This is a genomic window from Brevundimonas sp. Br13 (genome assembly GCF_055391505.1).
In genome coordinates, this window is sequence record NZ_AP044008.1 from 664204 (window position 1) to 720872 (window position 56669).

The 56669-nt window shown below is 67.7% G+C and carries 52 protein-coding genes (2 of these 52 only partly in view); 34 read left to right on the forward strand and 18 right to left on the reverse strand.

Features of this window, described 5'->3' with window-relative positions; genetic code table 11:
* Positions 1-804 carry the 5' portion of a pirin family protein gene (locus ACZ5M6_RS03220; RefSeq protein WP_464159665.1) on the reverse strand. Its footprint begins 135 nt before the window's first position, so 804 of the gene's 939 nt are visible here — the first part of the coding sequence; the start codon lies at positions 802-804; its stop codon lies off the left edge, out of view.
* A gap of 39 nt (positions 805-843) precedes the next feature.
* On the reverse strand, positions 844-1332 hold the full coding sequence (locus ACZ5M6_RS03225) for an Lrp/AsnC family transcriptional regulator (protein ID WP_054764449.1): 489 nt from the start codon (positions 1330-1332) through the stop codon (positions 844-846).
* A gap of 150 nt (positions 1333-1482) precedes the next feature.
* On the opposite strand from ACZ5M6_RS03225, the gene ACZ5M6_RS03230 reads away from it, so the two are divergent.
* The 5 genes from ACZ5M6_RS03230 to lpdA are packed head-to-tail and all read left to right on the forward strand — an operon-like array spanning position 1483 to position 7437.
* Positions 1483-2730 (forward strand): 3-methyl-2-oxobutanoate dehydrogenase (2-methylpropanoyl-transferring) subunit alpha, encoded by a 1248-nt coding sequence (locus ACZ5M6_RS03230; protein WP_152949285.1) that lies wholly within the window; start codon positions 1483-1485, stop codon positions 2728-2730.
* Between the two features lie 2 nt (positions 2731-2732).
* Positions 2733-3857 carry an alpha-ketoacid dehydrogenase subunit beta gene (locus ACZ5M6_RS03235; RefSeq protein WP_194166996.1) on the forward strand — a complete coding sequence of 375 codons (1125 nt, stop codon included), beginning with the start codon at positions 2733-2735 and terminating at the stop codon, positions 3855-3857.
* Between the two features lies 1 nt (position 3858).
* Positions 3859-5577, forward strand: a complete 1719-nt coding sequence (locus tag ACZ5M6_RS03240) for a 2-oxo acid dehydrogenase subunit E2 (RefSeq protein ID WP_464159666.1) — start codon at positions 3859-3861, stop codon at positions 5575-5577.
* A 4-nt stretch (positions 5578-5581) separates the two neighbouring features.
* Positions 5582-6043 carry a hypothetical protein gene (locus ACZ5M6_RS03245; protein ID WP_152949287.1) on the forward strand — a complete coding sequence of 154 codons (462 nt, stop codon included), beginning with the start codon at positions 5582-5584 and terminating at the stop codon, positions 6041-6043.
* The gene (gene lpdA / locus ACZ5M6_RS03250) at positions 6040-7437 is read left to right on the forward strand and encodes a dihydrolipoyl dehydrogenase (protein ID WP_444573147.1); all 1398 of its coding nucleotides are present in this window, start codon (positions 6040-6042) and stop codon (positions 7435-7437) included. Before ACZ5M6_RS03245 ends, lpdA begins: the two co-directional genes overlap by 4 nt.
* Positions 7438-7455: 18 nt before the next feature.
* On the opposite strand, the gene ACZ5M6_RS03255 is transcribed toward lpdA, so the two are convergent.
* Positions 7456-8253: an SDR family NAD(P)-dependent oxidoreductase gene (locus tag ACZ5M6_RS03255; protein ID WP_464159667.1), complete on the reverse strand. Its 798-nt coding sequence runs from the start codon at positions 8251-8253 to the stop codon at positions 7456-7458.
* Positions 8254-8260: 7 nt separating this feature from the next.
* On the reverse strand, positions 8261-8731 hold the full coding sequence (locus tag ACZ5M6_RS03260) for an Rrf2 family transcriptional regulator (RefSeq protein WP_054766795.1): 471 nt from the start codon (positions 8729-8731) through the stop codon (positions 8261-8263).
* A gap of 167 nt (positions 8732-8898) precedes the next feature.
* Here ACZ5M6_RS03260 and ACZ5M6_RS03265 point away from each other — a divergent pair, with 167 nt between their 5' ends.
* The 7 genes from ACZ5M6_RS03265 to ACZ5M6_RS03295 all read left to right on the forward strand — a co-directional run bounded on the left by ACZ5M6_RS03265 (position 8899) and on the right by ACZ5M6_RS03295 (position 19979).
* Complete coding sequence (locus ACZ5M6_RS03265; RefSeq protein ID WP_464159668.1) at positions 8899-10875, forward strand: potassium transporter Kup; 1977 nt, start codon at positions 8899-8901, stop codon at positions 10873-10875.
* A gap of 47 nt (positions 10876-10922) precedes the next feature.
* The gene (locus ACZ5M6_RS03270) at positions 10923-12266 is read left to right on the forward strand and encodes an RsmB/NOP family class I SAM-dependent RNA methyltransferase (protein ID WP_464160094.1); all 1344 of its coding nucleotides are present in this window, start codon (positions 10923-10925) and stop codon (positions 12264-12266) included.
* Between the two features lie 47 nt (positions 12267-12313).
* Positions 12314-12985: a ribulose-phosphate 3-epimerase gene (gene rpe, locus ACZ5M6_RS03275; RefSeq protein WP_228184822.1), complete on the forward strand. Its 672-nt coding sequence runs from the start codon at positions 12314-12316 to the stop codon at positions 12983-12985.
* Positions 12982-14835, forward strand: a complete 1854-nt coding sequence (locus ACZ5M6_RS03280; RefSeq protein ID WP_464159669.1) for a heparinase II/III family protein — start codon at positions 12982-12984, stop codon at positions 14833-14835. Before rpe ends, ACZ5M6_RS03280 begins: the two co-directional genes overlap by 4 nt.
* Before the next feature lie 89 nt (positions 14836-14924).
* Positions 14925-16529 carry a bifunctional phosphoribosylaminoimidazolecarboxamide formyltransferase/IMP cyclohydrolase gene (gene purH, locus ACZ5M6_RS03285; RefSeq protein WP_464159670.1) on the forward strand — a complete coding sequence of 535 codons (1605 nt, stop codon included), beginning with the start codon at positions 14925-14927 and terminating at the stop codon, positions 16527-16529.
* A 199-nt stretch (positions 16530-16728) separates the two neighbouring features.
* Entirely contained in the window at positions 16729-17646 is a 918-nt protein-coding gene (locus ACZ5M6_RS03290) for a dienelactone hydrolase family protein (protein WP_464159671.1), read from the forward strand.
* Positions 17647-17714: 68 nt separating this feature from the next.
* Positions 17715-19979 (forward strand): S8 family peptidase, encoded by a 2265-nt coding sequence (locus ACZ5M6_RS03295; RefSeq protein WP_464159672.1) that lies wholly within the window; start codon positions 17715-17717, stop codon positions 19977-19979.
* 127 nt (positions 19980-20106) lie between these two features.
* On the opposite strand, the gene grpE is transcribed toward ACZ5M6_RS03295, so the two are convergent.
* Both grpE and hrcA read right to left on the reverse strand, forming a co-directional pair.
* Positions 20107-20745 (reverse strand): nucleotide exchange factor GrpE, encoded by a 639-nt coding sequence (grpE, locus tag ACZ5M6_RS03300; RefSeq protein WP_054764457.1) that lies wholly within the window; start codon positions 20743-20745, stop codon positions 20107-20109.
* Positions 20742-21794, reverse strand: coding sequence for a heat-inducible transcriptional repressor HrcA (hrcA, locus tag ACZ5M6_RS03305; RefSeq protein WP_183216683.1), 1053 nt, complete (start codon positions 21792-21794; stop codon positions 20742-20744). The genes grpE and hrcA overlap by 4 nt, the downstream gene beginning before the upstream one ends.
* A 106-nt stretch (positions 21795-21900) precedes the next feature.
* Between hrcA and rph the strand changes: the two genes are divergently transcribed.
* Both rph and ACZ5M6_RS03315 read left to right on the forward strand, forming a co-directional pair.
* Positions 21901-22626 (forward strand): ribonuclease PH, encoded by a 726-nt coding sequence (rph, locus tag ACZ5M6_RS03310; RefSeq protein ID WP_152949297.1) that lies wholly within the window; start codon positions 21901-21903, stop codon positions 22624-22626.
* 61 nt (positions 22627-22687) lie between these two features.
* Positions 22688-23062 carry a hypothetical protein gene (locus tag ACZ5M6_RS03315; protein WP_464159673.1) on the forward strand — a complete coding sequence of 125 codons (375 nt, stop codon included), beginning with the start codon at positions 22688-22690 and terminating at the stop codon, positions 23060-23062.
* Positions 23063-23191: 129 nt separating this feature from the next.
* On the opposite strand, the gene pnp is transcribed toward ACZ5M6_RS03315, so the two are convergent.
* From pnp to ACZ5M6_RS03360, 9 genes are all read right to left on the reverse strand, one after another.
* Entirely contained in the window at positions 23192-25414 is a 2223-nt protein-coding gene (gene pnp, locus ACZ5M6_RS03320; RefSeq protein ID WP_182714642.1) for a polyribonucleotide nucleotidyltransferase, read from the reverse strand.
* Between the two features lie 245 nt (positions 25415-25659).
* Positions 25660-25929 carry a 30S ribosomal protein S15 gene (gene rpsO, locus ACZ5M6_RS03325; protein ID WP_054764461.1) on the reverse strand — a complete coding sequence of 90 codons (270 nt, stop codon included), beginning with the start codon at positions 25927-25929 and terminating at the stop codon, positions 25660-25662.
* Positions 25930-26009: 80 nt separating this feature from the next.
* Positions 26010-26939 (reverse strand): tRNA pseudouridine(55) synthase TruB, encoded by a 930-nt coding sequence (truB, locus tag ACZ5M6_RS03330; RefSeq protein ID WP_152949301.1) that lies wholly within the window; start codon positions 26937-26939, stop codon positions 26010-26012.
* Entirely contained in the window at positions 26939-27454 is a 516-nt protein-coding gene (locus tag ACZ5M6_RS03335; protein ID WP_464159674.1) for a hypothetical protein, read from the reverse strand. Before ACZ5M6_RS03335 ends, truB begins: the two co-directional genes overlap by 1 nt.
* Positions 27451-27903, reverse strand: coding sequence for a 30S ribosome-binding factor RbfA (gene rbfA / locus ACZ5M6_RS03340; RefSeq protein ID WP_182714639.1), 453 nt, complete (start codon positions 27901-27903; stop codon positions 27451-27453). The genes ACZ5M6_RS03335 and rbfA overlap by 4 nt, the downstream gene beginning before the upstream one ends.
* A gap of 65 nt (positions 27904-27968) precedes the next feature.
* Positions 27969-28646, reverse strand: coding sequence for a DUF2459 domain-containing protein (locus ACZ5M6_RS03345; protein ID WP_336969360.1), 678 nt, complete (start codon positions 28644-28646; stop codon positions 27969-27971).
* A gap of 77 nt (positions 28647-28723) precedes the next feature.
* Positions 28724-29236: a hypothetical protein gene (locus ACZ5M6_RS03350; protein ID WP_464159675.1), complete on the reverse strand. Its 513-nt coding sequence runs from the start codon at positions 29234-29236 to the stop codon at positions 28724-28726.
* A 47-nt stretch (positions 29237-29283) separates the two neighbouring features.
* Positions 29284-30216 carry a Gfo/Idh/MocA family protein gene (locus ACZ5M6_RS03355; protein WP_054764465.1) on the reverse strand — a complete coding sequence of 311 codons (933 nt, stop codon included), beginning with the start codon at positions 30214-30216 and terminating at the stop codon, positions 29284-29286.
* A gap of 3 nt (positions 30217-30219) precedes the next feature.
* Positions 30220-31383, reverse strand: a complete 1164-nt coding sequence (locus tag ACZ5M6_RS03360) for a DegT/DnrJ/EryC1/StrS family aminotransferase (protein WP_182714636.1) — start codon at positions 31381-31383, stop codon at positions 30220-30222.
* Between the two features lie 311 nt (positions 31384-31694).
* Between ACZ5M6_RS03360 and ACZ5M6_RS03365 the strand changes: the two genes are divergently transcribed.
* Together ACZ5M6_RS03365 and ACZ5M6_RS03370 are read left to right on the forward strand one after the other, a co-directional pair.
* Positions 31695-32204 carry a D-glycero-alpha-D-manno-heptose-1,7-bisphosphate 7-phosphatase gene (locus ACZ5M6_RS03365; RefSeq protein ID WP_054764467.1) on the forward strand — a complete coding sequence of 170 codons (510 nt, stop codon included), beginning with the start codon at positions 31695-31697 and terminating at the stop codon, positions 32202-32204.
* Positions 32205-32273: 69 nt separating this feature from the next.
* Positions 32274-33149: an alpha/beta fold hydrolase gene (locus ACZ5M6_RS03370; protein WP_464160095.1), complete on the forward strand. Its 876-nt coding sequence runs from the start codon at positions 32274-32276 to the stop codon at positions 33147-33149.
* Here the strand turns inward: ACZ5M6_RS03370 and ACZ5M6_RS03375 are convergent.
* Entirely contained in the window at positions 33146-35785 is a 2640-nt protein-coding gene (locus ACZ5M6_RS03375) for a TonB-dependent receptor (RefSeq protein ID WP_464159676.1), read from the reverse strand. The genes ACZ5M6_RS03370 and ACZ5M6_RS03375 overlap by 4 nt on opposite strands.
* 102 nt (positions 35786-35887) lie before the next feature.
* Between ACZ5M6_RS03375 and ACZ5M6_RS03380 the strand changes: the two genes are divergently transcribed.
* Together ACZ5M6_RS03380 and ACZ5M6_RS03385 are read left to right on the forward strand one after the other, a co-directional pair.
* Positions 35888-36766 (forward strand): DUF6528 family protein, encoded by an 879-nt coding sequence (locus tag ACZ5M6_RS03380; protein ID WP_054764470.1) that lies wholly within the window; start codon positions 35888-35890, stop codon positions 36764-36766.
* A gap of 40 nt (positions 36767-36806) precedes the next feature.
* Positions 36807-37988, forward strand: a complete 1182-nt coding sequence (locus tag ACZ5M6_RS03385; RefSeq protein ID WP_054764471.1) for an ROK family protein — start codon at positions 36807-36809, stop codon at positions 37986-37988.
* Positions 37989-38053: 65 nt separating this feature from the next.
* On the opposite strand, the gene ACZ5M6_RS03390 is transcribed toward ACZ5M6_RS03385, so the two are convergent.
* Complete coding sequence (locus ACZ5M6_RS03390) at positions 38054-39028, reverse strand: ABC transporter ATP-binding protein (protein WP_152949308.1); 975 nt, start codon at positions 39026-39028, stop codon at positions 38054-38056.
* Positions 39029-39134: 106 nt separating this feature from the next.
* Here ACZ5M6_RS03390 and ACZ5M6_RS03395 point away from each other — a divergent pair, with 106 nt between their 5' ends.
* From ACZ5M6_RS03395 to polA, 4 genes are all read left to right on the forward strand, one after another.
* A complete protein-coding gene (locus ACZ5M6_RS03395; RefSeq protein WP_054764473.1) occupies positions 39135-39374 on the forward strand; it encodes a zinc-finger domain-containing protein in 240 nt (79 codons plus the stop codon).
* 70 nt (positions 39375-39444) lie between these two features.
* Complete coding sequence (locus ACZ5M6_RS03400) at positions 39445-39885, forward strand: VOC family protein (RefSeq protein ID WP_152949309.1); 441 nt, start codon at positions 39445-39447, stop codon at positions 39883-39885.
* Positions 39885-40520: a DUF6655 family protein gene (locus ACZ5M6_RS03405; protein ID WP_054764475.1), complete on the forward strand. Its 636-nt coding sequence runs from the start codon at positions 39885-39887 to the stop codon at positions 40518-40520. The genes ACZ5M6_RS03400 and ACZ5M6_RS03405 overlap by 1 nt, the downstream gene beginning before the upstream one ends.
* 38 nt (positions 40521-40558) lie before the next feature.
* Positions 40559-43474 (forward strand): DNA polymerase I, encoded by a 2916-nt coding sequence (gene polA / locus ACZ5M6_RS03410; protein WP_464159677.1) that lies wholly within the window; start codon positions 40559-40561, stop codon positions 43472-43474.
* A 19-nt stretch (positions 43475-43493) separates the two neighbouring features.
* Here polA and ACZ5M6_RS03415 read toward each other — a convergent pair whose 3' ends face one another.
* On the reverse strand, positions 43494-44645 hold the full coding sequence (locus tag ACZ5M6_RS03415) for a hypothetical protein (protein ID WP_191554832.1): 1152 nt from the start codon (positions 44643-44645) through the stop codon (positions 43494-43496).
* A gap of 99 nt (positions 44646-44744) precedes the next feature.
* Here ACZ5M6_RS03415 and ACZ5M6_RS03420 point away from each other — a divergent pair, with 99 nt between their 5' ends.
* From ACZ5M6_RS03420 to ACZ5M6_RS03475, 12 genes are all read left to right on the forward strand, one after another.
* Complete coding sequence (locus ACZ5M6_RS03420) at positions 44745-44945, forward strand: twin transmembrane helix small protein (RefSeq protein WP_054764478.1); 201 nt, start codon at positions 44745-44747, stop codon at positions 44943-44945.
* Positions 44946-44958: 13 nt separating this feature from the next.
* Positions 44959-45531 (forward strand): cob(I)yrinic acid a,c-diamide adenosyltransferase, encoded by a 573-nt coding sequence (locus ACZ5M6_RS03425; protein WP_054764479.1) that lies wholly within the window; start codon positions 44959-44961, stop codon positions 45529-45531.
* 47 nt (positions 45532-45578) lie between these two features.
* Positions 45579-46295 carry a tRNA (guanosine(46)-N7)-methyltransferase TrmB gene (trmB, locus tag ACZ5M6_RS03430; RefSeq protein WP_464159678.1) on the forward strand — a complete coding sequence of 239 codons (717 nt, stop codon included), beginning with the start codon at positions 45579-45581 and terminating at the stop codon, positions 46293-46295.
* A gap of 109 nt (positions 46296-46404) precedes the next feature.
* Entirely contained in the window at positions 46405-48351 is a 1947-nt protein-coding gene (locus tag ACZ5M6_RS03435) for a methyl-accepting chemotaxis protein (protein ID WP_464159679.1), read from the forward strand.
* A gap of 75 nt (positions 48352-48426) precedes the next feature.
* Positions 48427-48933 (forward strand): DUF1993 domain-containing protein, encoded by a 507-nt coding sequence (locus ACZ5M6_RS03440; RefSeq protein WP_464159680.1) that lies wholly within the window; start codon positions 48427-48429, stop codon positions 48931-48933.
* Between the two features lie 69 nt (positions 48934-49002).
* Positions 49003-49569 (forward strand): hypothetical protein, encoded by a 567-nt coding sequence (locus ACZ5M6_RS03445; RefSeq protein ID WP_191554835.1) that lies wholly within the window; start codon positions 49003-49005, stop codon positions 49567-49569.
* 101 nt (positions 49570-49670) lie between these two features.
* Complete coding sequence (gene rimP / locus ACZ5M6_RS03450; protein WP_464159681.1) at positions 49671-50270, forward strand: ribosome maturation factor RimP; 600 nt, start codon at positions 49671-49673, stop codon at positions 50268-50270.
* Positions 50270-51988, forward strand: a complete 1719-nt coding sequence (nusA, locus tag ACZ5M6_RS03455; protein ID WP_287106609.1) for a transcription termination factor NusA — start codon at positions 50270-50272, stop codon at positions 51986-51988. Before rimP ends, nusA begins: the two co-directional genes overlap by 1 nt.
* 18 nt (positions 51989-52006) lie before the next feature.
* Complete coding sequence (locus tag ACZ5M6_RS03460) at positions 52007-52681, forward strand: RNA-binding protein (RefSeq protein WP_054764484.1); 675 nt, start codon at positions 52007-52009, stop codon at positions 52679-52681.
* 106 nt (positions 52682-52787) lie between these two features.
* Positions 52788-55814, forward strand: a complete 3027-nt coding sequence (infB, locus tag ACZ5M6_RS03465; protein WP_464159682.1) for a translation initiation factor IF-2 — start codon at positions 52788-52790, stop codon at positions 55812-55814.
* A 230-nt stretch (positions 55815-56044) separates the two neighbouring features.
* A complete protein-coding gene (locus tag ACZ5M6_RS03470; RefSeq protein WP_287395852.1) occupies positions 56045-56461 on the forward strand; it encodes a DUF2141 domain-containing protein in 417 nt (138 codons plus the stop codon).
* A 43-nt stretch (positions 56462-56504) separates the two neighbouring features.
* A protein-coding gene (locus tag ACZ5M6_RS03475; RefSeq protein ID WP_054764487.1) for a carotenoid oxygenase family protein crosses the window boundary here: on the forward strand, positions 56505-56669 show its 5' end (the start). Its footprint extends 1314 nt past the window's final position; the window shows 165 of its 1479 coding nt (coding positions 1-165); its start codon is at positions 56505-56507; its stop codon lies off the right edge, out of view.

Here is a 56669-nt window from a genome sequence, read left to right on the forward strand (position 1 = left end):
GGCCTGGTCGATGCGGGCCTGGCTGGAGGCGACGAAATTCCACCAGATCAGGCGTTCGCCCACCGGCTCACCCCCCAGGACCATGACGCTGGCCTGGGTCAGGGCCTTGACCGTCGGCTCGGCCGTCGGCTCCAGCACGATCATCTGGCCTTCGTGGAAGGTGCGGTCGCCGACCTCGATCGAGCCCTTGGCCACGAATAGGGCGCGCTCGCTCATGCCGCCGGCGCCCTTTCCCGGAGGCGGAGCGGTGCGGACGCCGGGCTGAAGCTCCCAGTGCACATAGAAGAGGGGCGAGGACACCGGCGCGCTCGCCTTGGCGCCATAGGCTTCTCCGGCCACCAGACGCGCGAACAGGCCGCCGTTCTCATAGGAAGGCTGGGCGTCCTCGCCCAGATGATGAAAGGAGGGGTCGATTTCCTCGGCCTCGTCGGGCAGGGCGACCCAGGCCTGCATGCCGTGCATCGGCCCGCCGCGGCTCTTCTTCAGTGGATCGGTGCGCTCGGAATGGACGATGCCCTTGCCGGCCGTCATCCAGTTCACCTCGCCGGGGCGGATGGGCTGGTTATAGCCGAGATTGTCGTGGTGCAGGATCTCGCCCTCGAACAGATAGGTGAGGGTCGACAGGCCGATGTGCGGATGCGGCCGCACGTCGATGGCGTCCGACCCCGGCGCGAACTCGGCCGGACCCATCTGATCCAGAAAGATGAAGGGCCCGACCATCCGGCGCGAATGGAAGGGCAGGACGCGGCCGACCTCGAACCCGCCCAGGTCCTTACGGCGCGCGTCGATCACCAGTTCGATCATGTTCGGCATCCCCTCGGCGGAAGACGCCGCCGAACGGTCTTATCCGACGTGAGGGGTCACTATGCCAAGAGGCAGGGCGGTCACATTCTTCACGCCGCGGGTGACGATATGGCTCTCGCAGTCTGAGACGATGCCCAGGGCCAGCAGCTTTTCGCGCAGGAACTTGTCGAAGGCGTGCATGTCGGAGGTGATGATTCGCAGCACATAGTCCTCGCGGCCCGTGATGGTGGCGCACTGGACCACTTCCGGCCATTTGGCGACCGCCGCCTCGAAGATGTCGAGGTTCTCGGCCGAGGGCAGCATCAGTTTGACGATGGCGTAGACCTCGAAATCCAGGCCCAGCAGCTTGGCGTTCAGCAGGGTGACGCGCTTGGTGATCAGGCCGGAATCTTCCAGCCGTTTGATGCGCCGCCAGCAGGGCGAGGCCGACAAGCCGACCCGATCCGCCACTTCGGCGACCGACAGTCCGGCGTCTTGTTGCAGGATATCCAGGATCCGGGCGTCGATGGGGTCGAGTTCGTCCGCCAATGCGTTTCTCCGATTGTGGTTATGGCGCAATAAAATACCCTAAATAGGGATTTTGCAAGGTCAATTTGAGCGAGCGCCTGCTTAGGGGCCGTGTTATCACACGTCCAGAGGAAACACGGACGCATCCTCCGAACGGAACCGGACGCCCGCATGAACGACAAAATGAGCCAAAAGAACAGTCGCCCCCTTTCTTTGCGCGTGCCTGAACCCTCGGGTCGGCCGGGAGACACGCCGGATTTCAGCCATCTGACGATGGACCCCGCCGGAGCCGTGGATCGGCCGGAGGTTTCGACGGCGCCCTATGAGATGCGCGATCACGCCTTTCGACTGATCCGGGTGCTGGACGAGGATGGAAACGCCGTCGGGCCGTGGCATCCGCGCCTGGACCCCGAGACACTTCGTCGCGGCTTGAAGGCCATGATCCTGACCCGCGCCTTCGACGACCGGATGCACCGCGCCCACCGTCAGGGCAAGACCAGCTTCTATATGAAGTGCACCGGCGAGGAGGCCATCGCAGTCGCCCAAGGCATGATCCTGAGCCGCGAGGACATGGGCTTTCCCACCTATCGCCAGCAGGGGCTGCTGATCGCGCGCGGCTATCCGCTGACGGCGATGATGAACCAGATCTATTCCAATGCGGCGGACCCGATCAAAGGCCGCCAGCTGCCGATCATGTATTCGGCCAAGGACTACGGCTTCTTCACCATCAGCGGCAATCTGGGCACCCAGGTCCCCCAGGCGGTCGGCTGGGCCATGGCCAGCGCCTACAAGGGCGACGACAAGATCGCCATCAGCTGGATCGGCGACGGCGCCACGGCCGAGGGCGACTTCCACAACGCCCTGACCTTCGCCAGCGTCTATCGCGCCCCGGTCATCCTGAACATCGTCAACAACCAGTGGGCCATCAGCTCCTTCCAGGGCATCGCCGGCGGGCTGGAGACCACCTTCGCCTCCAAGGCCATCGGCTACGGCCTGCCGGCCCTGCGGGTGGACGGCAACGACTTTCTTGCGGTGTGGGCCGCGACCCAGTGGGCCGAGGAGCGCGCCCGCTCGAACCAGGGCGCGACGGTGATCGAACTGTTCACCTATCGCGGCGCCCCGCATTCGACCTCGGACGACCCCAGCCGCTATCGCCCCGGCGACGAGCACGAGAAATGGCCGCTGGGCGATCCGATCGAGCGGCTGCGCCAGCATCTGACGCTGATCGGCGAATGGGATGACGAGCGCCACATGGCGGCGCTCAAGGAGGCGGTCGAACAGGTTCGCGCCGCCGGCAAGGAGTCCGAGGCCATCGGCACCCTGGGCCAGTCGCGTCCCAGCGTGAAGACCATGTTCGAGGAGGTCTATGCGACCGAGGACTGGCGCCTGGTCGAACAGCGTCGCGAGGTGGGGGTCTGATCATGAGCGAGCAAACCACCTTTATCGAAGCGGATCGTACTGACGGAGTCGAACCGGACATGGTCGATCAGAACGCCGCTCCCGCTTCGGAAGCGACCGGCGCCGGCGTCGTTCCGATGAACATGATCCAGGCCCTGAACTCGGCCCTGGACGTCAAGATGGCCGAGGATCCGAACGTCCTGTCGTTCGGCGAGGACGCCGGCTATTTCGGCGGGGTCTTCCGCGTCACCGACAAGCTGCAGCAGAAGCACGGCCTGACCCGCAGCTTCGACGCCCCGATCAGCGAATGCGGCATCGTCGCCGCCGCCATCGGCATGGGCGCCTATGGCCTGCGCCCGGTCGTCGAGATCCAGTTCGCCGACTACATCTATCCGGCCTATGACCAGATCGTCTCCGAAGCGGCCAAGATGCGCTATCGCTCGGGCGGTCAGTTCACCAGCCCGATTACGATTCGCAGCCCCTACGGCGGCGGCATCTTCGGCGGTCAGACCCACAGCCAGTCGCCGGAAAGCCTGTTCACCCATATCGCGGGGCTGAAGGTCGTCATTCCGTCCAACCCCTATGACGCCAAGGGCCTGTTGATCGCCGCCGTCGAGGATGACGACCCGGTCGTCTTCTTCGAGCCGAAACGTCTGTACAACGGCCCGTTCGACGGCTGGCACGAGAAGCCGGTCTCGCCGTGGAAGGCGCAAGAATTGGCGCAGGTTCCGACGGGCAAATATGTCGAGCCGATCGGCAAGGCGCGCGTGATGCGCGAAGGAAACGACGTCACCATCCTGGCCTATGGCACAATGGTCTGGGTGGCGCTGGCGGGAGCCGAACACGCCGGCGTGGACGCCGAGGTGATCGACCTGCGCTCGCTCGTGCCGCTGGACATCGAGGCCATCGAGGCCAGCGTGAAAAAGACCGGCCGATGCGTCATCGTGCACGAGGCGCCCAAGACCTCGGGCTTCGGCGGCGAACTGTCGGCCCTGGTTCAGGAGCGCTGCTTCTATCACCTGGAGGCGCCCATCGCCCGCGTCACCGGCTGGGACACGCCCTATCCCCATGCTTTCGAATGGGAATATTTCCCCGGACCGCAACGGGTTTCAGACGCCGTGAAGAGCGTCATGTCGGGAGGTCGTTAAGATGGGTCGTTTCGTCTTCAAACTGCCCGACGTGGGCGAAGGCACCGCCGAGGCCGAACTGGTCGGCTGGCACGTCAAGGTCGGGGACACGGTCGCTGAGGACCAGATCGTCGCCGATGTCATGACCGACAAGGCCACCGTCGAGATCACCGCCCCGGTCAGCGGCAAGGTCGTTGCCCTGCACGGCGAACCCGGCGCCATGGTGCCGGTGCGCGGGCCCTTGGTCGAGTTCGAGGTCGAGGGAGCGGGGAATGCGGAAGAGAGCCCCTCCGTCTCTCCGCTGCGCTCCGAGCCACCTCCCCCCGCTTCGCGCGGGGAGGAGACAGTAGCGGCATCGTCTCCTCCCCACGCCAGTGGGGAGGGGGACCGCGCGAAGCGTGGTGGAGGGGCTCTTGACGCCCCCCAGGCCTCCACCGGCAACTATGTCTTCAAACTGCCCGACGTCGGCGAAGGCACGGCCGAGGCCGAGCTGGTCGGCTGGCATGTCCAGGTCGGGGATGCGGTCGAGGAAGACCAGATCCTGGCCGACGTCATGACCGACAAGGCCACGGTCGAGATCACCTCGCCGGTCGCCGGAACGGTCGTCGCCCTGTACGGCGAGGCGGGCAAGGCCGTGCCGGTCGGCGGGCCGCTGGTGGCCTTCGATGTGGCCGGGGCCGGCAATGTCGCCAAGAGCCCCGTTCAGGCCCCCTCCGTCGCCTCCGGCGCTGCTTCCCCCAAGGGGGGAGGATCGACGCCGGCAGCCCCACCAAAATCTCCCCCCCCTGGGGGGAGCACCCGCGCAGCGGGGGAGGGGGGCAAACCGGCCCCCGCCCTGACCGGCCGGGCCCCCGGCGAACGCCCCCTGGCCTCGCCCGCCGTGCGCAACCGCGCGCGGGATCTGGGCGTGGACCTGACCTTCGTGCCCGGCTCCGGCCCGGCCGGACGGATCACCCACGAGGATCTGGACGGCTTCATCGCCCGCGGCGGATCAGTTCCGACGACGGCGCCCGCCTCAGGCGGCACGACCTTCACCAAGGCCGAGGGAACCACCGAGGTCAGGATCATCGGCCTGCGCCGCAAGATCGCGGAGAAGATGGCCGAGAGCGTGCGCCGCATTCCCCACATCACCTATGTCGAGGAAATCGACATGACGGCGCTGGAGGAGTTGCGGGCCCATCTGAACGCGACCAAGGCCAAGGATCAGCCCAAGCTGAACGTCCTGCCCTTCATCGCCCGCGCCATCGTGGTCGCCCTGCGCGACCAGCCCCAGATCAACGCCACCTATGACGACGAGGCGGGCGTCCTGATCCAGCACGCCCCGGTCCATCTGGGCATCGCCGCCCAGACGCCGAACGGCCTGATGGTGCCGGTGGTCCGCCACGCCGAGGCGCGCGACGCCTGGGATACGGCGCTGGAGATCGCCCGCGTCTCCAGCGCGGCCAAGGACGGTTCGGCCAAGCGCGAGGAACTGTCGGGTTCGACCATCACCATCACCTCGCTGGGAACCCTGGGCGGGGTGGTCCACACCCCGATCATCAACCACCCCGAGGTCGCCATCGTCGGCCCGAACAAGATCGCCGAACGGGTCGTGGTCAAGGACGGCCAGATGGTGGTGCGCAAGATGATGAACCTGTCGTCGTCGTTCGATCACCGGATCGTCGACGGGCATGATGCAGCGGTGTTCGTGCAGCGGATCAAGGGCCTGCTGGAGCAGCCCGCGACCTTGTGGATGGGGTGAAGTGATGCTCCGGCTCACCGGCGCCTTAGCCTTGGCAACTGTGATGATGGGCGGCCCAGTTTTGGCCTGCTCGCTGGCGCTTGGGGACCAGGTCGAAGTCCGAGCTCGCGACCTTCGCGCCGTGACCGGCGTCTACGAAGCGAGGATCGAAAACACGGCTTGGCTAGATCAATACGGGAACAACGTCGACTTCACAGTAAGGCCGACCTTGGCTGTCTGGGGACCAGTATCGCCGCGATCTTTCCGTCTGTCATACAGAGCGGGAGCCTGCACGAATTGGCTTTTTCTCATGGATGACGAAGGTGAGCCGCGGAATGGCTCGAGGGTATTGGTTTTCGCGAGCCCTGAAGCCGAAACGGACAAGACTTGGCTCTACATCGTGAAGGCTGACGCCGAATATATCGAAAGCTTTATGAGCGACTGGCGTGCGGCAATAGCTGGCCAGCCTTTACCGGGACCCAAATGACCCAGACCCTGAAGACCAAAGTCCTGATCATCGGCGCGGGCACGGGAGGCTATGTCGCCGGCATCCGTTGCGGCCAACTGGGCCTCGACACCGTGCTGGTGGACGGCGGCGATGGGCTGGGCGGGACCTGCCTGAACGTCGGCTGTATTCCGTCCAAGGCCATCATCCATGCGGCGGGCAAGTTCGAGACCGTGGCCAAGGCGGCCGGGGGCGGGACGCTGGGGATCACGGCGGCCAAGCCGACCATCGACCTGAAACAGACGGTCGCGTGGAAGGACGGCATCGTCCGTAAGCTGAACGCCGGGGTCGCGGCCCTGCTGAAGAAGGCCAAGGTCAAGGTGATCAAGGGCTGGGCGGCCTTCGAGGACGCCAAGACCTGCATGGTGAAGACGGAAGACGGCGACATCCGCATCACCGCCGAACACGTCATTCTGGCGACGGGATCGGAGCCTGTCGAACTGCCCTTCCTGCCGTTCGGCGGCGACGTCATCTCCTCGACCGAGGCGCTGAGCCTGTCGGATGTCCCGAAGAAGCTGGTCGTCGTCGGCGGCGGCTATATCGGGCTGGAGTTGGGCATCGCCTATCGGAAGCTGGGCGCCGAAGTCGCCATCGTCGAAATGGCCGACCGGATCCTGCCCCTGTATGACAAGGCCCTGACCGATCCGGTCGCCAAATGGCTGGAGAAGCACGGGGTCGAGCTTCATCTGGGCGCGCGGGCCGGCGGCTTCGGCGACGGAAAACTGTCGATCACGACCAAGGACGGCGAGCCGCTGCAGCTGGAGGCCGACAAGGTGCTGGTCACGGTCGGCCGTCGTCCGCGCACCCAGGGCTGGGGTCTGGAGAATATGGGCGTGGCCATGGCCGGTCCGTTCGTGAAGATCGACAACCGCTGCGCCACCAGCATGAAGAATGTCTGGGCTGTCGGCGACCTGACGGGCGAACCGATGCTGGCGCACAAGGGTTCGGCCCAGGGCGAGGTGGTCGCCGAGATCGTCGCCGGCCACGACCGGGTGTTCGATCCCACGACGATCGCCGCCGTCTGTTTCACTGAGCCGGAGATTGTTTCGGCGGGTCTGGGTCCCAGCGATGTCGAGGGCCGCGACGATGTGATCACCGCCGTCTTCCCCTTCGCCGCCATCGGCCGGGCCCTGGCCATCGAGGCCGGCGAGGACGGCGGCTTCGTGCGCGTGATCGCCTCCAAGGCCGACCACCGGCTGCTGGGGATCCAGGCCGTGGGCCAGCATGTGTCGGAACTGTCCAACAGCTTCGCCCAGATGCTGGAGATGGGGGCGGTGCTGGAAGACGTGGCCGGGACCATCCACGTCCACCCGACCCTGGGCGAAGCCTTCCACGAGGCGTCCCTGCGGGCCCTGGGCCACGCGATCCATATCTGACCTCGGCCTGGAGCGGTCCTACAGCCGCTCCAGCCGCCTGGCGTGGTTCGCCACCATCTTCAGGGCCAGACCGTCGGGCAGGACGCGCGCCAGGCCCGCCATGACATTGTTCATGACGCCGGGCGTCACGCTGGCCCGGTTCGCCTCGCAGGCGTCGTAGCCGATCTGCGCCACGCGGCCGGCGTCCATCCACATGCAGGCCGGATAGGCGCGCGACACCTGATCGCGAGACCCATTGACGTCGTGGAACTCGGTCAGGGTGTAGCCGGGGTTCAGCACCGTCACATGGACCCCCGTCCCCAGGGTCTCCAGATGCAGGCCCTGGGAGGCCTTGATCAGGAAGCTCTTGATCGGACCATACAGGGTGTCGCCGCCCGTCGCCGGCATCTGGCCCGCCAGCGAGGCGACGTTCAGCACCCGGCCGAAGCCCCGCCCGACCATGCCGGGCAGGACCAGGCGCGACAGCTCCACCGGCGCGGTCAGCATGACCTGGATCATGGCCCGGTGGGCGGCGAGGTCGGTGTCGAGGAAGCCTGTGACCCGGCTGAAGCCCGCATTGTTGACGAGGCCGTCAACCGTCAGGCCCCGTGCCGCGACGGCGGCGATCAATCGTTGCGGGGCCGTCGGATCGGACAGATCCTCGGGGATCACGGTCGCGGTCACACCGTAGGCGGCGGTCAGTTCATCGGCCAGGGCCTGCAGCGGCCCCTCGCGTCGCGCGGTCAGGATCAGGTTCCAGCCCTTGGCCGCATAGGTCCGGGCCAGGGCGGCGCCGATGCCAGCCGAGGCGCCGGTGATCAGGACCGTTCGGCTCATCGGGGCGTCAAGCCGCGACAGGGCAGGACTTGTGCGGCGTAAAGGCCGCCAGGGACACAGGATTTTCCGCCAGCAGATCGGCGATGGTGATCTTGGACAGGGCCTCGGTCGCGGCCTCGTCGGCGGCGGTCAGGGCCTTGGCCACCTGGCGCGGGATATGTTCGCTGATCGGGCAGCCCTTGGCGCCGGACGGCGGCGAGCCGATGTGGGCGCAACCGTTGACGGCCTTCAACACCTCGTCCAGCCGGATGTCCTGCGGCTGACGCAGCAGCCAGGAGCCGCCGGTCGCGCCGGGGCGGGTGGCGATCAGACCGGCCTTGGCCAGCAGGGCCGTGACCCGGCGCACCACAACCGGGTTGGTCGGTATGGAGGAGGCCAGAACGCCGCTGGGCGCCGCGCGGTCAGGCGAAAACGCGCCCTTGTGGGCCATATAGGCCAGGGCGTGGGCGGCGACGGGGAAGCGCTGGCTGTCTGACATGATCGTGTTCCTGAAGAGAAAATAGGCGTTCGCGCGCCGAATCACAAATCTCCGCCCGTCTGGAGAAACCGAATCCCGCGCGCCGCGATTGAAGCGGACGCGGAATGAGCCTAAAGGCTCGCCGCTTTGAAGGGCTCGACCTGTCGTCGACGACCCGGAGGATACGCATGGCCGGGGACACTCCCCACGACGCGGGCGCTCTCCCCGCCGCGTCGAACCCGCCGAACAAGTCCACCCACGCCACGGGACCCGAGTCCCAAGCTCCAGCAGGCCAGATCGCCAAACACGGCGGCTTCTGGGCCCTGACGGTCGGCGCGATCGGCGTGGTGTTCGGCGACATCGGCACCAGCCCGCTCTACGCCCTGCGCGAGGCGATCGACCATGCCCGGTCGGGCGTGGGCGGCGACCTGGCCGTGGTCGGCGTGGTCTCCCTGGCCTTCTGGGCCCTGATGGTGGTGGTGACGTTCAAATACGTCTTCTTCCTGATGCGGGCCGACAACAAGGGCGAGGGCGGCACCCTGTCCCTGATGGCCCTGGCCCAGCACGCGGTCGGACGGCGCAGCGCCTGGATCTTCATTCTGGGCGTCTGCGGCGCGGCCCTCTTCTATGGCGACGGCATCATCACCCCGGCCATTTCCGTGCTGTCGGCCGTCGAGGGCCTTCAGGACGCGCCGGGCCTGGCTGGACGTCTGGATCCCTTCATCGTGCCGATCTCGGCCGGGATTCTGGTGGCCCTGTTCATGGCTCAGTCGGGCGGCACCGCCAGCCTGGCCAAATATTTCGGCCCGATTACCGCCGTCTGGTTCCTCAGCCTCGGCGGGCTGGGTCTTTATCACATCTTCGACGACGTCAGCATTCTGCGGGCCCTGTCGCCCCACTACGGCGTCATGCTGTTGATCAATGACGGCTTCCTGGGATTCGTCATCCTGGGCAGCGTCTTTCTGGCCGTGACCGGCGCCGAGGCCCTGTATGCGGACATGGGCCATTTCGGAAAGGCGCCGATCCGCATGGGTTGGCTGGCCTTCGTCCTGCCCTGCCTGACCCTGAACTATCTGGGCCAGGGCGCCCTGATCCTGGACAATCCGGCCGCGTCGGAGAACCCCTTCTGGAACATGGTGCCGGAGATAGCCTATTGGCCGATGCTGATCCTGGCCACCGCCGCCACCGTCATCGCCTCCCAGGCCGTGATCACCGGAGCCTTCTCGGTCACCCAGCAGGCGGTGCAGCTGGGCCTGCTGCCCCGGATCGACATTCGCAACACCTCCGAAACCCAGGCGGGCCAGATCTTCGTGCCGGCGGTCAACACCTTCCTGATGATCGGGGTCCTGCTGCTGCTGGTGGTCTTCCAGAGCTCGCACAATCTGACCGCCGCCTATGGTGTGGCGGTCACCGGGACCATGCTGGTCAACACCCTGATGAGCTATTCGGTGATCACCAAGGGCTGGAAGTGGCCGATGTGGGCGGTCGCCGGAACCCTGATCCCCTTCGCCTTCATCGACGGCGTCTTCCTGACCTCCAACCTGCTGAAGATCCCCGACGGCGCCTGGATGCCGCTGGTGCTGGGGGCCTGTCTGGTGCTGATCATGTGGACCTGGGTGCGCGGCACTCAGATACTGACGACCAAGACCCGCAAGGACAGCCTGCCTCTGACCGACCTGATCGAGATGCTTCAGGCCCGGCCGCCGCACCGCGCGCCCGGCACGGCCATCTTCCTGACCAGCGATCCCGACGTCGCCCCGGTCGCCCTGATGCACAATCTCAAGCACAACAAGGTCCTGCACGAGAAGAACGTCATCCTGACCGTGCGCACCTCCGAGCGGCCCCGAGTCAAGGAGGCGGATCGGGTGCGGATGGAGCCGATCAATGACGACTTCAAGAAGCTGACCATCACCTATGGCTTCATGGAGACGCCGAACGTGCCGCGCGCCCTGGGTCTGTGCCGCAAACAGGGACTGAAGTTCGACATCATGTCGACCAGCTTCTTCCTGGGCCGCCGGTCGCTTATCCCGTCGGCGCGCCAGGGCATGCCCCTGTGGCAGGACCGGCTGTTCATCTTCCTGATGCGCAACGCCGCCAATCCGACCGACTTCTTCCACATCCCGCCCGGCCGCGTGGTCGAGCTGGGCGCCCAGGTGGCGGTTTGAGGCCGGGCGCCCGGCCGGGCCAGAACTCCGAGGCGCGGGGCCGCCGGATGGCGACCAAGGGCAGGCCGCGTCCTGCTTCTGCCTCGGAAGCCTCGTCTGAAACCCCGCACCAGGACGATATCGGGGTGGAGGCCCGCCTCGTCGCCGGCCTGTTGCTGAACGCGGCGCTGGAGCGACGCAACGGACTGGACGAAGCCCTGTCCCAGCCGGCCGCCCGCGCCCTGGCGCCGGTCGATCGCGGCTTCGCCCGCGCCGTGGCCATGGCGGCGCTCCGTCGCCTGGGCGAGATCGACCAGATTCTGGATCGCCGCCTGCAGAAGTCTCCGCCCGAGGCCGTCCGCACCTTGATGCGCATCGCCCTGGCCCAGACCCTGGTGCTGGAGACCCCGGCCTTCGCCGCCGTCTCCACGGCCGTGAAACTGGCCGAGCGCGATCCCAAGACACGGCCGTACAAGAACCTGGTCAACGCCGTGCTGCGCGGCGTGGGCCGCGACGGCGCCGGCCTGACCACGGCCGAGAGCAATCTGCCCGACTGGATCGCCGCCCGCTGGCGGGCGACCTATGGCGAGGCGGCCCTGACCGGCCTGGCCTTGGCCGCGCGCGAGGAGCCGCCGACCGATCTCAGCCTAAAGCCCGGCGTCGATCCCGCCGCCGTCGCCGAGGCGGTGGAGGGCGAGGTTCTGGACGGGGGTACGGTCCGCACCGGCCGTCGCGGCGATGTCGCCGCCTGGCCCGGCTTCGAGACCGGCGATTGGTGGGTTCAGGACGCCGCCGCCGCCGTCCCCGGCCGCCTGCTGGACGTCAAGCCCGGCGAGACCGCCCTGGATATGTGCGCCGCCCCCGGCGGCAAGACCCTGCAGCTGGCGGCCGCCGGCGCTTCGGTGGTGGCCCTGGACCGTTCGGCCCCGCGTCTGAAACGCCTGACCCAGAACCTGGAACGCACCGGACTGACCGCCGAGGTGGTCGCCGTCCCCGCCGAGGACTGGGAGGACGACCGCACCTTCGACGCCGTGCTGCTGGACGCCCCCTGCACCGCCACCGGCACCTTCCGCCGCAATCCGGAGGTTCTGCGCGCCACCAAGCCGGCCGAGGTCGCCAAATTGGCCGACGTCCAGCACCGGCTGCTCGACGCCGCCGCCGAACGGGTCAAGCCGGGCGGCCGTCTGGTCTATTGCACCTGTTCGCTGGAGCGCGAGGAAGGGGAGACCCAGGTGATCGCCTTCCTGCGCCGCAACCCCGGTTTTCGCACGGTTCCCGCCGACCCCGCCGCCGTCGGCGCCCCGGCTGAGGCCCTGACGCCGGAAGGCTGGCTGCGCATTCTGCCGTCCCAATGGGCCGAACGCGGCGGCCTGGACGGCTTCTTCGCCGCACGGCTGGAGCGGATTTCCTGACGGTCGGCGGCTTGCCCCCGTGGGCAAGCCGTCCTATCCGAGGGCCCATGGCCGCACCCCTGATCTGCCCATCCATCCTCGCCAGCGATTTCGCGCGCCTGGGTGAAGAAGTCCGCGCTCTGGAAGCCGCCGGCGCCGACTGGATCCACCTCGATGTGATGGACGGCCATTTCGTGCCCAACATCACCCTGGGTCCCGACATCGTGAAGGCGATCCGACCGCACACCCGTCTGCCGTTCGACGTCCATCTGATGGTCGCGCCGGTCGATCCGTGGCTGGAAGCGTTCCGCGAGGCGGGCGCAGACGTCCTGACCGTCCACCCTGAGAGCGGAGCGCACCTGCACCGCACCCTGGGCCGCATCCGCCAGCTCGGCGCCAAGGCGGGCGTCGTGTTTAATCCCGCCACCCCGCTGTCGATCCTGGAAGAGGTGGTCGATCTGGTGGATCTGGTTCTGATCATGTCGGTCAATCCGGGCTTCGGCGGCCAGAAGTTCATCGACAGTTCGCTGAAGAAGATCGAGACGGCGCGGGCCATTCTGGATCGGGCCGGGTCGGCGGCTCATCTTCAGGTGGACGGTGGCGTGACCTCAGCCAATGCGGGCGCCTGCGTCGGCGCGGGGGCCGACGCCCTGGTCGCGGGCTCCTTCGTCTTCAAGGGCGATTATGCGGCCAATATCGCCGCCCTGAAGTCCGCCCCGAACGCTTCGACCGCCGGGTGAGCCCCTTGGGTCCCTTCGCTCCGCGGCGCGAGGCCGAGACGCCGGACGTCGCTTCGGGCCAGATTCCGGGCCTTCCGGGCGCGCCGGTCCGCACGCCCGTCCGGGCGGGGCAGGCGGCGACCAGCGCCGGTCTTTGGCCCGCCATCGCCGGGCGTCTGATCACCCGTCAACTGTGGATCGAGCTTTACGGCCTTCCCGGCTATGGTCTGACCCTGAGCCCCGTGCTGAGCGGGGGCAAGGTCACGGCCTTCGCCGCGACGCCGCGGGATTTCCGGCCGCACGATCCCGCCCCGGGCAAGAACCTGCTGGTCGGGCGCTTTATCCTGGCCGGCGCCTCCATGGAGGTGGAGCCCCCGTCCGATCCGTGGAACCGACCCAGTCCGTCGCGGCCCTTCGCCGTCGAACTGCACGCCTTCAACTGGCTGCCGGCCCTGATGGCCCAGGGCGAGCGCGGCGCGCGCGAGGCCCTGCGCCTGACCCTGGCCTGGGCTGACGCCTTCGCCCGCTGGTCGCCCTTCGCCTGGGGGCCGGAGATTCTGCCGCGCCGGGTGATCAACCTGGCCTGCGCCGCCCGCCGCATGGGGGCGGTGGCGACCGAGGCGGAACGATTGAGGCTGGCCGACAGTCTGGCGCGCCAGACGCGCCAGCTGTTGCGTCCGCCGGGCGGCCTGGCCACCCGGGCCGAGCGTCTGACCGCCGCCGCCATCGGGGGCTGCGTCCTGGCCGGCGCGCCGGGTCAGGGGCTGAGACGCCGCGCGCTGGGCGGTCTGGCGGGGGCGCTGCGCGTCACGGTTCACGACGACGGTTCGCATGCGTCGCGCAGCCCGGAGGCGGGGCTGGAGCTGCTCTTGGACCTCCTGACCCTCGATGACGCCCTGGCCCAGCTGTCTGAACCGACGCCGCAGCCGGTGTCGGAGGCGATCGACCGCCTGACCCAGGGCTTGCGCCTTCTGACCCTGCCCGACGGGCGGCTGGCCGGTTTTCAAGGCGGCGGCCCCTCGTCGGCCGCCCGTGTGGCCGCCGCCCGAGCCCATGACGAGGCCGCCGCCACGGCGCGCGCAGCCGATCGGACCCATCCCCCCGTCGGCCGGATCGGCGGCTTGGTGCGGATCGCCAGCCCCCTGTTGTCCATCATCGCTGACGCCGCCTCGCCCGCGCGCGGCGCCTGGGGCGCGACGGCCTGCGCCCAGCCCCTGGCGCTGGAGATCGCCTGCGGCAAGGACCGTCTGGTCACCGGCTCCGGCTGGACCCCCGCAGCCACCGATCGTCAGGCCCTGCGCCTGACCCCCGGCCATTCGACCCTGACCCTGGGCGAGCGGTCGCTGAACGAACCCTTGGGTGGCTGGAAGGGCGAGCTTCTGGGACCGCGCCTAGTCGGGCCGCCGATCCATGTGACCACCGACCAGAGGGAAGCCGAGGGGGCGGTCTGGCTGGAGATGGAGCATGACGGCTGGAACGAAGCCTTCGGCCTGAACCACCAGCGGCGCCTGTATCTGGACCAGAGGCTGGACGAGTTGCGAGCGGAGGAGAAGCTGTTCCCGACGCCCGGCCGCAAGGAGGTGATCCGCCAGATCGCGGCTCCCTACGCCATCCGCTTCCATCTGGAGCCGGGGGTTCAGGCCTCGCTGGCGCGGGACCGGCGCTCGATCCTGCTGCGCGGCGCCTCGGGCCGGGGCTGGTGGTTCCGGACCGACGGGCCCGACGTGGCCATCGAACCCAGCGTCCATATCGACGCCGGCCTGACCCGCCGCAGCTTGCAGATCGTGGTGCGCGGCTCGGCCCGGACCGACAGCGAGAGCCGGATCCGCTGGAAGCTGAGCCCAGCGGGCGCGAGCGGCGATCCGAGCTGATCCTCGTCAGAAACCGTCCGTGGGGTGACGAGGCGGCCGTTTGGCGCTAGAGGGCGCGCCATCCTCCCCAAGCCTTCACGGACGCCGCCATGCCCGCCGCTCCCGACTTCCCCCCCGCCCCTGACCGGGTCAAGCCGCAACGCGCCCTGATCTCCCTGTCCGACAAGGCCGGGCTGGAAGACGTCGCCCGCACCTTGAACGACCTGGGCGTCGAACTGGTCTCGACCGGGGGCACCAAGGCGGCGATCGCCAAACTGGGCCTGCCGGTCAAGGATGTGGCCGATCTGACCGGCTTCCCCGAGATGATGGACGGCCGGGTCAAGACCCTGCACCCTGTGGTCCACGGCGGCCTCCTGGGCGTGCGCGACGCGGCCGACCACGCCCAGGCCATGACCGACCACGGCATCGGCGCCATCGATATCGTCTGGATCGACCTCTATCCGTTTGAATCAACCGTTGCGGCGGGCGGTTCGTTCGAGGCGGCGGTCGAGAACATCGACATCGGCGGCCCGGCCATGATCCGTTCGGGCTCCAAGAACCACGGCTATGTCGCCGTCGCCGTCGACGGCGAGAGCATCGGCCTGATCCTTGAGGCGCTGAAGGCGGAAGGCTCGACCGATCTGGCCCTGAGAAAGCGGCTGGCCGCCCGCGCCTTCGCCCGCACCGCCGCCTATGACGCCGCCGTCTCCGCCTGGTTCGCCCAGCAGGTCGAGGACGCCGCCCCGGCCCGCAAGTCGATCGCCGGTTCTCTGGCCCAGACCCTGCGCTATGGCGAGAACCCGCACCAGACCGGCGCCTTCTACCGCACCGGCGAGCGCCGGCCGGGCGTGGCCTATGCGACCCAGGTCCAGGGCAAGGAGCTGGGCTACAACAATATCGCCGACGCCGACGCCGCCTATGAGCTGGTCGCCGAGTTCGAGGCCCCGGCCTGCGTCATCGTCAAACACGCCAACCCCTGCGGCGTGGCCGTGGGCAAGGATCTGTCGGAAGCTTATGCCCGCGCGCTGGAATGCGACGCCGTCTCGGCCTTCGGCGGCGTGATCGCCGTCAACCGGCCGCTGAACGGCGACGACGCCCGCGCCATCACTGGAATCTTCACCGAGGTCGTCATCGCCCCCGGCGCCGACGACGAGGCCAAGGCCGTCTTCGCCGCCAAGAAGAACCTGCGCCTGCTGATCACCGACGGCCTGCCCGATCCGCACGGGCCGGGCGAGGTCTTCCGTTCCGTCGCGGGCGGCTTCCTGGTCCAGAGCCGCGACCGGTCGCTGATCAAGCCGTCGGACCTGAAGATCGTGACCAAGCGCCAGCCGACGCCGACCGAGATCCAGGACATGCTGTTCGCCTTCACCGTGGCCAAACACATCAAGTCCAACGCCATCGTCTACGCCAAGGACGGCCAGACCGCCGGCATCGGCGCGGGCCAGATGAACCGCCGCGACAGCGCCCGTATCGCCGCCATCCGCGCCAAGGAGGCCGGCGAGGCCAAGGGTCTGACCACTTCGCTGGCCGAGGGGTCGGCCTGCGCCTCGGAAGCCTTCTTCCCCTTCGCCGACGGCCTCTTGGAAGCCGTCGCGGCCGGGGCCACGGCGGTGATCCAGCCCGGCGGCTCGATGCGCGACGCCGAAGTCATCGCCGCCGCCGACGAGAAGGGGATCGCCATGGCCTTCACGGGCGTGCGGGTCTTCCGGCACTGACCTCTTGGGGAAGAAGGGCGCTATCGCTCGCGACGCGGTCGCTCGCTGCTTGAGCGGGATTTTGTCCACTACCGCTCGCGACGCGGTCGCGCGCTGCTTGAGCGGCCTGCTTTCCGTCGTTGACGTCCTCGCGTTCGTGACTGGACGCCCCCCGCGCGCCGTGATGGTCTGGCGGTTCCCCCGTTTCTGGAGCCGTCCCATGACCACCCTGATCCGTCCCGAAGGCCAGACCGCCGATGATCTGAAGCTCAGCCGCAGGGCGGTGGGGGCGGTGGGGGCGGTGGGGGCGCTTGGGGGGCTGTTCTTTTCCGGCTATGCGGTCGCCGCCCTGGCCAGGGAGGCCAAGCCGATCACCACCGACGCCGCCGGATTGGAGACGGCGGAGGTCGCCTATCCGGCGCCGGACGGGTTTCAACTGCCGGCCTATGTGGCGCGTCCGGCCGGAGACGGCCCCTTCCCCGTCGTGATCGTCGTGTCCGAGATCTTCGGGGTTCACGACTATATCAAGGACGTCTGCCGCCGCCTGGCCAAACAGGGCTACGCCGCCATCGCCCCGGCCTTCTTCGTCCGGGTCGAGGATCCGGCGCCCCTGTCCGACATGGGCCGGATCATGCAGATCGTGGGCGCGGCGAACTATGAACAGGTGATGGGCGACCTGTCGGCCACCCTGGAATGGGCCAGCCAGCAGCTGTGGGCGCGCGACGGCAAGGTCGGGATCACCGGCTTCTGCTGGGGCGGCAAGGTGGTGTGGCAGGCGGCGGCGCGCTTCGCCGCCATCGGCGCGGGCGTGGCCTGGTACGGCCGTCTGGCGCCGGCGGCGGACGCGACCCCGGCCCAGGTCTCGTCCGGCCAGCCCTGGCCGGTCGATCTGGCCGACGACCTGAAGGCGCCGGTGCTCGGCCTCTACGGCGGCCAGGACCAAGGCATTCCCCTGGCCAGCGTCGAACGGATGCGCCAAGCCCTGGCGCGCGCCGGTCAGACCCAGAGCCGGATCGACGTCTATCCCGACGCCCCGCACGGCTTCCACGCCGACTACCGCGCCAGCTACGCCGAGGCGGAGGCCAAGGACGGTTGGGCCAAACTGCTCGCGGTTTTCGATAAAGCGTTAAAGAATTAGGCGGTTACTGGGTGAAGGCGCGGCGACCGACCGCGCGGCTCGGGAGGAACGACGTGGTCGGAAAACGGTTGAAGCGGACGATTCTGCTGAGCGTCGGTCTTCTGGCCCTGCCGCTGGCGGCCTGCGGCGGGGGTGGCGGCGGAGGAGGCGGTTCCGGTTCGGTGACGCCGGTGATTCCCCCTCCTCCTCCGCCTCCACCACCCCCTCCGCCACCGCCGCCCCCGCCGCCTCCGCCGGCGCCGCCGTCCACCACGTCCGCCGAATATGAGCGCAACTATGGCGTGGCCAATGTGAAGGCTGAGGCGGCGTGGCGGGCGGGCGCCACCGGGAGCGGTGTGACGGTCGCCGTGGTCGATTCCGGCGTCAGCCGAGACACGGCGGATTTGGTGGGGCGGATTTCCGCCGCCTCGACCGACGTGGTTCCCGGCCGTAATGCGCCCTATGTCGCCGACAGCAGCCACGGGACACGGGTCTCCGGGGTGATCGCCTCCAACTTCAACGGCCAGGGCACGATCGGCGTCGCCTATGAATCCACGATCTTGTCGATCCGCACCGACATCTCCGACTGCGAGGAGAAGAACACCGACGTCTGTTTCAGCAGTTCGGACCTGGTCCGGGCCCTGGACTACGCCGTGGCCAATGGGGTCAAGATCATCAACATGTCCCTGGGCGGCGACGGCCGTCTGGGTTCGGCCTTCGAGGCCGCGCTGCTCCGGGCGGTCAATTCGGGGGCGGTGATCGTCGCCTCGTCCGGCAATGACGGCGAGGCCAATCCGGGCTGGCCGGCGCGCTACGCCGTCGATCCGCGCTTCGCCGGGGCCGTGATCGCAGTCGGATCGCACAACGCCGCCAACGCCATGTCCAGCTTTTCGAACAGGGCCGGGGTGGCGGCGGCGGGCTATATCTCGGCGCCGGGCGAGGCGATCGTCACAGGCTGCGATACGACCAGCTGCTGGCGGGTCAGCGGCACGTCCTTCTCGGCCCCGCACGTCGCCGGCGCCCTGGCCCTGTTGATGGACGCCTTTCCCAATCTGACCGGCCGCCAAGCCCTGTCCCTGCTGATAGAGACTGCGCGGGACGCCGGGGACGCCGGGACCGACGTCGTCTATGGCCGCGGTCTTCTGGACCTGGCGCGCGCCTTCCAGCCGGCGGGGACCACTTCTGTGCCCCTGGCGGACGGCGCGACCCTGGTCGCCGCGACGGAGCCCGGCAGTTTTGTCGGCTCGGCCTTCGGCGACGCCTTTGCACGCCAGACGGCGCTCGAGACCGTGCTGTTCGACGGCTATGATCGAATGTTCGCGGTCCAGCTGGGCGGCGCCTATCCGACGGCGCCCAGCCGTTCGTACCAGGCTGCGCCGTTCGAACCCAGCCGCACCGCCACGACCAGCCTCAGCCTGCCCCGCGGCGGGCGGCTGAGCCTGACGGCGGCCCAGCTTGACGAACCGGTCGAGGCGGTGACGGCCCGCCGCGACCTGACCGACGCGCCCTGGCTGGGCGACGAACCCCGCCAGGAGGCCCTGCTGGATCTGGAGATCGGCCGCCTGAACTTCGCCACCTGGCAAGGTCGCGGCGGCGCCGTCTCTCCGTTCAAGGGCGCGGCCGGCGACGGTTTCGCCGCCCTGGCCCAGGCCGATCATGCGGCGCGCGGTCAGGTTCGGCTCGGCGCCTTCACCCTGGCGGCCGAGAGCGGCGGGGGGGACCGTCGCATGCCGCTGCGTCGGGTCGAGGAAGCGGCCTCGACCTACAGCCGCGCCACCCTGGCCTGGCGCGGCGCCGACGGCGGCCTGTCGCTGAGCCTGGGCGCCCTGGACGAACGGCTGGGGCCCTTGGGGGCCTTCATCCCGGGCGGTTCGGACTTCGCCCTGCCGTCGCGGACCCGCTTCTATGCGGTCGGCGGGGACTGGGCCCTGCGACCGGGTCTGGCCCTGCTCGGCGAGGTCGGCGTGGGCGCCACCGAGACCGAAGGCCGTTTCCTGTCGACGGACGGGGCGGCGATCAGCTCCAACTGGCGGCTGGCCCTGCTGACGGGTTGCACCGCCCTGTGCGATCGGATCAGCTTCACCGTCTCACAGCCGCTCCGGATGGAGCGGGGGACCTTCTCGGCCTGGCTGGCGGACGTGCCGGTCGATTATTTCGACCCCCTGACCTATTCGCGTCGCCGCTTCTCGGCGGCGCCCAGCGGGCGTCAGATCGACTTCATCCTGGGCGGCGAACGCAGTCTGAGGGACGGCTCCAGCCTGTCGCTGCAAGCCGTGGCCAGCCGCGAGCCGCGCCACACCGCCGACGCCGCGCCCGAGTTCGCCCTGATCGGGGGCTGGCGACGCCGGTTCTGAGGGGGTGTCGGCGCTGGTGAAGGTGAGCGAGAATTGTGCGGCCTCGAACGTCGTGCCGAACGCCTCGCTCACCTGCCGCTCACCAGCACTATTCACTAGCACAAACCCCCTCAGAGGAGGGCGGTGATCAAGCCTTGCCGTCGAAGGCGTGAGTCTGGGGTTCGCCGCCGCCGCCGCCATAGGGGTTTGACGGCTGGGCGCCCGATCCCTTGGCGGCCACCACCACCATGGCCGGGCGGATCGTGCGGCCGAACAGTTCGAAACCGGACTGCATGGTCTGGACCACGGCTCCGCCCGGCACCGTGTCCGACGGCTGTTCAATCATGGCCTGGTGCAGATGGGGGTTGAAGGCCTCGCCGGCCTCGGGCGCGACCCGCTTCAGACCGTTGGTCTCGAACGCCTGCAGCAGGGCCTTCTGCGTCATTTCCAGACCCGTCACCAGACCGGCCGTGGCGCCCTCGGCCTCCTTGGGCGCGGCCATCAGGGCGCGCTCCAGATTGTCGGCCACGCCCAGCAGATCCTTGGCGAAGCGCTGGATGGCGTAGGCGCGGGCGTCGTTCTGCTGGGCCTCTGAACGGCGCTTCAGATTCTCCATCTCGGCGGCGACGCGCAGGGCGCGGTCCTTCCACTCGTCCCGCTCGGCGATCACGGCGTCCAGCGGCGCCAGATTGTCCGAGGGATCGGCGTCCAGCCCGTGTTCGGCGTTGGCCTGGGCCATGTCGGCGTCCAGTTCGTTGAAATCGTCGTTCTGGGGTTTGTCGCTCACGTTTCTTTCCCGTCCAGCATTCGGCCCAGCACCCGGGCGGTATAGTCCACCAACGGAATGACACGGGCGTAGTTCAGTCGCGCCGGTCCTATGACGCCTATGGCGCCCAGAACCCGCTGTCGGCCGCTCATATAGGGCGCCGCGATCACGGCGGAACCCGAAAGTGAAAACAGACGGGTTTCAGCGCCGATGAAAATCCGCACCCCCTGCGCCGCATCCACCCCGTCCAGCAGGCCGATCAGCTGTTCCTTCTGCTCCAGGTCGTCGAACAGGACCCGCACCCGCTCCAGATCGGCCAGGCCCTCGCCGTCCTGCAGCAGATTGGCCCGACCCCGCACGATCAGGGCCCGCTCGCGGTCCGGCCCGCCGGACCAGGCGGCCAGACCGTCCTCGACCAGCCGGGCGGCGGCCTGGTCCAGCTCGCGCCGGGCGATCTCCAGCTCCTGGGTCATTTCCCGCTTGGCCTCGGCGAAGGGCCGGCCGCGCAGTCGGGCGTTCAGGAAGTTGGAGGCCTCCGCCAGGGTCGAGGGGGTGACCCCCGCCGCCAGGCTCATGATCCGATTCTCCACCGTGCCATCGTCGGCGACGATGACCGCCAGGGCCTGATCGCCGCCAAGCGCCACGAACTCAACATGTTTGACCCCGGCGTCGCGCACCGGGCTGGAGACCACGCCTGCGCCCCCCGCCAGGCCCGACAGCAGATTGGACGCCTCGTCCAGGGCGGCCTCGAAATTGCGGCCCCGGCCGGCCAGGCGGGCGTCGATCTCGCGCCGCTCCTCCTTGGTCAGGTCGCCGATTTCCAAGAGGCCGTCGACAAACAGGCGCAGACCCGCATGGGTGGGAATCCGCCCCGCCGAGGCGTGGGGCGAGGCCAAAAGCCCGGCCAGGGTCAGATCCTGCATCGTATTGCGGATCGAGGCCGGCGACAGGGCGATGCCGCCCAGCGACAGGGTGCGCGACCCCACCGGCTCGCCGGTCTCCAGATAGGATTCGACGATGCGCCGGAAGATGTCCCGCGCCCGCGCGTCCAGCCCCGCCAGCCCCGCCAGGGACTGGCCCGTCGCCGGACCGCCGTCGAACGGCGGGGTTTTGGGGGCATACAGGCTCACGTTTTCAGGATAATCACCGCCGCCCCAGCTTCCAAGGACTCATCTCATGCGCCATTCGCAACGCACCGACGCCCAGCTGCGTCCCGTGACCATCGAGACCGGCGTCAATCGCTACGCCGAGGGCTCGTGCCTGATCAGCTTCGGCCATACCAAGGTTCTGGTGACGGCCTCGGTCGAGGAGACCATCCCCGGCTGGATGCGCGGCAAGGGCCAGGGCTGGGTCACGGCCGAATACGGCATGCTGCCCCGCGCCACCCACACCCGCGGCCGCCGCGAGGCCGCCGCCGGCAAACAGACGGGCCGCACCCAGGAGATCCAGCGTCTGATCGGCCGCAGCTTGCGCGCCGTCGTCGATCTGAAGGCGCTGGGCGAGCGTCAGGTGGTGCTGGACTGCGACGTCATCCAGGCCGACGGCGGCACCCGCACCGCCGCCATCACCGGCGCCTGGGTCGCCATGGCCTCGGCCCTGAACTATCTGCGCGACGAAGGCGTGCTGAAGGCCGACCCGATCCTGGACCAAGTGGCCGCCGTCTCCTGCGGCGTCTGCGACGGGGTTCCGGTGCTGGACCTGGACTATGAAGAGGATTCCGAGGCCGAGGCCGATTCCAACTTCGTCCTGACCGGTTCGGGCCAGATCGTCGAAATCCAGGCCACGGGCGAAAAGCGCGGCTTCACCCGCGCCGAGTTCGACCGTCTGTTCGCCCTGGCCGAGACCGGCTGCGCCGAACTGTTCGCCCTGCAGAAGGCCGCGCTGGAGGCGGTGCGCTCTTAAGGGGTTTCGCGCGTTCAACAGGCGGGTCATCGTGGCTATGACCCTCAGCCCGGAGATGTCGATGCGCCCTTTCCTGTCCGCCTGTTTCGCCCTGTCGGCCGTCCTCGCGGTCGCCGCCTGCCAGTCCGGGGAGGACAGGACCGCGCCCGCTGCGGCCCCCGGTTCGGGGGCGCAGACCGCAGCAGAGGCGGTTACGGGTCCGGCGTCTTCGGATCAGCCTGATACGGGCGCTGAACGAGGCCTCGCAGCCCAGACCGCATGCCGAGCGGATATCGGCGAGGCGGCGGCGTCGCGCCTGGTCGAGCGCTGCATCCAGGTGAGCCCGGCCACCCATCCGCCCTGTAACGCCGACAATCCCTGCGCCCTGATCCAGGGCGAGATCGACCGGTCCTGCAAGCTTTGGGACAAGGACCCGCCCGCCGAATGCCGCTCTTGAGACAGCCGCAGAGCCTGATCGTTCTGGACGGAACCGCTGCGCGACGCCGCCAAAGCCGTGAAACAGGCCCTATGAAAAAGGCCCCGCCGTCGCCGGCGGGGCCTTCGTCATTCAAACCTCAAGCGAGGCTCAGTCGCGACGGCGACGGCCGCGATCGCCGCCTTCGCGCTTGGGACGGCCGCCGGTGTCTTCCGACAGGGGCTCTTCGCCGCGTTCGGCGCGTTCGGCGTTGATCTTGTCGGTGATGTCTTCGCCGGTGGTCTGATCCACGACCTTCATCGACAGCTTGGTCTTGCCGCGGTCGTCGAAGCCCAGGAACTTGACCTTGACCTCCTGGCCTTCGGACAGGACGTCGGCCGGGTTGGCGACGCGTTCCAGAGCGATCTGGGACACGTGGACCAGGCCGTCCTTGGCGCCGAAGAAGTTCACGAAGGCGCCGAAGTCGACGACCTTGACCACCTTGCCGGAGTAGATGGCGCCCACTTCCGGTTCCGAGGCGATGGACTGGATCCAGGCCTTGGCGGCGTCGATCTTCTCCTGGTCGTTGGCGGCGATCTTGATCGTGCCGTCGTCGGCGATGTCGACCTTGGCGCCGGTCTTCTCGACGATCTCGCGGATCACCTTGCCGCCCGAACCGATCACTTCACGGATCTTGTCGACCGCGATCTTGATGGTTTCGATCTTGGGGGCGTGCTCGCCCAGCGAGGCGCGCGGGGCGTCCATGGCCTTGGACATCTCGTCGAGGATGTGCAGACGGCCGGCCGAGGCCTGGGTCAGGGCCTGTTTCATGATCTCCTCGGTGATGCCGGGGACCTTGATGTCCATCTGCAGCGAGGTGATGCCTTCCGAGGTGCCGGCGACCTTGAAGTCCATGTCGCCCAGGTGGTCTTCGTCGCCCAGGATGTCCGACAGGATGGCGAACTCGCCCGACGGCTCCAGGATTAGACCCATGGCGATGCCCGAGACCGGACGGACCAGCGGAACGCCGGCGTCCATCAGGGCCAGGGACGAACCGCAGACCGTGGCCATCGAGGACGAGCCGTTCGACTCGGTGATCTCGGAGACCAGGCGGATGGTGTAGGGGAAGTCTTCCTTCTTGGGCAGCATCGGACGGATGGCGCGCCAGGCCAGCTTGCCGTGACCGATTTCGCGACGACCGGGCGAACCCATGCGGCCGGCTTCACCCACCGAATAGGGGGGGAAGTTGTAGTGCAGCAGGAAGCTTTCCTTATAGGTGCCCTGCAGGCTGTCGATGTACTGCTCGTCCTCGCCGGTGCCCAGGGTGGCGACGACCAGGGCCTGGGTTTCGCCGCGGGTGAACAGGGCCGAACCGTGGGTGCGCGGCAAGACGCCGACTTCCGATACGATGGCGCGGACCTTGTCCAGGGCGCGGCCGTCGACGCGGTGAGCGTTCTCGATGATGTCGCGACGCAGGACCTCGGCTTCGCATTCCTTGAAGGCGGCCGAGAATTTGGAGCTGTCGACGCCCTCGGGGTTCTCGTCGGTCTTCACCAGGGCTTCGGCGGCCTTCTTCTTGGCGGCGTCGACGCCCGAGCGGCGCTCGTACTTGCCCGGATGGGCGTAGGCGGCCTTGATCTCCTCGCCGACCAATTTCTTGATCGCGGCGACGACGTCGGAATGGTCTTCGGCCTGGAAGTCGAACGGCTCCTTGGCGGCGTGTTCGGCCAGGTCGATGATGGCGTCGATCACCGGCTGCATGCCGGCGTGGGCGAACATCAGGGCCTTCAGCATGGTTTCTTCCGACAGCTCCTTGGCCTCGGATTCCACCATCATCAGGGCGTCCTGGGTGCCGGCGACCACCAGATCCAGGTCGGACCCTTCCATCTGATCCACGGTCGGGTTCAGCACCAGCTCGCCGTCGATGAAGCCCACGCGGGCGGCGCCGATCGGACCCATGAAGGGCACGCCGGAAATGGTCAGGGCGGCGGAGGCGGCGACCATGCCCAGGACGTCCGGATCATTCTCCAGGTCGTGCTGCAGCACGGTGACGACGACCTGGGTCTCGTTCTTGAAGCCCTTGACGAACAGGGGGCGGATCGGGCGGTCGATCAGGCGGGAAACCAGGGTTTCCTTCTCGGTCGGACGGCCTTCACGCTTGAAGTAGCCGCCCGGGATCTTGCCGGCGGCGAAGGTCTTCTCCTGATAGTTGACCGTCAGGGGGAAGAAATCCAGGCCCGGCTTGGGCGAACGGCCGTAGACGACGGTGGCCAGAACCACGGTCTCGCCGTAGGTCGCCAGCACGGCGCCGTCGGCCTGGCGGGCGATGCGGCCCGTTTCCAGAGTCAGCGGGCGTCCGGCCCACTCGATCGTCTTGCGTTTGATATCGAACATATTTCGTCTTTCGTATCCCGGACGGCGTATTCCGTGCGGGGTCCCATCATTGGGCGGATGCGTCGGCGTTCAGTCCTTCGATCCAAAGGCCGCCGCGCCATCGCGGAGACCCGGTTGAGGACCGGCTCGGCCCTCGCGTCTGCGCCGTTAAAGTCCTGCGGCGCGCAGGTCGGTTCTAATCGCACAACGAGGCGCGGACGTGACCGCCCGCGCCTCGTCATACAGTCTTACACGGTTCCGCGCCCTTAGCGACGCAGACCCAGCTTGGCGATGAGCGCCTGATAGCGCCCGGCGTCGACCTTGTTCAGGTGGTCGAGCAGACGGCGGCGTTGCGACACCATCTTCAGAAGGCCACGGCGAGAGTGGTTGTCCTTCTTGTGCGTCTTGAAGTGTTCGGTGAGGTTGGCGATGCGCTCCGACAGGATCGCGACCTGAACCTCGGCCGAGCCGGTGTCGCCGGCGGTGCGGGCGTTGTCGGCGATGATTTCGTTCTTGCGTTCAGCAGTGATCGACATCGAAGGAGTCCTTTCTTGGCCTATCGCGCTTCGCGCTGCTTGAGGCCGTGGGGTCTCGGCCCTTGCCGAATGGCCCGGGCCTAGAGGTTGAAAACGCGGTCGGGTTCTAACCGGCCGGCCCGCAACTGACAGAGGGCGACGAGGGTCTGGCCCTGAAAGGCTGAAACCGTTCGCGAGCCGTCTGACAGACGGGTCTTGAGGGTTTCCACCTGACGGGGGAGCAGAACGATCGGTCGTCCCTGCCGAAGCGAGAAGGCGTCCTGTTCCGTCACGGCCAGATCCGGGATGTCGTCCAGAGCGGTCGCGACGGGAAGCAAGCCTTCCGAGGCGGCGCCCCTATGCACCATTTCCTCCAGAGAATCCAGAGTGACGGCGTTTTCCGTGCTGAAGGGCCCGACCCGCTCGCGCCGCAGGGCTGACACATGACCCTCCGCGCCCAGGGCCAAGGCCAGGTCGCGCGCCAGCGAACGGACATAGACGCCCTTGCCCGTCAGGATGCGGATCTCGACATGATCGGCGTCCGGCGCGGCCGTCGCCTCGGCCGAATGGATGACCACCCGCCGGGACGGCAGTTCGAAATCCACCCCGTCGCGGGCCAGATCATAGGCGCGGGCGCCGTCCACCTTGATGGCCGAGAAACGCGGCGGGGTCTGGTCGATCTCGCCGACGAAGGCCGGCAAGGCGGCCTTCACCTGGTCGAGGGGCGGGCGCACGTCGGAGCGGGCGATGATCTCGCCCTCCCGGTCCACGCTGTCGGTCGAGACGCCCCAATTGATCGTGAAGCGATAGACCTTCTTCGCCTCCATCATCATCGGCACGGTCTTGGTCGCCTCGCCCAGGGCAATGGGCAGGATGCCGCTGGCCAGGGGATCCAGCGTCCCGGCGTGACCGGCCTTCTGGGCGTTGAACAGGCGGCGGATGCGACTGACCGCCTCGGTCGATCCCATCTCGAACGGCTTGTCCAGGCAGACCCAGCCGTCGACGACGTCGCCCTTCTTCCGACGGCCCATCACTTGCCCTTCGGATAATAGATCATTGTCAGCCCCAGGTTAGAAAAACTCACCTGGATTTCGTCTTGATAGCCCGGAGTCCGCCACATCTCGATATCGACCTTTGCGGGAACCGGCCAATTTTGACATCCATCCTGATCATTGGACGTGAGGACGACTTCTTCGAGAGGATACTGAAGTCCGGATCGGTCGGTCGCTGTGCGTGCTCCAGCGAGGCGCGCGGTTAAGATGCACTTCTTGAATTCAGCGCGAACGCGACCATCGCCGACGATCAGGCGCTGCCCACGAGAGTCTGTCCAAGCACCATCGCCGACGAAGGGATCCCAGGTTGGGGGAAGAAATTCTATGCGGGACGCACCGTTGTTCGGGTTGCCGAGCATCATCGCCGCCTCGGCCCCGACGATCACGGGTATAGCGAGAGGCAGTAGCAAAGGGTTTCCTTCATTGATGCTTCCGCATCCTGACACCAAAGCCGCAAGCGCTAAGGTGGAGAACCGGGCGCACCACACGATCATTGGCCCTCGTCCTCGTCGCGGCGTTCCAGGTCGGCGCGGACGCGGGGGTCGTCGAACAGACGGTCAATGTGGCTGGCGGCGTCGAAGCTCTCGTCGTGGCGGAACTTCAGGTCGGGAGTAAACTTCATGTCCAGCCGGCGGCCCAGCTGGCCGCGCAGGAACTTGGCGTGGACGTTCAGCGCCTTGATGATCTCGCTCTCATGGCCGGCGACCGGGGCGGTCTCCACGCCCGCGCCCAGGGGCTCGACGAAACAGGTGGCGTGTTTCAGGTCCGGCGACAGGCGGACCTCGGTCACGGTGACCGAGACGCCGGCCAGGGCCTCGTCGTGGATGTCCTCCTCGCGCAGGATGTCGACCAGGGCGTGGCGGATCAGTTCGCCGGCGCGCAGCTGGCGCTGGCTGGGACCGGCAAGGCCGGATGAATTTCGGGTGTGTTGCTTACGGGCCATCGGCCGCTCCTTCTTCATCGCCCGCCGGGGTTCGGACCCGGCCGGATAAGCGAAAGGCGGGCGGTCTAGGCGTGTGGGACCGCCGTGTCCAGTTCTGCGGCCCGGACGGACCGCATCACCTCGCTGGAAAAGATCGACCGCGCGGGGCGGATCGTCACGCCGCCGGCGTTCAGGACGCCGGCCGTCCAGTGGTTGCAAAGATGCAGGATGGAAAAGGTTTCACGGCTGGCGAAGAAGCGGGCGTCGTCGCCGGGGCGGGCGGCGGCGACGCGGGGCGCGCCGCTCGACAGGTCCAGCGACGCCTCGATCCGATCCGCCATCCGGTCGAAGGCGACGGGCGTCAGATGAAGGGCGGCCCGCCGATCGGGGGCGTGTCGCGCGCGCGGGTCGTCCGCCTCCGGGTCCAACATGACGACGGACGGATTGCCGGGCCGGAAGAAGGCGCGCGCGCCGTCGGGCAGGCGGTCGGAGATCGGGCTCTGATCGACATAGAATCGGGCGTCGCCCCAGCCGACCAGAATCCAGTCACCCGGCGCCAGGGTCTCAACCGCCCGTCCCAGGGCGCCGCCTCGTCGTTCAAGCGCCGCGCGCGGCAAGGCCAGATCGGAATGAAAGCCGTTGTCCAGAAGATAGACCACGATCGGGACGTCGGTCGCCGGCGGCGCGGCCGGACCGAGGCGGGTCCAGGTCAGAAGGGCGGCGACAAGGCCGATCAAAACCGCCAGGGGCAGGGCCCATCGCATCGCCGTCATCTCCGAAGGTTCGGCCGATCGCCAGACTAGGCGATCAAGCGGTGCGGTTGGAAGGCGGGTTCGCCCAATCAGGCGCCGGGGGCGTCGGCGAAGGGGGAGGCCGGCGCCGTCTGCCACTCTCCACGCCATTCATAGGTCAGGGTCACGCAATGGCGGTGGGTCCCGTCGGCCCAGCGACCGACTGCGTTCAAGGTCAGGGGGCGTGGCGCGCGGATGCGGCTTGCCGCCAGCCAGACCTGATCGGCCCCCGGACACAGGGCGCGGGCCAGACCGCGCCCGTCGCCGATCTGCTGCACTTCATAGAGGTCCGCGCCTCGGGCGTCCTCCGGCAGGATCCGCCGGGCTGCATCGGGGCCGCCGCGCGCCAGGTCGGCCGATCCACGGGCGGTGGTCGAGAACAGCCGCTCTATGGCGGCGGCGCCGAACAGGCCGCGCCTCACCCGAAGGGTGATCCCCTTGGTCAGGGCCTGGGTGATCCGATCCGAGGCGTTGTAGGAGAAGTAGCGGGTGTCGGCCTGGGCCGGGGCGGCGGCCGACACGGTCAACAGGGCGACGGACAGGGCGGCGAGGGGCGTGCGCATGCCTCTTTCCTTCCTCTCCATTGCGGCGACTTTAGGCCTCGCCCCGATCAGTGTTCACCCAGGCAGCGCAGGGCGACCTCCAGATTGCGCAGGCCGTCCTCGCCGGTCACCGCCGGGGTCTCGCCGGTATGGATGGCGCGGGCGAAGGCCTCCAGCTCCTTCTTCAGCGGTTCGGCGGGCCAGCTGTTCAGCATTTTCGTCGAATAGGAGCCGTCAGGCTGCTGGCCGAAATATTCGGTCACCTGGCGGGTGATCAGGTCGGCGACGATGAACTTGGTCTTGGTGGCGACCTGCAGGGTGCGGGTCTTGTAGGGGGTGACCCAGTTGGTGGTGATGTGGGCGATGACGCCGTTGTCCAGCCGGAACTGCAGCAGGGCCGTGTCCTCGCGCTCGGCGCGGGTGCGGGCCAGCTGAGGCTGGACCTCGACGATCTCGGACCCGGTCAGGTGGCGGATGATGTCGATGTCGTGAACCGCCAGGTCGATGACCACCCCGACCTCGCCCATGCGGGGCGGGAAGGGGCCGACGCGGGTGATCTGGATGGAGATGATCTCGTCGTCGGCGACGGCTCGCTTGACCGTCTCGACGGCCGGATTGAACCGCTCGACCTGGCCGACCATCAGGACGCGGTCATTGGCCTTGGCGGCGTCGATCATCCGCTGGGCGTCGGCCACGGTGGCGGCGATGGGCTTTTCGACCAGGACGTGGACGCCCTTTTCCAACAGGGCCACCCCGACTTCGGCGTGGAAGCGGTTGGGCGTGGCGACGACGGCGGCGTCCAGGCCGGCGTCGACGAAGGCCTGGGCCGTCGTGACCGGGGTCGCCTCATAGGCGGCCGCAACGCCCTCGGCGACGACCGCATCGGGATCGAAGACCGTGGTCAGGTCGAACTCGCGCATCTCGGCCGCGACGCGGGCATGGTTGCGGCCCATGACGCCGACGCCGGCGACGCCGAACTTGAGGACGGGGGTGTTCGGCATGGTTCAGCCCTTGTAGCCGGCGACGGCGGCGATGATCCGGTCCTGGGTCGCCTCATCCAGGTCCGAGTGCATGGGCAGGCTGAGGACTGCATCCTTCAGCCGCTCGGTGACCGGCAGGCCGCCGGCGCCCTGGGGGAACCGCTGGTAGGCCGGCTGCAGGTGCATGGGCACCGGATAGTAGACGGCGGTGGGCACGCCCTGTTCCTTCAGATGGGCGGCCAGGCCGTCGCGGTCCGCATGCTCGATCGTGTACTGGGCCCAGACGGACACGCCGCCGTCGATGACATGGGGCACGGCCGAGACATGGGGGGCCAGACGTTCATTGTAGCGGGCGGCGATCCGGTTGCGCCATTCGATCTCCTGACCGAACACCTTCAGCTTCTCGATCAGGACGGCGGCCTGGATGGTGTCCAGCCGGCTGTTCATGCCGATGCGCATGGCCAGATATTTAGGGTCATGGGCGAAGGCGGCCGCCCCGGCCTCCAGGTCCTTGGCCACGACCTTCCCGTGGACGCGCAGGGAGTCCATCTCCTGGGCCAGGTCGTCGTCGTTGGTCAGCACGGCTCCGCCGTCGCCGTAACAACCCAGCGGCTTGGCCGGGAAGAAGCTGGTCGTGGTGACGTCGGCCCAGTTCAGGGGATGGGCGCCGTTCAGGGTGCAGCCGAAGCCTTGGGCCGAGTCCGAAATCAGCTTCAGACCGTGGCGGTCGCAGATGGCCCGGATGGCGGGATAGTCGGCCGGCTGGCCGAACAGATCGACGGCGATGACCACCTTGGGCGTCAGGCGCCCCTCCGCCTCGACCGCCTCGATGGCGGCCTCGAGCTTGGCCGGGTCCATATTGTAGGTGCGGGCGTCGACGTCGACGAAGACCGGCGAGGCGCCCAGCCAGGGCACGACCTCGGCCGTGGCGGTGAAGGTGAAGCTGGGGCAGAAGACAGCGTCGCCGGTGCGGATGCCCCAGGCGATCAGCGGCAGGATCAGGGCGTCGGTGCCGTTGGCGCAGCCGAGCGCATGCTTGGCCTGGCCGAAGGCGGCCAGGTCGGCCTCGAACTGACGGACCTGGGGCCCCATGACCCAGGCGCCGCCGACGACGGCCTCCTGGACGGCGGCCTCGATCTTGCCGGAGAGGCGCAGGCGCTGGGCCTGGAGGTCAATGAAGGGGATCATGCGGGCGCTCTCCACGGTGATTCGGGGGCGGCGGACCGACGGATCGGCCGCGAGGATGGCCGCCCTCCTAGCAAGATCAGTCCCAGGGGCCAAACGGGGCTGCGTCACTTCGCGTTGCCCTTTGCAACGTTAGAGCCTGATCCGTTGAGGAGGAACCGCCTCGCGGCTCCGCCTGAAACGATCATGCTCTAGGGCGGCGTTCGACCGCTCTTGGCGCCGGCTTGTCCTCATCCTAAGCCAGGTTCCTTTTCTAACCGTCCCTTTGCGCCGCGCCTTGCGGCGTCGATACGGCTACGTTCGAGACAAGACGCATGACTGGTGTTCCCGCGGTTTTTCTGGATCGCGACGGGGTTCTGATCGAGGATTCGGGCTATCCGCATCTGCCTGAACATCTGAGACTGATTCCCGGCGCCTCGGCCGCGGTGCGCCGGCTGAATCGACTGGGCTATCTGGCGGTGATCGTCACCAACCAGTCGGGCGTCGCGCGCGGTCTGTTCAGCGAAGATCAGATGCATGCGTTCAACGGTCTGCTGACCAGACGGCTGGCCCAGGACGGGGCGGTGATCCACGCCGTCTACGCCTGTCCCTTCCATGCCGACGCCCAGGACGAACGCTATCGCCATCCGGATCACCCTGACCGAAAGCCCAACCCCGGCATGCTGCTGAGGGCGATCGCGGATCACCAGATCGATCCGGCGCGGTCCTTCATGATCGGCGACCAGCAGACCGACATGGCGGCGGCCCGAGCCGCCGGGGTCTCGGGTTTTCTGTTCGAGGGCGGCGACCTGGACGTCTTTGTGAAGGAGTTGCTCGGCGGCTGACGCCATCGCAATTCGTCGCGCGGTGAATTACTGTGGCGGCTTCTCGGTTCAAGGAGACCGCCCGTGACTATGGCCGCCGCCTATGTCGAACGTCGCTGGAAATCGCCGGACGGCCTGGATCTGTTCGCCCGCGACTATGCGCCCGGCCCCGGCCCGGCGCGGCCGCCGGTCATCGCCATCCACGGGCTGACGCGAAACAGCGCCGACTTCGAAGCGATAGCCCCGCTTCTGGCCCAGAGCGGGCGGCGGGTCCTGGCGGTCGATGTGCGCGGACGCGGACTGTCGGACCGCGCGCCCGATCCGATGACCTATCGACCGGACGTCTATGCGGCCGACGTGCTGGCGCTGATGGACCAGGCGGCCGTGGGCCGCGCGGTCTTCATGGGCACCTCCATGGGCGGGCTGATCACCATGGCCCTGACCGCCCTGCGGCCCAAGGCGGTGGTCGCCGCCATATTGAACGACATCGGCCCGGAAGTGGCGCCCGAGGGTCTGGCGCGCATCGCCGCCTACAGCGGACAGCCGGTCGAGATCGACAGCTGGGCGGACGCGGCGGCCTATGCGAAGCGGATCAACGCCGTCACCTTCCCCCACTATTCGGATGCGGACTGGGACGCCTTCGCGCGACGCATCTTCCGCCAGGGGCCGGACGGCGAGATCGGCCTGGACTATGATCCCGACATCTCCGTGCCCATCCGGGCGGCGGGCGCCAAGGCCCTGGTTCCCAATCTGTGGCCCATGTTCCGGCGGCTGGCCCGCAACCGGCCGACCCTGCTGGTGCGCGGCGGCGTCTCGGACCTGCTCAGCGCCGACATCGCCGCGCGCATGCGTAAGGCGGCGCCGGACATGGCCTATGTCGAGGTTCCCCAGATCGGCCACGCCCCCATGCTGGACGAGCCGGAGGCCAAGGCGGCCATTTTCGAATTTCTGGCTGAGCTGGACTAGTACCTGAACAATGCGCCGGCGTAGAAGGCGCGGCCGTTGTCGAGCTCCTCGCGCAAGAGGCCGAAGCCGGGGCCGAACATTCTGCGGCGGCGTTCGTTGGTCAGGTTCTTGGCCTGGGCAACGAGCGTGAGGTTCCGGCTCAGGCGATACCGGGCCTGGGCGTCGAACCTGTCATTGGCTTCAACGATCCGGTCCTGCAGCGGGTCGCTGCTGGACACCGAATAGAGCATGTCGCCGACATGATTCCAGGCGCCCTGCACCGTGAAGGGGCCTGAGATGTAGAAGACCTTGAGGTTGCCGACCCGGTCGGCGCTTTCAAACAGCCCCGGCAGGCGACGTTGCGTGAAGTCGCTCATGGCGACACTGGGCGGCGTCCCGTCCAACAACGTCAGATTGGCGGACACCCCTAACCCTTGGAACGGGGTCGGCAGGAAGTCCATGCGCGAAACCACCAGGTTGAACTCGATCCCCTGGACCTTGAAGTCGCCAGCGTTGACGGGACGTACGCGAGTGACGGATTCCAGCGAGCCGTCGATGATTTCGTCTGCCGTGGACCGCAGGACGATGATCTCGTCCGAAACATCCTTCTCGAAAACGCCGACCGAGGCCATGGTGTCACGGCCCGCGTAATATTCCAGGCTCAGATCCGCGTTATTCGACCGGCGCGGTTTGAGAAAGGGATTGCCGCCCTGAATGGTGTAGTCGCCCTCGGTGTTGACCGTCCGCACTTCGCGCGCAGCGAGGTCGTCATAGTTGGCCCGCCCAATGGTCCGGCTCCAGGCGGCGCGGACTTTCAGGTTTTCGGTCAGATCGTAGTTGGCCTGGAATGACGGAAGCCAGTCGTCATAGTCTGTCTCCTGAACGCCATAAAGGTAGGCGCCGGCGGTCAGGGCGGCGGAACCGGACCGGAGTTTCGTGTGCTCGTAGCGCAGGCCGCCTGAGACGGTGAGGCGATCGGCGCCGAACCGCGCCATGGCGTAGCCCGCGTCAATATCCTCGTCGATGTCATAGTCGGCGGAGATGCTGCCGGCCGCATTCGTCGGGGTCGCCGCGAAACCCGCTCGGTGGGCTTCGAAGAACGCCCGGGCCAAGCCTGGATCAACGATCAGAATTCGTGTCCCCCGCGCATTGAAGGGCGAGTAGTCGGACAACCGGCCTACTGCGGACAGGCGATAGTCGCTGGAGCTCAGCGGCCGGTAGTTGTCAACGCCCCTATCGTAGCTGCGCTCAAGGCGACGCGCATAGGCGCCTATCTGCAGACCCAGGCCGCGGTCGCTTCGATCGACGTTGAACCCCCAGTCGAGATGCGCGGTTTTGGCCTGTTCGCGGGCGTCGTCCAGCGTCGTGCCGTATTCAAACTGCCGGTAGTTGGCGGGATCGAAGGCGAAGGCCGGGTTGGCCACGTCGAAATAAGGAAACGCGCCCCGCTCGATCTCATAGGTGAAGGCGAGGTTCGTCGTATTGGCGATGCGATAAGTCGCCAGATGCGCGTCCTGGCGGTAGGTGGCCACGGCGTCGTTCAAGCCGAAGTCGACGAACTGACGCGCGCCGGGCGCCCAGCGCACCCGGAAATCGACATATCGGATGCCGCGCGCCTGGTCATATTGGACCAGATCGACTTGGGCGTTGGCGGAAGTCACGCTTCCCCCCGTGGCGGAAATGCTGGCCGATACCGGATTGCCGTTCGCGATCAGGATGTTGCTCTGGCGGTCCTCATCGTTGGTATGGGTGAAGTCCGCCGCCGTGAGGCGCGCCTCCAGGCCGCCGTGACGGTATTCGAACTTGCCGAACACGCCCTCTCGCTTACGCACGTTGTCGTAGGCCAGCCAACGACGACGCTGAGGCGCGACGTCCGCCGTATCCAGACCCGGCGCCGTCACAGCCAGTCGCGCATGGGTGACCGGATCAAAGAAACTATAGTTGTCGACGGCCGAGTTCAGTGACGAAGAATCGCGGATATAGCGGCTCGCCGACACGACGAAGCCAAATCGGTTGTTGGGCCCGAAGGTGTTGGAGACCACGACCTCGCCTTGACCGGACGGTCCGCCGTCTCTGAAATGCCGTTCGTTGTCCCAAACGCCAATATCGAACCGTCCAGCGATGAACAGATCGCCGCGTCCGTCAAAGGCGCTGCGGGTCACGAGGTCGGCCGCGCCGCCGATGGCGTTTCCGTTCATGTTCGGGGTCACGGACTTGGAGACATCGACCCGCCGCGCCAGCGACGAGGGGATGACGTCGAGCGAAACGTTGCGGCGCCCGAGTTCGTTGGCCGGAAGGGCGACCCCATCGACCTGGACCAGATTGTAATCGGCGTTCAAGCCGCGAATGGACAAGAACTGCGCTTCGCCGCGGTCATTGTTCTGAACCGTCGAGACCCCTGGAACCCGTTCGAGCGCCTCGCCCAGACCAAAGTCCGGCAAGCTGCCGATTTCGTCCGAACTGATCGAATCCGAGATGATCGCGGCCGTGCGCTTCGTCGAGATTTCGTTCTGCGCCTGTAGTCGAACCCCGGTGACGACGATCTCATCCAACTGGGCGGCGGGAGCGGTCGGGACCGTCTGGGCCACCGTCGGCGTTGCGAAGAGAACGGTGGACGCCAACCAGAGTTGACGAAGCGAAGAGTGGCGAACCGACATGTGGGCCTCCGTGATCGGGATGCGCTCCATTTACTCACTCATAGTGAGATATTTATGACATGATCCGTCGTTATAGGTTCCGGGTCACTTTCAGGAGCCTCCATGATCCTCTCCGCCCTCTTCACCCTCGCATCGGCGCTCTCCGCTTCGCCCGCCCTTCTGGCCTGTGGAGATGATCAGGTCCGGCGCTATGAACTCGCCGCCGAAGGACCGCGCGAGACCTGGCGCTGGGACGCCTCGGAGGCCGAAAACCTGCCGCAGGGGTTTCGCGCGGGGCTCTTGGAAAAGATCGATGAGTGCAAGCCCGTCGCCGATGGTCGTGTGCTGATCACAGCCTCAACGGGGGGCGTGGTACTGCTGGACGGTGCGTCTGGAGACGTGCTTTTTCGCGCTGAAGCGCCCATGGCGCATTCGGCCGCCGTCCTGCCCGGCGATCGCATCGCCGTGGCGCTCTCGATTCACGACAGGGGTGATCGACTGAACGTTTACGATCTCACGGACGGCGAAAAGCCGGTTCTCAGCCTGCCATTGCCGTCGGGTCATGGGGCGGTTTGGGACGCAGAGCGTCAACGTCTCTTCGCCCTATCGCACGACACCATCCAGGCCTTCGCCCTGGTGGATTGGGAGGGTGACGAGCCGCGACTTCAGGAGACGGCGCGGTGGACGCTGCCCGGCGCCCGCGACGGACATGATCTGTCCAGGGCAGCCGACGGATCGGATTATCTGGTCACGACCCACGACGGAGCCTGGCGCTTCGATCCCGAAGCCAACGCCTTCAAGGCTCTGGAGCCGCTGAATCCTGCGCTGCAGGTCAAATCCGTCGACGTCGACGCCGAGGGTCGTCTGGCCTGGGTCAAGGCTGAGGAACGTTGGTGGGCGTTCGGCTTCTCGGTCATGCAAGACGGCCGCGTCGTCCGTGTCCCGATCAACGACATGCATTTGTACAAGGTGCGGTGGATTCCTGCGCCGCCCCGACCATAAGGTAGGTGCTTGGCTGGCCGTTTCCGCTATGCATCCCTCTATGGTGGGAGTCGGTTACGGATCAATCGCGCCGCGTTTCCTGCGTGAGGACGGCGTACGCACGGCGACGGCCAACGAACGTCGGCTGCTGTCCCTGCTGCGCCGGGACGGGCCGATGACGCGCGCGCAACTGGCGCGCGCCACTGAGCTTACGGAACAGTCGATCGCTCGGTTGGTCGAATCTCTTTTGCAGCGCGACCTGCTGATCGAAGGCGCGCCCGTCGTGGCAGGTCGTGGGAAGCCGGGTCTTCCCGTGAGTCTCAATTCAAAGGCGCTTCACGCGGTCGGCGTCTCCGTCATGACCGACGCCGTCGCCGCAGCCGTCATGGATCTGAGCGGCTCGATCCTGGCCCGTCGCCAGATCCCGATCCGCGACGTGTCCCTGACGGCCGCCATCGCCGAGATGCAGAAGCTCGTCAGAGATCTGGAAACCCAGGCGGGCGTGTCCGCCTCTCAAAGGATCGGCGTCGGCGCCGCCGTGACGGGATATTTCATCGGTGACGGGGCCCGCCTCAACCCGCCGCCTGCGCTGGACGCCTGGGCCCTTCAACCGTTGGACGGGATTCTCTCCAAGGCCTTCGACGGCCCGGTGTGGATCGAGAACGACGGCACGGCGGCGGCCATCGGCGAGGCCATGTTCGGCGTCGGGCGCCGGTTGGACAATTTCGCCTATCTGTACTTCTCGGCAGGATTCGGCGGTGGCGTCGTCGTGCGAGGCGAACCCCTGCGCGGCGACAACGGCAATGCAGGCGAGTTCGCCTCTGTCATACCCGTTGACTGGTTCCAACCCAATCTGACCGCCCTGCTCCGGATGATGCAGGCTGGCGACGGCGACCGGTGGGCGTCGCTCGGCGACCTTCTGGCCGACTTCCCCGCCGATCATCCGATCATCGACCAGTGGCTGGACGCGGCGGAACAGCCGCTAAACCTGGTGCTTTCCGCCATATCGGGCGTGCTGGATCCCGGCGGGATCGTCCTGGGCGGGCGGCTGCCTCACGCCCTGGCTCTTCGCCTGATCGAACGGCTGCGCTTCACCAACCCGCAACGTCGCGGGCATTGCCGCCCTGTCCCGAAGGTCGAGGCGTCGCCGATCCTTGGCGACGCCTCGGCGGCGGGGGCCGCCGCACTCCCTTTGCGAGCCGCCTTTTTCTCGCTCGCGTCGCACGAATCCGCCGGTTCTTGACCTCTAACCGGCCCCCTTCATGAGCGGGCCGTTCGGCGCCGTCGTCTGATTGTCTTCGCCCCCTTCTAGTCCCTGGTCGGATCGACCTGACTGGCGTCCCCATAGGTCAGGGCTAGGAAGACGTCCTCCAGGTCGGGGTCCTCGGTGGTGATGTCGGCGATGGTGACGCCTGCGGCGCGGACCGCATTGATCACCTGCTCCACCGACGACTGCCCCTTCTTATAGGTCACGGCGAAGGCTCCGCCCGCCCGCGGCGCGACCTGGAAGCCGTTCAGGACCGGGGGGGTCTGCTGCGGCGTCTCGGGCGTGACCACCACATTGCGGCTGTCCAGCCGGCGCAGCAGCTGGGGCGTGGGCTCACAGGCCACCACCCGGCCCCGATTGACGATGGCGATCGTGTCGCACAGCTCCTGGGCCTCCTCCAGATAGTGGGTGGTCAGGACGATGGTCACGCCCTCGGCGTTGATCTGGCGCACATAGGCCCAGAGCTGACGGCGCAGTTCGACGTCCACCCCCGCCGTCGGCTCGTCCAGGATCAGAATAGGCGGATTGTGGACCAGGGCCTTGGCCACCATCAGGCGACGCTTCATGCCGCCGGACAGGGCGCGGACATAGGCGTTGGCCTTGTCCGACAGGCCCAGGGCCGCCAGGAGCTCGTCGGAACGGCGTTCGTTCTTGGGCACGCCGTAGAAGCCCGCCTGAACCTCCAGCGACTCGCGCGGGGTGAAGAAGACGTCGGCGACGATCTCCTGAGGCACCACGCCCAAGGCGGCGGCGGCGTCACGCGGCTCCTTGTCGATGTCGCGGCCCCAGATGGTAACGGTCCCTTCGGACTTCTTGACCACCCCCGCCAGGATGTTGATCAGGGTCGATTTGCCGGCGCCGTTCGGGCCCAGGAGTCCGAAGACGGACCCGCGTTTCACCGCCAGGTCCACGCCGTGCAGGGCGGTCTTGGGGGCGGCCTTCTTGGAGCCGGCGTAGGTCTTTTTGAGCCCCCGCACCTCAATGGCGTTGTCGGGCAGGGTGGTGGGGTCGGTCATTCGGTCGGGCTTTGATCGGACAGGAAGGGGCGCGGCGGTTTGACGCCGCCGAATGGGCCGCATAGGTATGCGTCCGACGCCTCCTCGCCAAGACACGAGCCGAATAATGCCGCCCCGCCACCCCGATGCGATCATTCCGCCCCCCGAAGAGATCGTGGTCTCGACAAAGCGTGTCGCCTGCGACGGCGGCGGCGGCGCCCTGGGCCATCCGCTGGTCTATATGGACATGGGCGAGGATGATTTCGTCGAATGCGGCTATTGCGACCGTCGCTTCGTCCTGTCGGCCCAGCCGCATGACGAAAGCGAATATCTGAGCCCCGCCGCCCGCGCGGCCGAGGCGCACTGAGGCTGCGGTTTGGCCGCTCAGCCGCTGTAAGAGACGCTCGACCCCGCCTTTGAACTGAAAAGAGACAGAGTTGCGCTATCTGCACACCATGGTCCGCGTTCGCGACCTCGACGCCTCTCTGCATTTCTACTGCGATCTGCTGGGGCTTCAGGAGGTGCGTCGCACCGAGAATGAAGCGGGACGTTTCACCCTGGTCTTTCTGGCGGCGCCCAAGAATCTGGAGCAGTCGGCGGCGGAACGGTCGCCTGAGCTGGAACTGACCTATAATTGGGACCCGGAAACCTATCAGGGCGGCCGCAATTTCGGACATCTGGCCTATAAGGTCGATGACATCTATGCCGCCTGTCAGCGGCTGATGCACGGGGGCGTGGTGATCAACCGACCGCCGCGCGACGGCAATATGGCCTTCGTCCGCTCACCGGACGGTATTTCGATCGAACTGCTTCAGGACGGTCCGCCCCTGACGCCGGCCGAGCCCTGGGCGTCCATGCCCAATACGGGGAGCTGGTGATGGGCGGATTTCGCGCGACGTCGGCGCGCCTCGTCGCCGCCCTTTCGATGACAGCCCTTCTGGCCTCGGCCTGCGCCTCAACCACGGAATCCAACATCGGCCGCACGGCGACCGAAAACCTGCTGCTGGCCCGGGCCGCAGACAAGGCGGTGGAGGGCCTGTCCCTGCCGCTTCCGACCGGCGCGACCGTGTTTGTCGATGAGACCTATTTCCAGACCGAAAACTCCCGCTACGCCATCAGCGCAATCCGCGGGGCCCTGTCGGACGCCGGTTATCGGCTGACCCGCACCCGGGAGGACGCCGACGCCGTGTTCGAAATCCGCACCGGCGCCCTGGCGCTGGAGCAGATGCGCCGCGTCTTCGGCATTCCCGAAATGCGGATTCCGATCAACGAGAATTTCAACGTCGTCTCGCTGCCGGAGCTGTCGGTTTACAGCAATCGGGACCGGGCGGGCGTGGCCGAATTCTCCGGCTTTCTCTATGAGGCCAAGACCGGAGCGCCCCTGGGCGCGGTTCTGCCGATGATCGGACAGTACCGGATTCGCAGCCACAAGCTGTTCATGATCGTGACCTGGGGCCAGCAGCAGGCGCAGCCGGGTCAGCGCGATCCGGGATCGAGCTGGACGGAATTCTGACGGCTGACGCGGCGGCTCGGGCCGCCTATGTTCCGGCCATGACCGACGCTTCCGCTTCCGACGCCGCCCCCTCCCAGGACCGCCCGCTCACCCAGGACGGCCCCGCCCTGCGGCTGTGGATGATTGACGCCTCGGCCTATATCTTCCGCGCCTATCACGCCCTTCCGCCCCTGACGCGAAAGTCGGACGGCCTGCCCGTGGGGGCGGTCCAGGGCTACTGCAACATGTTGTGGAAGCTGCTGAAGGACATGAAGGGCGCCGACGGCCCCACCCATCTGGTCGCCATCTTCGACCATTCGGAAAAGACCTTCCGCAACGACCTGTACGACCAGTACAAGGCCCACCGCCCGCCGCCGCCCGAGGATCTGGTGCCGCAGTTTCCTCTGGTGCGCGAGGCGACGGCGGCCTTCGGCGTCCATTGCGTCGAGCTGCCCGGCTATGAGGCCGACGATCTGATCGCCACCTATGCCTGCAAGGCCCGCGACGCCGGAGGCGAGGCGGTGATCGTCAGCTCCGACAAGGATCTGATGCAGCTGATCGGCGGCGGCGTCGTCATGTGGGATCCGATGAAGGATCGGCGTCTGGCCGAGCCCGAGGTGTTCGAAAAGTTCGGCGTCGGGCCGGAAAAGATGGTCGATCTTCAGGCCCTGATCGGCGACAGCGTCGACAATGTGCCGGGCGCGCCCGGCATCGGCCCGAAGACGGCGGCGCAGTTGCTGGACGAATACGGCGACCTGGACACCCTGCTGGCGCGGGCTGGGGAGATCAAACAGCCCAAACGCCGCGAGACCCTGATCAATTTCGCCGACCAGATCCGCCTGTCGCGCGAACTGGTCCGCCTGACCTGCGACGCGCCGGCGCCGGAGCCGATCGAGGATTTCGCCGTGCGCGATCCCGATCCCGAGACCCTGTCGGCCTTTCTGGACAAGATGGAGTTCCGGTCGCTGCAGCGTCGGGTCGGCGACGGCAAGGCGGGGCCCAGCGAAACCTCCGCCTTCGCGCCCAAACGCACGCCCAATCTGAACGCCCCGGTGGCCGCGCCCCGCTATGGTCAGACGGCGGACGGGCCGGCCGAGGCGCAGTCCTTCGATCTCGACGCTTATGAATGCGTCCAGACCGAAGAGGCTTTGGACCGCTGGATCGCGCGGGCGACCGAGGCGGGGGTGGTCGGCTTCGACACCGAGACCGACGCCCTGTCAGCGACCCATGCCGGCCTGTGCGGCGTATCCCTGGCGGTCGGGCCGAACCAGGCCTGCTACGTCCCCCTGACCCATGAGCATGAGCCCCAGGCGGGCGAGGGCGGGCTGTTCGGGGAGGCGGGCGAGCCGCGCGAGCCTATTCAGCAACTGGACAAGGCGACGGCCCTGACGAAGCTGAAGACGCTGCTGGAAGATCCGTCGGTCCTGAAGGTGCTGCAGAACGCCAAATATGATCTGGCGGTCATGGCGCGGCGGGGAATCCGGGTCGCGCCTTATGACGACACCCTTCTGCTCTCCTATGTGCTGGAAGGCGGATTGCACGGTCACGGGATGGACGAGCTGGCGCGGCTCCACCTCGGCCACGAGCCGATACCCTTTAAGAGCGTGGCGGGGACCGGCAAGAGCCAGAAATCCTTCAAGCACGTCGCTCTGAAGTCGGCCACCACCTACGCCGCCGAGGACGCGGACGTCACCCTGCGTCTGTGGCGCATTCTAAAGCCCCGGCTGGCGCGCGAGGGCCTGTCCACCGTCTATGAGACCCTTGAACGGCCCATGCCCGCCGTCCTGGCCGAGATGGAGACCGCCGGCGTCCGCATCGATCCCGACCGCCTCAAGCGTTTGTCGAGCGAATTCGGCCTGCGCATGGCCGAGTTGGAGACCCAGGCCCATGAGATTGCGGGCCGTCCCTTCAACATCGGCTCTCCCCGCCAGATCGGCGACATCCTGTTCGGCGAGCTGAATCTGCCGGGCGGGAAGAAGACCGCCTCCGGCCAGTGGGGCACCGACGCCAGCGTTCTGGAGGACCTGGCCCAGACCCACGCCCTGCCGCGTGTCCTTCTGGACTGGCGACAGCTGTCCAAGCTGAAGGGCACCTATACCGACGCCCTGATCGCCGCCGCCGATCCCCGGACCGACCGCGTCCACACCTCCTATCAGCTGGCCGCCGCCTCGACCGGCCGTCTGGCCTCCAGCGATCCCAACCTCCAGAACATCCCCATACGCACCGAGACCGGCCGCGAAATCCGCCAGGCCTTCATCGCCGCCCCCGGCCATCTGCTGATCAGCGCCGACTACAGCCAGATCGAACTGCGCCTTCTGGCCCATATCGGCGACATCCCCGAGCTGAAACGCGCCTTCAAGGCCGGGCTGGACATCCACGCCGCCACCGCCAGCGAAATGTTCGGCGTCCCCGTCGAGGGCATGCCGTCCGAGACTCGCCGCCGCGCCAAGGCCATCAATTTCGGCATCGTCTACGGCATCTCGGCCTTCGGCCTGGCCGCCCAGCTGGGCATCGATCAGGGCGAGGCCGGCGCCTATATCAAGACCTATTTCGACCGCTTCCCCGGCATTCGGACCTATATGGACAGGACCAAGGCCGAGGTCCGCCAGGCCGGCTTCGTCTCCACCGTCTTCGGGCGTCGGATCCATATCCCCGCCATTCACTCGAAATCGGGCGCCGAACGCCAGTTCGGCGAGCGCGCCGCCATCAACGCCCCCATCCAGGGCGCGGCCGCCGACATCATCCGCCGCGCCATGATCCGCATGCCCGCGGCCCTGGCCGAGGCGGGACTGAAGACCCGCATGCTGCTGCAGGTCCATGACGAACTGGTGTTCGAGGCTCCAGAAGCGGAGGCTGAGCGCGCCATTCCCGTCATCAAGCGGGTCATGGAAACCGCTTCGGACCCCGCCGTCGCCCTGACCGTGCCCCTGGTCGTCGACGCCCGCGCCGCCCCCAACTGGGACGAGGCGCACTGAGACGCCGGCGCGGCGGCGTTCAGGCCGCCAGGACGATGATGTCGTCGGGGCTTTCGCCGCGCCCCAGAAGGCCGGTTTCAAAGTCCATGAAGATGTCCATAAGCTCGGCCACCCCCGCCGGATGGGCGCCGGCGCCGAAGCGGAAACGCCAATAGCTGACGATGTGCTGGACCGCGCCCAGCTGGTCGCCCAGGCGGGCGAACATCGACGGGGCGTCCAGCAGGAAGTCGCGGAAGGCGATGGGTTTGCCCTCGCGCGTCAGCCGGGCGTAGGCGTCGTCATAGACGCTGAGGGTGCGGCTGACCTCGTCGCAGGTGCGAATGATGCGGCCCCGCAGGACGGCGCGGCTGCGGTCCAGATATTCGCGGGCCTGTCGATCGACCTTACCGACCGGCTTGATGGTGCGCACCGCCTCGGCGACGGCCGCCACCTCGCCCAGCAGGGTCGACAGGGTCCATTTGTAGTAGAGGAAGCCTTTCCAGCAGAAGACCCCTTCCTGATACTGTTCCGGGGCCAGACGCAGGGTCTCGCGCAGGGCCTCCAGCTGGTCGCCAGGGGTGTTGGACAGGATCTTGGCCGTCATCCGCGCCGCTGAATCGGCGGCTTCGCTGTTGCCTGCGCCCAGGCTGAGGCTGACCAGGGGTTCGATCTCGCCCCGGACGAAGGTGGTCATCCGCTGAAGATCGCTCTCGCTGATCGAGAAATAGCAGGGCGCCGGCTCCAGGCCGCACCGGCGCAGCTGTTCGCGAAGCAAAAAGGGGTCGAGCGACGGCAGGCGGTCGATCTGGCGCAGGGTGACGATGTCCGCGTGGGTCGCGGGGACGCCGAACGATTCCATCATCATCCGTTCGAAGCCGATCTGATTGACGAAGACATAGCGGCCGCCGGTCTTCAGATCCTCGTCGTCGATCGGAATGATCACCTTGGTCGCCACATGGCGACGGCCGGTGAACAGGTCCGTCTCGTTGCGTCGGAGCCGGTGTTTGATGATCAGGGATCGGTTCAGCACCGGGGTGCGGAAGATCGGGCGTGCGGCCCAGTCGGGATTGCGCAGGGCGCCGTCTGCCCGGCTGTCGCCGTTCTCTTCCCACACCTTCAGCAGGTTCAGCACGCGGGCGGTGGAGGCCGAGCCCCTCAGGTGATCGAGATTTCGGACGGCGCGATCGGTCATGAGCGGGACCTTGCACCACAAATCGTCACCAATGGCTTAGCTGGCGGCCAATTCGACCGATGCTGGCGCCGGAAGCGCGACACGCCTAAAAGGATGTCCATGCAGATGCTGGACATTCTGATCCTCCTCGCCATCGCCGCCGTGACGGTGACGCTCGGCCTGGGGCTGTATTCGCTGTTTCGCGGGGGCGCCTACGCCCGCAGCCATTCCAACCGGCTGATGCGCTGGCGGGTCGGGTTGCAGGCCCTGGCGGTCCTGCTTCTGGTGATCGGCATGCTGTGGAAGGCGACGGCGTCTTGACCGGAGGTCGTCCATGGTGACGCTGAACAAGATCTACACCAAGACTGGGGACGAGGGCCTGACGCGGCTGGCCTCGGGCGCGCCGGTGTCTAAGACCGATCTGCGGGTCCAGGCCTATGGGGCGGTGGATGAACTGAACGCCGTCCTGGGGGTGGCCCGGCTCAGCAGCGGCCAGAACGACCGGATCGACGCCATGCTGGGGCGGATTCAGAACGAACTGTTCGACCTGGGGGCCGATCTGGCCACGCCGCTGGACCCGCCCCCGGCCTGGGAGGCGCTGCGAATTCTGGACAGCCAGGTCGAGCGGCTGGAACAGGAGATCGACTGGATGAACGAGAGCCTGAAACCGCTGGACAGTTTCATCCTGCCCGGCGGTTCGCCCTTGTCGGCCCATCTGCATGTGGCGCGCACCGTGTGCCGTCGCGCCGAGCGGGACGCCGTGCGTCTGGTCGAGGCGGGGCAGGCGGTCAACGGCGCGGCCCTACGCTATCTGAACCGGCTGTCGGACCATCTGTTCGTCGCCGGGCGCCGCGCCAACGCTAACGGCGCCAATGACGTCAAGTGGAAGCCGGGCGCCACGCGCTGAGGCGTCGCTTATGGACGCCGGGGTTCCGGACGGCTAACGGCAGGCGGATGAAGACCGACCTGCCCCCCGAGGACGACAATCCGCATCTGGAGCGGCCGCTGCGGTCGTTCGGCCGCATCAAGGCTCGCCCGATCAAGCCGCGTCAGGCCGCCCTGATGGAGACGCTGCTCCCCCGGATCGCCGTGCCGCATCCCAAGGCGGGACCGGTGAACCCGCAGACTCTGATGCCCAACGCCGCCGAGGTCTGGCTGGAGATCGGATTCGGCGGGGGCGAACATATGGCGGCCCAGGCGGCGCGGCGGCCGGACGTTCTGGTGATCGGCTGCGAACCCTTTCTGAACGGGGTCGCCTCGGCCCTGCGCCACGTCGAGGAAGGCGGGCTGGAGAACGTCCGCATCCACGCCGACGACGCGCGCGACCTTGTCGAGGTCCTTCCCGACGCCTCGGTCGATCGGGTGCTGATCCTGTTTCCCGATCCCTGGCACAAGGCCCGGCACAACAAGCGCCGCCTTTTGCAGGACGAGACGGCCCAGGCCTTCGCCCGCATTCTGAAGCCCGGCGGGACGCTGCGGTTCGTCACCGATTGGCGGGACTATGCGGAATGGACGCTGGAGCGATTGGAGAGGGCGCCGGGGCTGAAGCGGATCGGAGCGGCCGAGGCCGACTGGCATGTCGCCCCGTCGGACCATGTGATCACCCGCTATGAGGAAAAGCGACTGGGCGACACCGCGCCGATCTTCCTGGAATATCAGAAGGCGGCCTGAGGGAACTTGTGCGGGGCTGATTGTCGCATAAGGGTATCTACCTAGCCCCCTCATAGCCCCCCGTTTAACCTCGTTCTTTAGGCATGGTCCGATGCTTAGGGAAACAACCATGAAGGCTTTGACGATCGGCGGGCGGATTAATCTGCTGGCGCTTGTGACGGTGGTGGGCCTTTTGGTGGTGACGGCCTTGGCCCTTTTCCGGCTGGATGCGGTCATGCGTGACGACATCGCCGACCGCACTAAAAAGTCCGTCGAGATCGCCCACAGCGTGGTCGCCTATTACCAGGGCGAGGAGGCGGCCGGACGGATGAGCCGGGATCAGGCCCAGACGGCGGCCAAGGCGGCGGTCGGGGCCATGCGGTACGGCCAGGACGACTATTTCTGGATCAACGACATGCATCCCACCATGGTGATGCACCCGATGAAGCCGGCGCTGAACGGCAAGGATCTGAGCGAGAACAAGGACGCTGACGGCGTGCTGATGTTCAAGGAATTCGTCGCCGTGGTGCAGAAGGACGGCGAGGGCTTCGTCCACTACCAGTGGGCCAAGCCGAACCAGGACGGGGCCTCGCCGAAGATCTCCTATGTGAAGGGCTTTGCGCCCTGGGGCTGGGTGATCGGTTCAGGCGTCTATACCGACCAGATCGCGGCGGCCGTGGGCAAGTCGGCCCTGGCCCTGGGCTCCATGGCCCTGCTGGTGTTGCTGGCGGTCGGGGCGGCGGGCTGGTTCATCGGCCGGTCGGTGTCGGGGCCCGTGGTGGCGCTCGAGCGGCGGATGCGCGGCCTGGCGGAGGGAGATACGGCCTCCGAGATTCCGGGCGTCGCGCGCGGCGACGAGATCGGCAAGATGGCCTTGGCGCTCGCGACCTTCCGCGACGCGGCCATCGAGAAGGCGCGTCTGGCGGCGGAGGCGCTTTCGCAACGCTCGATGAGCGAGCAGGAGCGGGCCGCCCGCGAGGCCGAGAAGGCGGCGGAGGCCGAGGCCGACCGGGTGACGATCGAGGCCTTGGGCCGGGGTCTGGCGGCCATGGCGGACGGCGACCTGACCTATCGGATCGAGACCGAGTTCGCGCCCAAGGCGGCGCAGCTGAAGACGGACTTCAACGCCGCCATCGCTCAGCTCCAGCAGGCCCTGTCGGTGGTGGTGGGCAATATCGCCGGCATCCGCTCCGGCGCCGGCGAGATCAGCCAGGCGGCCGACGACCTGTCGCGGCGCACCGAACAGCAGGCTGCGGGGCTGGAGGAGACGGCGGCGGCTCTGGACGAGATCACCGCCACGGTGAACAAGACGGCGTCGGGCGCGCGCCAGGCCTCGGACGTGGTCCAGGCCGCCAAGGGCGACGCCGAGACCTCGGGCGTCATCGTTCGCGACGCCGTCCAGGCCATGCAGGCCATAGAGGGCTCGTCGGACCAGATCAGCCAGATCATCGGCGTCATCGACGAAATCGCCTTCCAGACCAACCTCCTGGCCCTCAACGCCGGGGTCGAGGCGGCCCGTGCGGGCGAGGCCGGTCGCGGCTTTGCGGTGGTGGCCTCCGAGGTCCGCGCCCTGGCCCAGCGGTCGGCGGAGGCCGCCAAGGAGATCAAGACCCTGATCTCGACCTCCAGCACCCAGGTCGGTTCGGGGGTGAAACTGGTCGGCCAGACCGGCGAGGCCCTGCAGCGGATCGTGGACCGGGTCGCCGAGATCGACGGACTGGTGTCGGAAATCGCGGCCTCGGCCCAGGAACAGGCCATCGGCCTGGCCGAGGTCAATACGGCCGTCAACCAGATGGACCAGGTCACGCAACAGAACGCCGCCATGGTCGAACAATCGACCGCCGCCAGCCACTCTCTGGCCCAGGAGGCCCAGTCGCTCCAGGCCTCGGTGGCCCGGTTCAAGGTCGGCTCAGCGGCCCAGGTCGCCACCCCGGCGCCGGTCGCCGCACCGGCGCCCGCCCCCGCACCGGCCAAGCCCGCCCACCGCATGGTCCAGGCCCTCAAGACCCTGGGCCGCGGCGGCGCCGCCCCCGCCCAACAGGCCGCTCCCGCCGAAGACGGCTGGGAAGAGTTCTAGATCCGGCGGCGGGGGCGGGGCTGGCGCTATGACGCCGGACCGCCCAGCTATGGCGTCCCCGACTGGAGCCCTGGAATGAGCCTCTCGATCTACGACTTCGCCACGCCCGTTCTGGCGCGCGGCCTGACCAATCTGTCCGGCTTTCTGGACAAGGCCCTGGCGGAGGGCTTCGACGAGGCCGTGCTGATCCAGGCCCGGCTGCACGACGAGATGCGCCCCCTGGCCGCCCAGGTTCAGCTGGCCTCGGACACGGCCAAGGGCGCCGTGGCGCGGCTGGCCGGAGTGGACAATCCCTCCATGGCGGACACGGAGACGACCTTCGCGGAATTGAAGGATCGGATCGCCCGGACCCTGGCCTTCATCGAGGGCGTGGACCCCGCCGCCTTCGCCGACGCCGAGACCCGACCGATCAGCCTGAAGACGCCCAGCCGCGAACTGAATTTCGACGGCCTGGGCTATCTGACCAGTTTCGTCCTGCCCAACTTCCATTTCCACGTCACGACCGCCTACGCCATCCTGCGCAAGGCGGGCGTGCCGTTGGGCAAGATGGATTATCTGGGGCGACTTACTTTGATCGAGTAGGGAAAGGTTGCAATCTGAGGTGAGCGCGGCATTCTTCGGTCGGCTGTCTCGAGCGCCGGGGAATGCGAAATGAAGCGAAGCAGTCCCGGACCAAACATCCATCACCTGGCGGCCTGCGTCCTCTACGCGCCGGGTCTTTCCCTGATCGCCTTTTTCGCCTGTGTTTTGCTGGCCTCCATTCCGCAGGCGCTCACCGGAGGCGTCGACGGCGGCAACGTGTCGATCGACGCCATCTTCTCGGGCGTCGTCAGCCTCATCGCCCTGTTCATTCTTGTGACCCTGTGGGGCCTCATCCCCGCCCTCCTGTTCGGCGGCGTCGGATGTTGGCTCGCGGAGCGGAGCCTGCAAGCGCGAGCCTGGTGGGCCTGGGGCCTGGCCGGAAGTGCAAGCGCGAGCGTCTATGTCGTCGCTTCGCTGATCTGCCGCTCTTTCGCACCGACTGCGGGATTTCTGATGGCGCCTTGGATGTTTCGGGCCGGGCTCACGCCCGGCGCCGAGGGCGTTTTCGGCGCCCTCGACATGATGCTGGCGGCCAGCGTGGCCGGCATATTGACGGGCGGGTTTCTGGCCGGCGCCCTCTATTTCCGCCTCTGTCGCGGTCGGTGGGCGCCGATTGGGGCTGACAAGCGAATGTGAAAGGCCTATATGGCGCTCCACATCGTTAGACCGGCGTCCAACGGCGTCGTTCAAAGCGGCGGCCCGGACGGACCGCCGCTTTTGTTTTGGATATTCGCCGCTTGCGCGCAAAGACCGCCCAGGACCGCCAACTGCTGGAGCTGATCGACCCGATCGCGGAGTCGCTCGGGCTCGAGGTCGTGCGCGTGCGGCTGATGAGCGGCTCCAAGCGCCAGCGCCTGCAGATCATGGCCGAACGCCCGTCCGACCACGACATCTCGGTGGAGCAATGCGCCAAGCTGAGCCGGGCCGTGTCGGAGGTGTTCGACGCCGCCGACCCGATCTCCGGCGAATATCTGCTGGAGGTCTCCTCCCCCGGCATCGACCGGCCCCTGACCCGCCCCGTCGACTTCGACCTGTTCGAGGGCGAGGAGGCGCGGCTGGAGACGGACCGGATGATCGAGGGCCGCAAACGCTTCAAGGGCGTGCTGGCCGGGTTCGAGGACGGCAATGTCCTGATCGACCTGGAGGGCGAGGAGGACACCGCCCTGATCCCCTTCGACTGGCTGGCCGACGCCAAGCTGGTCCTGACCGACGCCCTGATGAAACGGGGCGCCGCCATCCGCGCCGCCCGCGGCGAACCTGAAGACGACGGCCTGCCGGAAGGCGAGGCCGACGACACTGACACCGACACCACGACCCCTTCTGAGGACAAAGCCTGATGGCCGTCACCGGTATTTCCGCCAACCGCCTCGAACTGCTGCAGATCGCCGAGGCCGTGGCCCGCGAGAAGAACATCGACCGCGAAATCGTCATCGAGGCGATTGAGGAGGCGATCCAGAAGGGCGCCAAGTCGCGCTACGGCGCCCATCACGACATCCGCGCCAAGATCGACCACAAGACCGGCGAACTGTCCCTGACCCGTCACGTCACCATCGTCGAGGACGACTGGCAGCCGGAAGACGAGCTGGAGGAGTTCAACGACAGCGCCATGGTGCGTCTGCGCGACGCCCTGAAGCGCGACCCCGAGGCCGAGGTCGGCAAGGAATATGTCGAACAGCTGCCGCCGTTCGAGTTCGGCCGCGTCCAGACCCAGATGGCCCGCCAGGTCGTGACCGGAAAGGTCCGCGAGGCTGAACGCGCCAACCAGTACGAAGAGTTCAAGGACCGCGTCGGCGAGATCGTCAACGGCACGGTCAAGCGCGTCGAATACGGCAACACCATCGTCGACCTGGGCCGGGGCGAGGGCGTCATGCGCCGCGACCAGTCCATCCCGCGCGAAGTGTTCAACATCGGCGACCGGATCCGCACCTACATCTACGACGTCCGGCCCGAGGCCAAGGGCCCGCAGGTCATGCTGTCGCGCGCCCACCCGGGCTTCATGGCCAAGCTGTTCGCCCAGGAAGTGCCGGAAGTCTATGACGGGGTGATCGAGATCCGCGCCGCCGCCCGTGACTCGGGCTCGCGCGCCAAGATGGCCGTCCTGTCGAACGACAGCTCGATCGACCCCGTGGGCGCCTGCGTCGGCATGCGCGGCTCGCGCGTTCAGGCGGTCGTCGCCGAACTGCAGGGCGAGAAGATCGACATCATCCAGTGGAACCCGGACGAGCCCACCTTCATCGTCAACGCCCTGGCCCCGGCCGAAGTCTCCAAGGTCGTGCTCGACGAAGAAGCCGGCCGGGTGGAAGTGGTCGTGCCCGACGAACAGCTGTCGCTGGCCATCGGCCGTCGCGGCCAGAACGTGCGCCTGGCCAGCCAGCTGACCGGCTGGCAGATCGACATCATCACCGAGAGCCAGGACTCCGAGCGTCGCCAGCGCGAGTTCGGCGAGCGCACCGCCCTGTTCCAGGAAGCCCTGGACGTGGACGAGGTCATCGCCCAGCTGCTGGTCACCGAAGGCTTCGCCACGGTGGAAGACCTGGCCTATGTCGACCCCTATGAGGTCTCCGAGATCGAAGGCTTCGACGAGGAGACCGCCGAGGAGCTTCAGACCCGCGCCCGCGAATATCTGGACCGCAAGGCCGCCGAGCTGGACGCCAAGCGCGTCGAACTGGGCGTCGAGGACGCGGTTCTGGACGTGCCGGGCGTGACGCTCGCCATGGCGGTCGCCTTGGGCGAAGGCGGGGTCAAGACCGTCGAGGACCTGGCCGATCTGGCGACCGACGAAATTCGCGGCGGCTACGAGGTGAAGAACGGCGAACGGGTCAAGGTCCCGGGCGTTCTGGAAAGCTTCAACCTGGCCCAGGAAGAGGCCGAACTGCTGATCCTACAGGCCCGTGTGGCCGCCGGCTGGATCGACGCCTCGGAACTGCCGCAGCCCGAGCCGGAGTATGAGGACGAGGGCGACTACGCCGAGGGCGAGTACGATCCCGACCAGGTGTTCGGCGAGGCCGGTGGCGAAGGCCAGGCGTCCGACGACGCCGAACCGTCGAACACGTGATGGGAGACCTGGCCCTTCATGAGCTTGCGCGACGCGACGATCGATAGGGAACGCCGGGACCTGGTCAGCCACCAGGTCATGGACGAATCTCGTCTGATCCGTTTCGTCGCCGGGCCCGAGGGTCAGGTGGTTCCCGACCTGGGGCGCAAACTGCCCGGTCGCGGCCTGTGGGTCGAAGCCAGTCGCGCCTCGGTCGAGGCGGCGGTCAAGAAGAACGGCTTCACGCGCGCCGCAAAGACGAAGCTGACCGCGCCGGCCGATCTGGCGGATCTGGTCGAGCGGCTGCTGGTCCGGCGTTGTTTGGACCAGCTGGGTCTTGCCCGGCGCGAAGGCGTGCTTATCTCAGGCTTCGAAAAGTCCGCTGCGGCCCTGCGGGCCGGCAAGGCCGACTGGGTGATCGAGGCCTCCGACGGGGCCGCCGACGGCCGTGGCAAAATCCTCGCATTGGCCCGCCATCAGACCGCCAAGGTCTGCGGCGCCTTTACGGCGGACGATTTGAGTTTGGCCCTTGGGCTGGAAAATGCGATACACGCCGTCCTGCTTGCGGGCGGACGCGCCGATCGGTGGACCCTAGAGGTCGAACGACTGGCTGGATTTCGGCCGCTTCGCCCCCTTCACTGGGAGATTTCCGGTGTCGAGGACGGACCGGCGGGCGCACCCCCGACTGATTTTAATCACGGTGGGGCGAGCTGAGGATTTTGGCGGCCGAGGGCCTGTCTCCAGGGGCGGAGACGGGCTCACGGTCGTTTATGGGTATTGAGACGACGGCGGGCTTTTCCGCCCCAAGTAAAGCGACCGGATGAGCGACGAAAACGACAAGACCAACCAAGGCCAGGGTTCGAACACCGGCGGAACGCCGTCCCAAACGGGACCGCGGGCGCCGCTGAGCCTGAAGCCGCGCGCCGCGGGATCGGTTTCGACCGGCACCGTGAAGCAGAGCTTCAGCCATGGCCGATCCAAGACGGTGGTGGTCGAGACCAAGCGCCGCCCGGGCGCCGGCGGGCCGCAGCGCCCGCAAGGCTTCGACGTCGCTCGCCCGCAGCAGGCGGGACAGGCGCCGCGTCCGCAAGGCCAGCGGCCGTCCCAGCCCGCCGGCGGGGGGCTGTCGCCTGAGGAGCAGGAGGCCCGTCGCCGCGCCATCGCCCTGGCTACCCAGGCCAACGCCGAACGCGAACGCGCCGCCGCCGCCGAAAAGGCCGCCCGCGAAGCCGCCGAGCGCGAGCGCGCCGCCGCCAGCGAACGCGCCGCCCAGGCCGCGCGCGAAGAGGCCGCCGCCGCCAAGGCCGCCGCCGAGGCCGCCCGCGCCGAGGCCGCCAAACTGGCCGCCGCCGCGCCTCAGCCGGTCAAGACTGCGCCCAAGCCGACCCCAGCTCCGACGCCGGCTGCGTCCGCGCCCGCCCCGGCGCCGGTCGCTCCGACGCCGGCGCCTGCCCGTCCCGCCGCCCCGGCGCGTCCGACCGTCAACTTCGGCCAACGCGCGCCCAAGCCCGGCAATCCGCAGCGTGCGGCGCCGGAACGCCCCGCCTTCGGCGGCCGTTCGGCCCGCGAACAGGCCATGGGCGGCGGCGACCGGTCCTATTCAGATCGTCCCCAGTCGTCCGAGCGTCCGCAAGGCGACCGCCCGCAGGGCGGCCGTCCCGGCGGCCCCGGCCAGCGTCCGCAGGGCGCCAAGCCGGCCGAGCCGGTCCGTTATTCGGCCCTGAATCCCCGCCCGGCTCCCGGCGCCGCCCGTCCCGGCGGCCCGCGCACCGGCCCCGGCGGCCGTGCGGCCCCGAACGCCCCGCCCGCCACCCCCGAAGTGGCCCGTCCCAGCCGCGCGCCCGGCGCCGGCTTCGGCCGTCCCGTGGGTCGCGACGACGATCGTGAGAAGCGTTTCTCCGACGCCGGCAAGGCGGTCAGCCGCACCCGCGGCGAACCCAAGCGCCGCGAAGGCCGGATGACCATCCAGTCCGTGGTCGGCGACGGCGACGCCGCCGAGCGCATGCGCTCCCTGGCCTCGGTCCGCCGCGCCCGTGAACGCGAGAAGGAAAAGCGCAAGGGCGGATCGACCGACGCGCCGAACCGTCCGCGTGAAGTGGTCATCCCCGACGTCATCACCGTGCAGGAGCTGTCCAACCGGATGGCCGTGCGCGGCGTCGACATCATCAAGTTCCTGATGAAGCAGGGCATGATGATGAAGATCAACGACGTGATCGATTCCGACACCGCCGAACTGGTGGCCGAGGAGTTCGGCATGGCGGTCAAGCGCGTGTCCGAGTCCGACGTGGAAACCGGCTTCCTGGGCGAGGCGGACGACGCCGATGCCTCCGAAGTCCGCGCCCCGGTCGTGGCCATCATGGGCCACGTCGACCACGGCAAGACCTCGCTGCTGGACGCCCTGCGCACCACCGACGTGGCGGGCGGCGAAGCCGGCGGCATCACCCAGCACATCGGCGCCTATCAGGTGCGTCTGGAAGACGGCCAGAAGGTCACCTTCCTGGACACGCCCGGCCACGCCGCCTTTTCGGCCATGCGGGCGCGCGGCGCCAATGTGACCGACATCGTGGTTCTGGTGGTGGCCGCCGACGACGGCGTCATGCCCCAGACGATCGAGGCCATTCAGCACGCCAAGGCGGCCGAGGCGCCGCTGATCGTCGCCGTCAACAAGATGGACAAGCCCGGCGCCACCTCGCAGAAGGTCGTCAACGAGCTGCTGCAGTACGAAGTGATCGCCGAGAGCCTGGGCGGCGACACCCAGATCATCGAGGTCTCCGCCAAGGAGCGGATGAACCTGGACGGCCTCTTGGAAGCCATCCTGGTCCAGGCCGAGGTCATGGACCTGCGCGCCAACCCCGACCGATCGGCCGAGGGCGTGGTCATCGAGGCCAAGCTGGACAAGGGCCGCGGCCCCGTCGGCACCGTCCTGGTCAAGCGCGGCACGCTGAAGCGCGGCGACATCGTCGTGGCCGGCGGCGCCTGGGGCAAGGTTCGCGCCCTGCTGAACGAGCGCAACGAACAGCTGACCGACGCCGGCCCGTCCGTCCCGGTCGAGATCCTGGGTCTGGACGAGGCGCCGTCGCCGGGCGACGTCTTCGCCGTGGTGGATTCCGAAGCCCGCGCCCGCGAGCTGACCGAATATCGTCAGCGGGTGAAGCGCGAAAAGGCCCAGGTTTCGGGCGGCTCGGTCTCGCTGGTCGACATGATGGCCAAGCTCGGCTCCAAGAAGATCAACGAGCTGCCGGTGGTCATCAAGGCCGACGTCCAGGGTTCGGGCGAAGCCATCGCCGCCTCGCTGGAGAAGATGGGCAACGACGAGGTCCGCGCCCGCATCGTCTATTCCGGCGCCGGCGGCATCACCGAGAGCGACGTCAACCTGGCCAAGTCGGCCGGCGCGCCGATCCTCGGCTTCAACGTCCGGGCCTCGAAACAGGCGCGCGATCTGGCCGACCGCGAGGGGGTCGAGATCCGCTACTATTCGATCATCTACGACCTGCTGGACGATATGAAAGGCGTGCTCTCGGGCATGCTGGCGCCGCTGCAACGCGAAACCTTCCTGGGCAACGCCCAGGTGCTTCAGGTCTTCGACATCTCCAAGGTCGGCAAGATCGCCGGCTGCCGCGTCACCGAAGGCGTCGTGCGCAAGGGGGCCCGCGTCCGCATCATCCGCGAAGACGTGGTGGTGCTGGAACTGGGCGTGCTCAACACGCTCAAACGCTTCAAGGACGAGGTCAACGAGGTGCCCTCGGGCCAGGAGTGCGGCATGCAGTTCCAGGGCTTCCAGGACATCAAGGAAGGCGACTACATCGAGTGCTTCACGGTCGAAGAGATCAAGCGCACCCTGGACTAGGTCCGGGTTCGAAAGCACCCAGAGAGACAGGCCCGGAACCCAAGTTCCGGGCCTTTTTCTTTGTGCGGTGGATCCGACCTGGGCGTTCACGCTTCGCCGGCGGCGGCGCACGGTCACTGGCGAAAACGGACTGTCCAGCGCCGCAAGTCCGCTGGCGGCGGCGGCGGACGGGCGACACGGTCCGGTCATCGAGAGCCGGCCGTCGGTTCTCACCCAACAGGATCGCCGCCGTGAAGTTCTCCGCCCTCATCCTTTCCGTCGCCGTCGCCGCTCTCGCCGCCGCGCCCGCCTTCGCCGCCGACCTGACCGTCGTCTTTCCGGACGCGGCCGCAGAAGGCCGGATCATGGTCGCCGTCTTCGACAGCGCCGAGGCCTATCAGGCGGGCCGACCGGTCAAGGCGGCCCAGCTGGACGCCGCAGCAGGCGAGACCCGCATCACCTTCGACGATCTGCCCGACGGCGATTATGCGGTGCGCGCCTTCCACGATCTGAACGCCGACGGGCGGATGAACACCAATCCCTTCGGCATGCCGACCGAGCCCTTCGCCTTCTCCAACAATGCGGTCGGCAATATGGGCCCGGCCTCCTGGGACCGCGCCCGCTTCCCGGCGGCCGGGTCGGTCGAACAGACGATTACGCTGAAATAGATCCCGCCGCCGACCTGCCGTTTTCAACTTCAAGAGCCTGATCATGATCCCCTCCCGCCGCGCCTTTCTGATGGGCGCCGCCGCCCTGTCCGCCGCCGTGGCCACGCCCGAAATGACGCGCGCGGCCGCCGCCTTGAACGCCGTCGCCGAAATGAAGGCCGACTGGGCCCTGGCGACGCGCGATGTCGCCGCCGACGCGCCCCGTCAC

Excerpts from the sequence above, each read along its gene's own strand:
- ACZ5M6_RS03230 (WP_152949285.1), top strand. The coding sequence starts at position 1,483 with ATGAACGACAAAATGAGCCAAAAGAACAGTCGCCCCCTTTCTTTGCGC.
- ACZ5M6_RS03235 (WP_194166996.1), top strand. The coding sequence starts at position 2,733 with ATGAGCGAGCAAACCACCTTTATCGAAGCGGATCGTACTGACGGAGTC.
- ACZ5M6_RS03240 (WP_464159666.1), top strand. The coding sequence starts at position 3,859 with ATGGGTCGTTTCGTCTTCAAACTGCCCGACGTGGGCGAAGGCACCGCC.
- ACZ5M6_RS03245 (WP_152949287.1), top strand. The coding sequence starts at position 5,582 with ATGCTCCGGCTCACCGGCGCCTTAGCCTTGGCAACTGTGATGATGGGC.
- lpdA (WP_444573147.1), top strand. The coding sequence starts at position 6,040 with ATGACCCAGACCCTGAAGACCAAAGTCCTGATCATCGGCGCGGGCACG.
- ACZ5M6_RS03255 (WP_464159667.1), bottom strand. The coding sequence starts at position 8,253 with ATGAGCCGAACGGTCCTGATCACCGGCGCCTCGGCTGGCATCGGCGCC.
- ACZ5M6_RS03260 (WP_054766795.1), bottom strand. The coding sequence starts at position 8,731 with ATGTCAGACAGCCAGCGCTTCCCCGTCGCCGCCCACGCCCTGGCCTAT.
- ACZ5M6_RS03265 (WP_464159668.1), top strand. The coding sequence starts at position 8,899 with ATGGCCGGGGACACTCCCCACGACGCGGGCGCTCTCCCCGCCGCGTCG.
- ACZ5M6_RS03270 (WP_464160094.1), top strand. The coding sequence starts at position 10,923 with ATGGCGACCAAGGGCAGGCCGCGTCCTGCTTCTGCCTCGGAAGCCTCG.
- rpe (WP_228184822.1), top strand. The coding sequence starts at position 12,314 with ATGGCCGCACCCCTGATCTGCCCATCCATCCTCGCCAGCGATTTCGCG.
- purH (WP_464159670.1), top strand. The coding sequence starts at position 14,925 with ATGCCCGCCGCTCCCGACTTCCCCCCCGCCCCTGACCGGGTCAAGCCG.
- ACZ5M6_RS03290 (WP_464159671.1), top strand. The coding sequence starts at position 16,729 with ATGACCACCCTGATCCGTCCCGAAGGCCAGACCGCCGATGATCTGAAG.
- rph (WP_152949297.1), top strand. The coding sequence starts at position 21,901 with ATGCGCCATTCGCAACGCACCGACGCCCAGCTGCGTCCCGTGACCATC.
- ACZ5M6_RS03315 (WP_464159673.1), top strand. The coding sequence starts at position 22,688 with ATGCGCCCTTTCCTGTCCGCCTGTTTCGCCCTGTCGGCCGTCCTCGCG.
- pnp (WP_182714642.1), bottom strand. The coding sequence starts at position 25,414 with ATGTTCGATATCAAACGCAAGACGATCGAGTGGGCCGGACGCCCGCTG.
- rpsO (WP_054764461.1), bottom strand. The coding sequence starts at position 25,929 with ATGTCGATCACTGCTGAACGCAAGAACGAAATCATCGCCGACAACGCC.
- truB (WP_152949301.1), bottom strand. The coding sequence starts at position 26,939 with ATGGGCCGTCGGAAGAAGGGCGACGTCGTCGACGGCTGGGTCTGCCTG.
- ACZ5M6_RS03335 (WP_464159674.1), bottom strand. The coding sequence starts at position 27,454 with ATGATCGTGTGGTGCGCCCGGTTCTCCACCTTAGCGCTTGCGGCTTTG.
- rbfA (WP_182714639.1), bottom strand. The coding sequence starts at position 27,903 with ATGGCCCGTAAGCAACACACCCGAAATTCATCCGGCCTTGCCGGTCCC.
- ACZ5M6_RS03345 (WP_336969360.1), bottom strand. The coding sequence starts at position 28,646 with ATGCGATGGGCCCTGCCCCTGGCGGTTTTGATCGGCCTTGTCGCCGCC.
- ACZ5M6_RS03350 (WP_464159675.1), bottom strand. The coding sequence starts at position 29,236 with ATGCGCACGCCCCTCGCCGCCCTGTCCGTCGCCCTGTTGACCGTGTCG.
- ACZ5M6_RS03355 (WP_054764465.1), bottom strand. The coding sequence starts at position 30,216 with ATGCCGAACACCCCCGTCCTCAAGTTCGGCGTCGCCGGCGTCGGCGTC.
- ACZ5M6_RS03360 (WP_182714636.1), bottom strand. The coding sequence starts at position 31,383 with ATGATCCCCTTCATTGACCTCCAGGCCCAGCGCCTGCGCCTCTCCGGC.
- ACZ5M6_RS03365 (WP_054764467.1), top strand. The coding sequence starts at position 31,695 with ATGACTGGTGTTCCCGCGGTTTTTCTGGATCGCGACGGGGTTCTGATC.
- ACZ5M6_RS03370 (WP_464160095.1), top strand. The coding sequence starts at position 32,274 with ATGGCCGCCGCCTATGTCGAACGTCGCTGGAAATCGCCGGACGGCCTG.
- ACZ5M6_RS03375 (WP_464159676.1), bottom strand. The coding sequence starts at position 35,785 with ATGTCGGTTCGCCACTCTTCGCTTCGTCAACTCTGGTTGGCGTCCACC.
- ACZ5M6_RS03380 (WP_054764470.1), top strand. The coding sequence starts at position 35,888 with ATGATCCTCTCCGCCCTCTTCACCCTCGCATCGGCGCTCTCCGCTTCG.
- ACZ5M6_RS03385 (WP_054764471.1), top strand. The coding sequence starts at position 36,807 with ATGGTGGGAGTCGGTTACGGATCAATCGCGCCGCGTTTCCTGCGTGAG.
- ACZ5M6_RS03390 (WP_152949308.1), bottom strand. The coding sequence starts at position 39,028 with ATGACCGACCCCACCACCCTGCCCGACAACGCCATTGAGGTGCGGGGG.
- ACZ5M6_RS03395 (WP_054764473.1), top strand. The coding sequence starts at position 39,135 with ATGCCGCCCCGCCACCCCGATGCGATCATTCCGCCCCCCGAAGAGATC.
- ACZ5M6_RS03405 (WP_054764475.1), top strand. The coding sequence starts at position 39,885 with ATGGGCGGATTTCGCGCGACGTCGGCGCGCCTCGTCGCCGCCCTTTCG.
- polA (WP_464159677.1), top strand. The coding sequence starts at position 40,559 with ATGACCGACGCTTCCGCTTCCGACGCCGCCCCCTCCCAGGACCGCCCG.
- ACZ5M6_RS03415 (WP_191554832.1), bottom strand. The coding sequence starts at position 44,645 with ATGACCGATCGCGCCGTCCGAAATCTCGATCACCTGAGGGGCTCGGCC.
- ACZ5M6_RS03420 (WP_054764478.1), top strand. The coding sequence starts at position 44,745 with ATGCAGATGCTGGACATTCTGATCCTCCTCGCCATCGCCGCCGTGACG.
- ACZ5M6_RS03425 (WP_054764479.1), top strand. The coding sequence starts at position 44,959 with ATGGTGACGCTGAACAAGATCTACACCAAGACTGGGGACGAGGGCCTG.
- trmB (WP_464159678.1), top strand. The coding sequence starts at position 45,579 with ATGAAGACCGACCTGCCCCCCGAGGACGACAATCCGCATCTGGAGCGG.
- ACZ5M6_RS03435 (WP_464159679.1), top strand. The coding sequence starts at position 46,405 with ATGAAGGCTTTGACGATCGGCGGGCGGATTAATCTGCTGGCGCTTGTG.
- ACZ5M6_RS03440 (WP_464159680.1), top strand. The coding sequence starts at position 48,427 with ATGAGCCTCTCGATCTACGACTTCGCCACGCCCGTTCTGGCGCGCGGC.
- ACZ5M6_RS03445 (WP_191554835.1), top strand. The coding sequence starts at position 49,003 with ATGAAGCGAAGCAGTCCCGGACCAAACATCCATCACCTGGCGGCCTGC.
- nusA (WP_287106609.1), top strand. The coding sequence starts at position 50,270 with ATGGCCGTCACCGGTATTTCCGCCAACCGCCTCGAACTGCTGCAGATC.
- ACZ5M6_RS03460 (WP_054764484.1), top strand. The coding sequence starts at position 52,007 with ATGAGCTTGCGCGACGCGACGATCGATAGGGAACGCCGGGACCTGGTC.
- infB (WP_464159682.1), top strand. The coding sequence starts at position 52,788 with ATGAGCGACGAAAACGACAAGACCAACCAAGGCCAGGGTTCGAACACC.